Origin of the sequence: Prescottella soli, assembly GCF_040024445.1 — a bacterium.
Lineage (GTDB): Bacteria > Actinomycetota > Actinomycetes > Mycobacteriales > Mycobacteriaceae > Prescottella > Prescottella soli.
Genome location: NZ_CP157276.1, coordinates 3,888,072 through 3,945,441, shown reverse-complemented (window position 1 = coordinate 3,945,441; position 57,370 = coordinate 3,888,072). Strand labels below are relative to the sequence as shown.

General features: G+C 69.3%; 53 protein-coding genes and 2 pseudogenes (2 of these 55 only partly in view). 22 read left to right on the top strand and 33 right to left on the bottom strand.

Annotation, left to right across the window (positions count from 1 at the left end; translation table 11 throughout):
* Positions 1–424, bottom strand: partial view of a CG0192-related protein gene (locus ABI214_RS18260; protein WP_348603928.1) — the 5' portion only. It extends 188 nt beyond the left edge of the window; 424 of the gene's 612 nt are visible here — the first part of the coding sequence; it begins with the start codon at positions 422–424; its stop codon lies beyond the left edge, outside the window.
* Positions 425–1,404: 980 nt separating this feature from the next.
* On the opposite strand from ABI214_RS18260, the gene ABI214_RS18250 reads away from it, so the two are divergent.
* Complete coding sequence (locus ABI214_RS18250; RefSeq protein ID WP_348603927.1) at positions 1,405–2,916, top strand: TROVE domain-containing protein; 1,512 nt, start codon at positions 1,405–1,407, stop codon at positions 2,914–2,916.
* Positions 2,917–3,017: 101 nt separating this feature from the next.
* On the opposite strand, the gene ABI214_RS18245 is transcribed toward ABI214_RS18250, so the two are convergent.
* Entirely contained in the window at positions 3,018–4,307 is a 1,290-nt protein-coding gene (locus ABI214_RS18245) for an adenylosuccinate synthase (RefSeq protein ID WP_348603926.1), read from the bottom strand.
* Positions 4,308–4,598: 291 nt separating this feature from the next.
* Here ABI214_RS18245 and ABI214_RS18240 point away from each other — a divergent pair, with 291 nt between their 5' ends.
* Together ABI214_RS18240 and ABI214_RS18235 are read left to right on the top strand one after the other, a co-directional pair.
* Entirely contained in the window at positions 4,599–5,273 is a 675-nt protein-coding gene (locus ABI214_RS18240) for a hypothetical protein (RefSeq protein WP_348603925.1), read from the top strand.
* A 26-nt stretch (positions 5,274–5,299) separates the two neighbouring features.
* On the top strand, positions 5,300–6,076 hold the full coding sequence (locus ABI214_RS18235; protein ID WP_348603924.1) for a site-2 protease family protein: 777 nt from the start codon (positions 5,300–5,302) through the stop codon (positions 6,074–6,076).
* Positions 6,077–6,153: 77 nt separating this feature from the next.
* Here ABI214_RS18235 and ABI214_RS18230 read toward each other — a convergent pair whose 3' ends face one another.
* The 4 genes from ABI214_RS18230 to ABI214_RS18215 form a co-directional block, all read right to left on the bottom strand.
* Positions 6,154–6,459 carry a chorismate mutase gene (locus ABI214_RS18230; RefSeq protein ID WP_348603923.1) on the bottom strand — a complete coding sequence of 102 codons (306 nt, stop codon included), beginning with the start codon at positions 6,457–6,459 and terminating at the stop codon, positions 6,154–6,156.
* A gap of 93 nt (positions 6,460–6,552) precedes the next feature.
* A complete protein-coding gene (locus ABI214_RS18225; protein ID WP_348603922.1) occupies positions 6,553–7,467 on the bottom strand; it encodes an aminotransferase class IV in 915 nt (304 codons plus the stop codon).
* Positions 7,460–8,590 (bottom strand): VanZ family protein, encoded by a 1,131-nt coding sequence (locus ABI214_RS18220; RefSeq protein WP_348603921.1) that lies wholly within the window; start codon positions 8,588–8,590, stop codon positions 7,460–7,462. Before ABI214_RS18220 ends, ABI214_RS18225 begins: the two co-directional genes overlap by 8 nt.
* Positions 8,591–8,700: 110 nt before the next feature.
* Positions 8,701–9,657, bottom strand: coding sequence for a helix-turn-helix transcriptional regulator (locus tag ABI214_RS18215; protein ID WP_348603920.1), 957 nt, complete (start codon positions 9,655–9,657; stop codon positions 8,701–8,703).
* A gap of 62 nt (positions 9,658–9,719) precedes the next feature.
* On the opposite strand from ABI214_RS18215, the gene ABI214_RS18210 reads away from it, so the two are divergent.
* Both ABI214_RS18210 and ABI214_RS18205 read left to right on the top strand, forming a co-directional pair.
* Entirely contained in the window at positions 9,720–10,184 is a 465-nt protein-coding gene (locus ABI214_RS18210) for a pyridoxamine 5'-phosphate oxidase family protein (protein ID WP_348603919.1), read from the top strand.
* A complete protein-coding gene (locus tag ABI214_RS18205; protein WP_348603918.1) occupies positions 10,181–11,104 on the top strand; it encodes an SDR family oxidoreductase in 924 nt (307 codons plus the stop codon). The genes ABI214_RS18210 and ABI214_RS18205 overlap by 4 nt, the downstream gene beginning before the upstream one ends.
* A gap of 21 nt (positions 11,105–11,125) precedes the next feature.
* On the opposite strand, the gene ABI214_RS18200 is transcribed toward ABI214_RS18205, so the two are convergent.
* From ABI214_RS18200 to ABI214_RS18190, 3 genes are read right to left on the bottom strand one after another with little or no spacing between them, the layout of a single operon-like run.
* Entirely contained in the window at positions 11,126–12,052 is a 927-nt protein-coding gene (locus ABI214_RS18200; protein ID WP_348603917.1) for a cation diffusion facilitator family transporter, read from the bottom strand.
* A gap of 60 nt (positions 12,053–12,112) precedes the next feature.
* The gene (locus tag ABI214_RS18195; RefSeq protein ID WP_408587199.1) at positions 12,113–13,258 is read right to left on the bottom strand and encodes an FUSC family protein; all 1,146 of its coding nucleotides are present in this window, start codon (positions 13,256–13,258) and stop codon (positions 12,113–12,115) included.
* Entirely contained in the window at positions 13,245–13,661 is a 417-nt protein-coding gene (locus ABI214_RS18190; protein WP_348603916.1) for a DUF3151 domain-containing protein, read from the bottom strand. The genes ABI214_RS18195 and ABI214_RS18190 overlap by 14 nt, the downstream gene beginning before the upstream one ends.
* Before the next feature lie 81 nt (positions 13,662–13,742).
* Between ABI214_RS18190 and ABI214_RS18185 the strand changes: the two genes are divergently transcribed.
* Complete coding sequence (locus ABI214_RS18185; protein ID WP_348603915.1) at positions 13,743–14,279, top strand: hypothetical protein; 537 nt, start codon at positions 13,743–13,745, stop codon at positions 14,277–14,279.
* 104 nt (positions 14,280–14,383) lie between these two features.
* On the opposite strand, the gene fbaA is transcribed toward ABI214_RS18185, so the two are convergent.
* Entirely contained in the window at positions 14,384–15,418 is a 1,035-nt protein-coding gene (gene fbaA / locus ABI214_RS18180; protein WP_348603914.1) for a class II fructose-bisphosphate aldolase, read from the bottom strand.
* 181 nt (positions 15,419–15,599) lie between these two features.
* Here fbaA and ABI214_RS18175 point away from each other — a divergent pair, with 181 nt between their 5' ends.
* Both ABI214_RS18175 and ABI214_RS18170 read left to right on the top strand, forming a co-directional pair.
* A complete protein-coding gene (locus tag ABI214_RS18175; RefSeq protein WP_408587201.1) occupies positions 15,600–16,343 on the top strand; it encodes a VTT domain-containing protein in 744 nt (247 codons plus the stop codon).
* Positions 16,340–17,008 (top strand): DedA family protein, encoded by a 669-nt coding sequence (locus tag ABI214_RS18170; RefSeq protein ID WP_348603912.1) that lies wholly within the window; start codon positions 16,340–16,342, stop codon positions 17,006–17,008. The genes ABI214_RS18175 and ABI214_RS18170 overlap by 4 nt, the downstream gene beginning before the upstream one ends.
* A gap of 7 nt (positions 17,009–17,015) precedes the next feature.
* Here the strand turns inward: ABI214_RS18170 and ABI214_RS18165 are convergent, their stop codons facing one another.
* From ABI214_RS18165 to ABI214_RS18145, 5 genes are all read right to left on the bottom strand, one after another.
* Complete coding sequence (locus ABI214_RS18165; RefSeq protein WP_348603911.1) at positions 17,016–18,137, bottom strand: glycoside hydrolase family 76 protein; 1,122 nt, start codon at positions 18,135–18,137, stop codon at positions 17,016–17,018.
* A gap of 34 nt (positions 18,138–18,171) precedes the next feature.
* Positions 18,172–18,879 carry a TrmH family RNA methyltransferase gene (locus tag ABI214_RS18160; RefSeq protein WP_348611739.1) on the bottom strand — a complete coding sequence of 236 codons (708 nt, stop codon included), beginning with the start codon at positions 18,877–18,879 and terminating at the stop codon, positions 18,172–18,174.
* A gap of 492 nt (positions 18,880–19,371) precedes the next feature.
* Positions 19,372–20,175, bottom strand: coding sequence for an SDR family oxidoreductase (locus ABI214_RS18155; protein ID WP_348603910.1), 804 nt, complete (start codon positions 20,173–20,175; stop codon positions 19,372–19,374).
* A 5-nt stretch (positions 20,176–20,180) separates the two neighbouring features.
* Entirely contained in the window at positions 20,181–21,338 is a 1,158-nt protein-coding gene (locus tag ABI214_RS18150; protein WP_348603909.1) for a hypothetical protein, read from the bottom strand.
* Positions 21,338–22,267, bottom strand: coding sequence for a metal-dependent hydrolase (locus ABI214_RS18145; protein ID WP_348603908.1), 930 nt, complete (start codon positions 22,265–22,267; stop codon positions 21,338–21,340). Before ABI214_RS18145 ends, ABI214_RS18150 begins: the two co-directional genes overlap by 1 nt.
* A 157-nt stretch (positions 22,268–22,424) precedes the next feature.
* On the opposite strand from ABI214_RS18145, the gene ABI214_RS18140 reads away from it, so the two are divergent.
* A complete protein-coding gene (locus ABI214_RS18140) occupies positions 22,425–23,051 on the top strand; it encodes a TetR/AcrR family transcriptional regulator (RefSeq protein WP_348603907.1) in 627 nt (208 codons plus the stop codon).
* 27 nt (positions 23,052–23,078) lie between these two features.
* Positions 23,079–23,525 carry a hypothetical protein gene (locus ABI214_RS18135; protein ID WP_348603905.1) on the top strand — a complete coding sequence of 149 codons (447 nt, stop codon included), beginning with the start codon at positions 23,079–23,081 and terminating at the stop codon, positions 23,523–23,525.
* On the opposite strand, the gene ABI214_RS18130 is transcribed toward ABI214_RS18135, so the two are convergent.
* A complete protein-coding gene (locus ABI214_RS18130) occupies positions 23,522–24,259 on the bottom strand; it encodes a lysoplasmalogenase family protein (RefSeq protein ID WP_348603904.1) in 738 nt (245 codons plus the stop codon). The two genes, ABI214_RS18135 and ABI214_RS18130, sit on opposite strands and share 4 nt — an antisense overlap.
* Before the next feature lie 162 nt (positions 24,260–24,421).
* Between ABI214_RS18130 and ABI214_RS18125 the strand changes: the two genes are divergently transcribed.
* Both ABI214_RS18125 and ABI214_RS18120 read left to right on the top strand, forming a co-directional pair.
* Positions 24,422–24,868, top strand: a complete 447-nt coding sequence (locus tag ABI214_RS18125) for a MarR family winged helix-turn-helix transcriptional regulator (RefSeq protein WP_348603903.1) — start codon at positions 24,422–24,424, stop codon at positions 24,866–24,868.
* Between the two features lie 28 nt (positions 24,869–24,896).
* Complete coding sequence (locus ABI214_RS18120) at positions 24,897–26,144, top strand: MFS transporter (RefSeq protein ID WP_348603902.1); 1,248 nt, start codon at positions 24,897–24,899, stop codon at positions 26,142–26,144.
* Positions 26,145–26,232: 88 nt separating this feature from the next.
* Here the strand turns inward: ABI214_RS18120 and ABI214_RS18115 are convergent, their stop codons facing one another.
* From ABI214_RS18115 to galT, 4 genes and pseudogenes are all read right to left on the bottom strand, one after another.
* Entirely contained in the window at positions 26,233–26,787 is a 555-nt protein-coding gene (locus ABI214_RS18115) for a nuclear transport factor 2 family protein (protein WP_348603900.1), read from the bottom strand.
* Positions 26,788–26,904: 117 nt separating this feature from the next.
* A pseudogene (locus ABI214_RS18110) lies at positions 26,905–28,033 on the bottom strand (helix-turn-helix domain-containing protein).
* A gap of 117 nt (positions 28,034–28,150) precedes the next feature.
* Positions 28,151–29,329 (bottom strand): galactokinase, encoded by a 1,179-nt coding sequence (gene galK, locus ABI214_RS18105; RefSeq protein WP_348603898.1) that lies wholly within the window; start codon positions 29,327–29,329, stop codon positions 28,151–28,153.
* The gene (gene galT / locus ABI214_RS18100; RefSeq protein ID WP_348603897.1) at positions 29,326–30,441 is read right to left on the bottom strand and encodes a galactose-1-phosphate uridylyltransferase; all 1,116 of its coding nucleotides are present in this window, start codon (positions 30,439–30,441) and stop codon (positions 29,326–29,328) included. The genes galK and galT overlap by 4 nt, the downstream gene beginning before the upstream one ends.
* 153 nt (positions 30,442–30,594) lie before the next feature.
* Between galT and ABI214_RS18095 the strand changes: the two genes are divergently transcribed.
* Positions 30,595–31,104 (top strand): hypothetical protein, encoded by a 510-nt coding sequence (locus ABI214_RS18095; protein WP_348603896.1) that lies wholly within the window; start codon positions 30,595–30,597, stop codon positions 31,102–31,104.
* 88 nt (positions 31,105–31,192) lie between these two features.
* On the opposite strand, the gene pyrE is transcribed toward ABI214_RS18095, so the two are convergent.
* From pyrE to ABI214_RS18060, 7 genes are all read right to left on the bottom strand, one after another.
* A complete protein-coding gene (gene pyrE, locus ABI214_RS18090) occupies positions 31,193–31,726 on the bottom strand; it encodes an orotate phosphoribosyltransferase (RefSeq protein ID WP_348603895.1) in 534 nt (177 codons plus the stop codon).
* A 93-nt stretch (positions 31,727–31,819) separates the two neighbouring features.
* Entirely contained in the window at positions 31,820–32,356 is a 537-nt protein-coding gene (locus tag ABI214_RS18085) for a LemA family protein (protein ID WP_348603894.1), read from the bottom strand.
* Positions 32,357–32,491: 135 nt separating this feature from the next.
* Positions 32,492–33,196 carry a hypothetical protein gene (locus tag ABI214_RS18080; RefSeq protein ID WP_348603892.1) on the bottom strand — a complete coding sequence of 235 codons (705 nt, stop codon included), beginning with the start codon at positions 33,194–33,196 and terminating at the stop codon, positions 32,492–32,494.
* A gap of 53 nt (positions 33,197–33,249) precedes the next feature.
* Entirely contained in the window at positions 33,250–34,122 is an 873-nt protein-coding gene (locus ABI214_RS18075) for a DUF5666 domain-containing protein (RefSeq protein ID WP_348603890.1), read from the bottom strand.
* 116 nt (positions 34,123–34,238) lie between these two features.
* On the bottom strand, positions 34,239–34,823 hold the full coding sequence (locus ABI214_RS18070; protein ID WP_348603888.1) for a TetR family transcriptional regulator: 585 nt from the start codon (positions 34,821–34,823) through the stop codon (positions 34,239–34,241).
* Complete coding sequence (locus ABI214_RS18065) at positions 34,807–36,390, bottom strand: DHA2 family efflux MFS transporter permease subunit (RefSeq protein ID WP_348603886.1); 1,584 nt, start codon at positions 36,388–36,390, stop codon at positions 34,807–34,809. Before ABI214_RS18065 ends, ABI214_RS18070 begins: the two co-directional genes overlap by 17 nt.
* 93 nt (positions 36,391–36,483) lie before the next feature.
* Positions 36,484–36,861 (bottom strand): RNA-binding S4 domain-containing protein, encoded by a 378-nt coding sequence (locus ABI214_RS18060; protein ID WP_348603885.1) that lies wholly within the window; start codon positions 36,859–36,861, stop codon positions 36,484–36,486.
* A gap of 264 nt (positions 36,862–37,125) precedes the next feature.
* On the opposite strand from ABI214_RS18060, the pseudogene ABI214_RS18055 reads away from it, so the two are divergent.
* Positions 37,126–38,496: pseudogene (locus tag ABI214_RS18055) on the top strand (flavin-containing monooxygenase); the annotation flags it as partial.
* A 6-nt stretch (positions 38,497–38,502) separates the two neighbouring features.
* On the opposite strand, the gene ABI214_RS18050 reads toward ABI214_RS18055, so the two are convergent.
* Both ABI214_RS18050 and clpB read right to left on the bottom strand, forming a co-directional pair.
* Complete coding sequence (locus tag ABI214_RS18050) at positions 38,503–39,294, bottom strand: HpcH/HpaI aldolase/citrate lyase family protein (protein WP_348611736.1); 792 nt, start codon at positions 39,292–39,294, stop codon at positions 38,503–38,505.
* A gap of 195 nt (positions 39,295–39,489) precedes the next feature.
* The gene (gene clpB, locus ABI214_RS18045) at positions 39,490–42,042 is read right to left on the bottom strand and encodes an ATP-dependent chaperone ClpB (protein WP_348603884.1); all 2,553 of its coding nucleotides are present in this window, start codon (positions 42,040–42,042) and stop codon (positions 39,490–39,492) included.
* A gap of 385 nt (positions 42,043–42,427) precedes the next feature.
* Here clpB and ABI214_RS18040 point away from each other — a divergent pair, with 385 nt between their 5' ends.
* The 6 genes from ABI214_RS18040 (at position 42,428) to ABI214_RS18015 (ending at position 50,937) form a co-directional block, all read left to right on the top strand.
* Positions 42,428–43,591, top strand: coding sequence for an FAD-binding oxidoreductase (locus ABI214_RS18040; RefSeq protein WP_348603883.1), 1,164 nt, complete (start codon positions 42,428–42,430; stop codon positions 43,589–43,591).
* Between the two features lie 326 nt (positions 43,592–43,917).
* Entirely contained in the window at positions 43,918–45,135 is a 1,218-nt protein-coding gene (locus ABI214_RS18035; RefSeq protein WP_348603882.1) for an ABC transporter substrate-binding protein, read from the top strand.
* A gap of 17 nt (positions 45,136–45,152) precedes the next feature.
* Positions 45,153–45,650 carry a nuclear transport factor 2 family protein gene (locus ABI214_RS18030; RefSeq protein ID WP_348603881.1) on the top strand — a complete coding sequence of 166 codons (498 nt, stop codon included), beginning with the start codon at positions 45,153–45,155 and terminating at the stop codon, positions 45,648–45,650.
* A gap of 141 nt (positions 45,651–45,791) precedes the next feature.
* The gene (locus ABI214_RS18025; protein WP_348603880.1) at positions 45,792–46,646 is read left to right on the top strand and encodes an NmrA/HSCARG family protein; all 855 of its coding nucleotides are present in this window, start codon (positions 45,792–45,794) and stop codon (positions 46,644–46,646) included.
* A gap of 35 nt (positions 46,647–46,681) precedes the next feature.
* Entirely contained in the window at positions 46,682–47,449 is a 768-nt protein-coding gene (locus ABI214_RS18020) for an FAD-binding oxidoreductase (protein WP_348603878.1), read from the top strand.
* Positions 47,450–47,574: 125 nt separating this feature from the next.
* Positions 47,575–50,937, top strand: a complete 3,363-nt coding sequence (locus ABI214_RS18015; RefSeq protein WP_348603877.1) for a protein kinase domain-containing protein — start codon at positions 47,575–47,577, stop codon at positions 50,935–50,937.
* A gap of 9 nt (positions 50,938–50,946) precedes the next feature.
* Here ABI214_RS18015 and ABI214_RS18010 read toward each other — a convergent pair whose 3' ends face one another.
* From ABI214_RS18010 to ABI214_RS17995, 4 genes are all read right to left on the bottom strand, one after another.
* The gene (locus ABI214_RS18010; RefSeq protein WP_348603876.1) at positions 50,947–52,524 is read right to left on the bottom strand and encodes an AMP-binding protein; all 1,578 of its coding nucleotides are present in this window, start codon (positions 52,522–52,524) and stop codon (positions 50,947–50,949) included.
* Positions 52,525–52,663: 139 nt separating this feature from the next.
* Positions 52,664–53,488 (bottom strand): SDR family NAD(P)-dependent oxidoreductase, encoded by an 825-nt coding sequence (locus ABI214_RS18005; RefSeq protein ID WP_348603875.1) that lies wholly within the window; start codon positions 53,486–53,488, stop codon positions 52,664–52,666.
* An 8-nt stretch (positions 53,489–53,496) separates the two neighbouring features.
* Positions 53,497–54,330 carry a mycofactocin-coupled SDR family oxidoreductase gene (locus ABI214_RS18000; protein ID WP_348603874.1) on the bottom strand — a complete coding sequence of 278 codons (834 nt, stop codon included), beginning with the start codon at positions 54,328–54,330 and terminating at the stop codon, positions 53,497–53,499.
* Entirely contained in the window at positions 54,330–55,139 is an 810-nt protein-coding gene (locus ABI214_RS17995; RefSeq protein ID WP_348603873.1) for a mycofactocin-coupled SDR family oxidoreductase, read from the bottom strand. Before ABI214_RS17995 ends, ABI214_RS18000 begins: the two co-directional genes overlap by 1 nt.
* Positions 55,140–55,397: 258 nt before the next feature.
* Here ABI214_RS17995 and ABI214_RS17990 point away from each other — a divergent pair, with 258 nt between their 5' ends.
* Both ABI214_RS17990 and ABI214_RS17985 read left to right on the top strand, forming a co-directional pair.
* Complete coding sequence (locus ABI214_RS17990) at positions 55,398–56,567, top strand: Rieske 2Fe-2S domain-containing protein (RefSeq protein WP_348603872.1); 1,170 nt, start codon at positions 55,398–55,400, stop codon at positions 56,565–56,567.
* A 41-nt stretch (positions 56,568–56,608) separates the two neighbouring features.
* Positions 56,609–57,370 carry the 5' portion of a hydroxylase gene (locus ABI214_RS17985; RefSeq protein WP_348603871.1) on the top strand. 420 nt of this gene lie beyond the right edge of the window, so 762 of the gene's 1,182 nt are visible here — the first part of the coding sequence; it begins with the start codon at positions 56,609–56,611; its stop codon lies beyond the right edge, outside the window.

Here is a 57,370-nt window from a genome sequence, read left to right as displayed (position 1 = left end):
CACTCCCTCGAACGCCCGCGGTGTTCTCGACCCGCTGCGGCTCGCCGCCGTCGACGTGCACGAACTGCTCGACCTCACGGCCGCCGCCGTAGATGGTCGCCAGTAGCTGCTGGACGTAGACGGGGTCGGTGGTCGCGTCGTAGACGTAGCGGCGCCCGAGTACCGAATGCTCCATCTCGCCCACGAGCGTTGCCGCGTCGAGCGGAGCCGAACGGTACGTCAGCGGCACCTGGCAGATCTCTCCCGCGGCGTCGCGCACCAGATGCGTCTCGATGCCGACCTCGCCGGCGGGATCGTCGAAGCGGTACGCGCCGACCCGGTCCACAACCGCCGGTGCGCCCGCGCAATAGGACGCTCGCGGCAGCCAGTGCGCGATCAGTTCGGGCTTGGTGGGCGACAGCTGCGCGGCGTACAGAATGGCCATGCGGCCGATCGTAACGTCGCCCGCCGGAGCCGGGCCGCAGTCGTGGCGACGATCTCACTGCGCCGTATCCACCGCAGCCCAGGTCCATGCTCGGGGGCGAGATGGTCTACGGCCACGGCGAGAGTGAGCACCGGCTCCGGCTCGGCGATTCCCGCCTACTCGACGGGGAAGGCCCGCACGGCCCGAACGAGTTGGTGCAGTTGCCGATCCGATTCCTGGCAACGTCCGGTTCGCCGGTCCATCCATGCAGCCACGCGGCCGTCCGGTGGCTCAGCACGGCGGCCGGCTGCCGGCGGGTCACCGCGTGGCAGAGGGCAAGTGTCGTCGGTTCTGGGGATGACAATGATGCTGTGGGCAGTCGGCCTGAGCGCCCATTCTTGGTCCGCCCGCGCGGGAATCCGCTCGCAGCAGGAAGGAATGGGCGGCGAGGCTGGGGCAACACCACGGCCGTCGTGCAACTCCGCACCGCGGCGGTGCGATTCGCGGCGGAATCCCGCGCGAGCAGACGTTCCGCAGCGGTCGATACCACCGGGTGCTGCCGAGGATCTTCGTCGAGGTTGCGACGGTGCAGTAGAAGCCACTTCGGTGTTCGCGCACGAACACGGGTCGGAACCGTAGCCTCTAGGCACGGGCCGACGGGTTCATTCGCCGCCATCGGACAACGTCGCAGGAGTGATCCCGGATATTCGGGGCAATCTGGTCGATTCCGCTGAGGATTGCTCCGGGCCTCCTCTACATTGAGCGAGCACTTCCGGTGCGCAGCAGACGGATCTTTCGCCTGGACGAACGTCCGCCTGGGTCAGTGAACTCGGAAGGCACTTCTCAGCGCGGCGCCGATGCACGGATGGCGGCTCCTTCGAACGACGAGGCGGCGGGTTCCTTTCCTCCGTCGACCCTCGGGATGGGGTGCGGCTCGACGGTAGGGCCTTCCGATCCCGGCGCCGCGATGCGGAATTCGCCTTCCTGCCGAGGGGGACGAGATGAGCAGGTTCGACGCCACGACCGAGCGACCAGTGGGGACCGGTCGGTTGCGGACCGAGATGGCACCCGGTGGTCCCACCCGCGAGGACGGATCCGGCTCTCCACGCGATCCCAGGACCGAACTGTTCCTGCTGGCCGTCACGAGCCTGGTTCACGGTGGGGCTCGCGACGATCGGTATCGCCGGCTCGTCCGACAGCTCGCCGTCAGCGACCCCGAGTGGGCCGCTGGATTCCTGCGCTGGCTGCGGACCGACGCGAACATGCGCTGGGCGGCCCTCGTCGGAGCCGCCGAGTTCACCCGTGCACGGCTCGACGCGGGCGAACACGGGTACAGCCGTCAGGTCGTCGGCAGCGTCCTGCAACGCGCGGACGAACCGGGCGAGATGCTCGCCTACTGGCGCGCCACGTACGGGCGCAAGCTCGCGCAACCGATCAAGCGCGGCGTCGCGGACGCGGTCGCCAGGCTGTACACCGAGCGGGCGCTGCTCAAGTACGACACCCCCGCCCTCGGCTATCGGTTCGGTGACGTCCTCGACCTGGTGCACCCCTCACCGCGGTCCGAGTATCAGGGTGACCTGTTCGAGCACGCGCTGGACCGTCGGCACAGGCGGGACAGGCCGATTCCCCCGAGTCTCGAGTCGGTACGAGCGCGCGCCGACCTGATGGCGGTTCCGCTGTCCGAGCGCCCGCTCCTGCTCACCGCTCCCGACGGCGTCGCGCGCCTCGGGCCGGCGGCGATGACGTGGGAGTCTGTGGCGGACTGGCTGCAGGCGCCGATGGACCGGCAGACGTGGGAAGCCATCATCCCCCGGATGGGATACATGGGGCTGCTGAACAACCTCCGCAACTTCGACGACACCGGGGTGTCGGATGACGTGGCAGCGAAAGTGGCCGACCGACTGCAGGATCCGGAGCAGGTGGCCCGATCACGCCAGCTGCCGCTGCGCTTCCTCTCCGCCCTCGAGTCGGTGGGGTCCCCGCGTTGGTCCGCAGCCCTCGAGCGGGCACTCGAGCTGTCGCTCGACCGTGTCCCGCGACTGCCCGGGCGAACCCTGGTGCTCGTCGACACGGCAGGGTCGACGGCCACGGTCTTCGGTCTTGCGCTCGCGCGGCGCGCCGAACGGGCCGACGTCGTCTCGACCGGCACGGCCGGTGGGGCGCTGTTCCCGATGCGCCCGGGCGAACCCCTGCTGGGTGCGGTCGGCCGCTGGAACCCGACCGGATGCCTCAACAGCGTCGGCACGAACACCGCGTCGGCGGCCGCGGAGTTCTTCGACGGCCACGACCGCGTCGTGATACTGACCGACGCGCACGCCACCGATGCGGCGCCGCACAGTCCCGGTGACGTTGTCCCCGAGCATATTCCGGTGCACACCTTCGATCCGGTGGGCCGTACCGGCGACGGACCGAACCGATTCACGTTCGGGGACCCGACCGACGCCTGCTTCGCCATGCTGCCGATCGTCGAGTCCGGCCGTCGTGCCGCCTGGCCGTGGACCGGCAGGTACTGACCGAAGCCGCTTCTCCCACTGGCTCCGCCCCCGAAACGCCGAATGTCACATGCGCCCAGTCGGACTGGACGCATGTGACATTCGGTCACACGACGGGTGGGTCAGGCCAGGATGTCGCGGCGGACGATGGTCTCGTCACGGCCCGGGCCGACACCGATGCACGACATGAACGCGCCCGACAGCTCCTCGAGCCGCAGCACGTAGTTCTGCGCGTTGACCGGCAGCTCCTCGAAGGTGCGGCACTGCGAGATGTCCTCCGACCAGCCCGGCATCTCTTCGTAGATCGGCTTGGCGTGGTGGATGTCGGTCTGCGTCATCGGCATCTCCTCGACGCGCACCCCGTCCACGTCGTACGCGACGCAGATCGGGATGGTGTCCAGGCTCGACAGCACGTCGAGCTTGGTGAGGAAGTAGTCGGTGATGCCGTTGACGCGGGTCGCGTAGCGGGCGATCACGGCGTCGAACCAGCCGGTGCGGCGGGCACGGCCGGTGGTGACGCCCACTTCGCCGCCCTTGACGGCCAGGTACTCGCCGAACTCGTCGAACAGCTCGGTCGGGAACGGGCCCGAGCCGACGCGGGTGGTGTAGGCCTTGAGGATGCCGAGCACCGTCTTGATCTTGGTGGGGCCGATGCCGGAACCGACCGCGGCACCACCGGACGTCGGGTTGGACGACGTCACGTACGGGTACGTGCCGTGGTCGACGTCGAGCAGCGTGCCCTGGGAGCCCTCGAGCAGGACGGTCTCGCCGCGCTCGAGCGCCAGGTTGAGCTCGAGGCGCGTGTCGGAGATGCGGTGCTTGAAACCGGCTGCCTGCGTGAGCACCTCGTCGACGACCTGCTGCGGGTCGAGGGCCTTGCGGTTGTAGATCTTGACGAGCACCTGGTTCTTGAACTCCAGGGCGGCCTCGACCTTCTGGGTGAGGATCTTCTCGTCCAGGACGTCGGCCACGCGGACGCCGACACGCGCGATCTTGTCCTGGTAGCAGGGTCCGATGCCGCGGCCCGTGGTGCCGATCTTCTTGGCGCCCAGGAAGCGTTCGGTGACCTTGTCGATGGCCACGTGGTACGGCATGATCAGGTGCGCGTCGGCCGAGATCAGCAGGCCCGTCGTGTCGACGTCCCGCTCCTCCAGGCCGGCCAGCTCGTCGAGCAGGACACCCGGATCCACCACGACGCCGTTACCGATCACGTTCTTGACGCCGGGGGTGAGGATGCCCGACGGGATCAGGTGCAGCGCGAACTTGTCGCCGTTCGGCAGGACCACGGTGTGTCCGGCGTTGTTGCCGCCCTGGTACCGAACGACCCACTGCAGGCTTCCGCCAAGTAGATCGGTAGCTTTGCCCTTACCCTCGTCGCCCCACTGGGCACCGATGAGGACGATTGCCGGCATGTCCCTGTCTCCTACGGTCGACGTGCAGTCGTATCCGACTGCATGGTCCTGCCGTGCTGTAGGCAGTGGCCGGAGGCACAGTCTAGCCGAGACCGACCGTCGTCCAGCCGCCCAGCCCTCCGAACCCGCCCGAAACGGACATCCGACCGGTCGACCGTTTGCGACGCCGACCCGGGTTCGGGTAGACATCGGAATGCCCTTGCGCGCGACGGCAGACGTCGCCGCTGCCGTGGCGCGACGACGAGCGTGATCGTCGGAGATCAGCAGCGTCGGATATCAGCAAGGAGTGTCATGACCCCGATAGTGCTCAAGTGCGGCGATGCCCCGTTGCCGCTGGCGCTGCGGTCGCTCGACCTCTTCACCGTCCCCGGGCTCCCCGAGAAGGACCACTTCGACGAGGCCTTCGCCAAGCTGGAGACGGTCGAGAAGCCGCGCCTGGTGGTCGTCGGCGGCGACGCCGCCTTCGCGGCCGCGCTGACCAGGCTGATGCGCACCGATCGCCTGCACATCGAGCTCGCGTACGTCCCCGAGGAGCGGACCGACGCCACCCACGCGTACGGACTTCGAACCGGTTCCAAGGCCGCCGCGATCGCCGTCTCGGGCACCGCCCGGCCGATGCCGCTGATCCGCGACGACGCCGGCATCGCCCTCGTCGGCGAGGCCCGCATCTATGGGTCCGAACACGCCGGCGAACTGACCGGTGAGGCGTACGTCGACAACGAGCGCCTGTTCTCGGGCACCGTTCCCGGCATGCGCATCGTGCCCATTCCCGAGCTTCCGGGCCTGCGCGCCACCGTCGACAAGCGCCGCTGGTTCGGTGGCCACCGATGGCTCACCGGCCGCGCGGTCCAGCTCGGTTCGCCGTCGGCCGTACTGACCCGCGACGGCGTCCGCACACCGCGCGCGGTCAAGCGCTCCACGTTCTACCGACACGACCAGGACTGGCTGCTCGTCTACGGGGCCTGAACCCGACACGCCTGGATACTGGACTCATGTATCCCGATTCACGCACCCGGGCGTCGGCCGTTCGGCCGAGCCCGGTGTTCCTCGGCATCGTCGCGATCGCCGTGCTGGGCGGGGTGCTCGCGTGGCGCGCCACCGGCGAGGCCACGTCGGGCCGGATCGGGGTGTTCCTGCTCGTGGTCGCGGGCTGGGTCGTCACCCTGTGCCTCCACGAGTTCGCGCACGCGGTGGTCGCGTGGCGGAACGGCGACCACGACGTCGTCATCCGCGGTTACCTGACGCTCGATCCGCGCAGGTACACCCAGCCGTTGCTCTCGATCGGGCTGCCCGTGCTGTTCCTCGCGCTCGGTGGCATCGGCCTGCCGGGCGGCGCCGTGTACCTGCGGACCTGGGCGATGCCGCCGCGGGTGCAGACGCGCGTCGCCCTCGCCGGACCGGCGGTCAATGCCGTCACCGCGGTGATCCTGCTGGTGGTGATCCGGCTGTTCGGTGTCGACAGCGATCACCGGGTCTTCTGGTACGGGCTGAGTTTCCTGGCGTTCCTGCAGGTGATGGCCACGATCCTGAATCTGCTGCCGGTTCCCGGCCTCGACGGCTACGGCGCGCTGGAACCGCACCTGAACGCGAGCACGCGCGCGTCGCTCGACAAGATCAAGCCCTACGGGATGCTGCTGCTGATCGCGCTGCTGTTCGTGCCGCAGATCAACACCGCGTTCTTCGACGCGATCTACCGGATCTTCGGGCTCTCCGGTGTCCCCGCCGTCTACGCGGCGTTCGGCAACTACCTCATGCAATTCTGGCGCTGAACGTTCGCGGGAAATCCGCGGGGACGTGACCGCGCCGGCCCCGGCCGGTGCCGTGTCGTGCAGCCGGGGCCGACCGGTCACATGGTATGACCCAAACGCCCCCGCCCGAGCCTGAGCAGCAACATCGCGAGCGTGTGCCCCTCTGGCCCCAGGTCGTCGAAACGCGACAGCACCCTCATTTCTCGGGTGTGCACCAAACGGGTGCCGCCGCCGAGCATGCGCACCTCGCCGATCAGGCGGGAGAGCTCGGTACGCCGCTGGATCGCCGCGAGGATTTGTTCATCCAAGCGGTCGATCTCACCACGGAGTTGCTCGATGTCGACGTCCGGTTGACGGTCGGTCTCGTGTCCCGTCGACATGCTCGATACCTGTGCGCTGGTCATGTCATCAACGCTAGGTAGGCGACCACGCGGGGACGTAGGTAGTTCACTACCCGATCTCGAGCCGGCGGAGCGGCCACCCGCTCGCGCCTTCCATCAGCCCAGGTCGGTGACCCAGCCGTGCAGCTCGTCGGAGCGCAGCGCCGACGCGTGCCGCTTGCGGAGAACCTCGCACACCGGGCCCTGCGTCCCGTTCCCGACCATCCGCCCGTCGACCTCGGTCACCGGCGCAACGCCCGCCGACGTGCCGGTGACGAACACCTCGTCCGCGATGTACAGCTCGGTGAGGTCGACGGTCCGCTCGACGACCGGGATGACCTCCTCGCCGGCGAGGGTGAGCAGCGTACGCCGATTGATGCCGTCGAGGATGTCGCACGACGCGTCGGGGGTGATCAGCGTGCCGCCGCGCACCAGGAAGATGTTCGCTGCGGTCAACTCGCACACGTGCCCGGCGCCGTCGAGGAAGATCGCGTCGTCGTAGCCGGCGTCGATCGCGTCCTGCTTGGCCAGCACCGAGTTGACGTACGCGCCGTTGACCTTGGCCCGCGACGGGATCGCGAAGTCGGGGATGCGGCGCCACGTGCTGGTCTTCAGGCGCATGCCGTCCTGCGGGACGATCGGGACCGCGTCGTAGACGAACATCGACACGGCGGTGCGCAGGCCGCGGACGCGGGTCCCGGGGATCGACTCGTCGACGTGCACGGTGGCGCGCACGAAGACGTCGGACTCGGGGGCGTTGGCCGCGACGAGTTCGGTTGCGGCCGAGACGAACCGCTCGAAACTCCATTCGTCAGCGAAGCGGTCGATGCCGATGATCTTGCACGACTCGACAAGTCGCCGATAGTGATCCGCCAGCCGGAACGCCGTGCGCGCTTCGCCGTCGACGTGGACCGGGAACACCGTGTACACGCTCAGTCCGTACAGGACAGCCGACGTCGCGACACCGAGCGTCGCCTCGTGCGCGGGGACGACTCGGTCGCGGTAGTAGACGTGGGGATGCGGATCAGCCATGGCGCGATCGTAGAGAAGCATCCCCGGACGGGACAGCGGATTTCTCCGCAGTGGTCCCAGTATCCTCGAATGTCGCTCTTGCATCGACGATCTCGGACCCGGTCAAAACCCCCGACAGTCCCCGACGGCCCCGGGTGAGCGCGACGGACCCGACGGCCGCGAACAGCCACAGCACGGCGAGCGGTGCGGCGCCGACCGTGACCAGCACCGCGCACACCCCGGGAACAACGAGCGCGCGTAGGAGCCGCCGCGCAGCCCCCGGAGGGTTCGCCCACGCCGGCTGCAGCCATACCGCCCGCTGCCCGAACGACGCGCCCGAGCCGATCAGGGCCGGCACCACGACGACCGCGCCCGAGACGACGGCGGCGACGAGATTGCCGACCACGAAGCCGTCGGACTTCGCACCGAGGACGTCGAGCACGACATGCACCGCCACCACTGTCGACGCGTACACGAAACCCACCGCGCTGACGTCGACGATCATGCCGATCCAGCGACGCCACACCGTCACCGGGCGCGGGACACCCCGTCCCGCGGCCAACCGTTCGCGGGTGGGCACCAGTCGCATGCCCACTCCGGCCAGCGCGACGCCGAGGACGGCGCCCGCGGTGTTGAGCATCAGGTCGTCGACGTCGGCGATCCGATAGGCACACGGGAAGATCCCCCAGACCGCCGTGTACTGCGTGAGCTCGATCGCCAGCGACACCATCGCCGCGACCACCACGGTCGTGGTGCGCGACCACTCGAACAGGAGCCGTCCGAGGACGCCGAACGGCACGAACAGCACCACGTTGAGCACCACCTGCATCACCGCGGTACTGGTCAGGATGGCGACCAGGCTCATGCCGGCGGTGTCGCGGCGGATGTCCGAGACGAACGTGAACGGCCGCAGCACCGGATCACTCGCGGCGAAGGCCTCGCACCAGGCCGGCGTGAGATCCGGCAGCGGGAACATCGTGAACGCGACGACACCGGCCCCGTAGGTGACCGCGGCGCCGACGAGCGCCATCCGCGCCGCCGACACGCGCCCGAACCGACGGTAGTGCCACACCACGAGCGGCAGCGAGATCGCCGACGACACCGCCAGACCGACCAGCAACGAATACAAGACCTGTTCACGCACGGTACGAGTCCACCACCGCGGGCAGGTGCGCCGCATCCGCTCGGCGGGCGATGTTTCGACGTCCGGACGTCATACCCCGGGATGACCCGCCCCCGAGTGCCGCTCGGGGATCACCCGTTGAGGCGCGCGGTCCGCAGCGCCGACTCCCGCAGCGCCACCCGCAACGACGACGGTTCCAGGGCCTCGATACCCGGCCCCAGCGCGAAGAACTGGTCGAGCGCCACCTCCTCGGCCTCGAGCATCAGATCGACCGTCACCCAACCCTGTTCGTCGGGCTCGGAAGGCGTCACCTTCGCCGCCTCCTCCCCCACCACCGACGGCAGCCGTCGCCACGCGTACGGCGACAGCCGCACCCGGCACGAAAAGCGCAGCAACGCGCGATCGAACTCCGCCTGCGATTCGGCCCACCAGGATGCCAGGTCGAACGATTCGGGACGCCGCGCCGGCTCGTCCAGGAGGTGCGCCGCGTCGATCCGCGACACGCGGTACGACAGCGTCCGGTCCCGGTGCCGCGCAACGAGATACCAGACGCCGGCCTTGGCGACCAGGCCGAGCGGGTCGATCGTGCGCGACGTCTCCCGTGCACCCCTGCGATAACGGATCCGCAGCCGGCGCCCCTCGAGCACCGCCGTCGCGACGGCGGCCAACTCTCCCGTGTCCGACGGCTTCGCGAACCAGCCCGGAGCATCGATGTGCAGGCGCTCGCGCCACAGCAGTGCGCCCGTCCGCAGCGGAAGCGGCAGCGCGCCCAGCAGTTTCGACTCCGCGCGGGCGGTGACGTCGGCCAGGCCCAGATCGTCGGCGAGCCCCGGGATACCCAGCAGCATGAGCGCCGACGTCTCCGCGCCGGTCATCCCACTGAGCTTGGACTGCCAGCCGTCGAGCAGGCGGATGCCGCCACCCGGACCGCTCTCGGTCCACACCGGCACACCCGCGGCCTGCAGTGCGGCGACGTCCCGGTAGACCGTCCGCAGCGAGACCCCCAGCTGGTCGGCCAGGCGCGCGGCCGTGGTGCCGGGACCGCCCTGCAGACGCAGCATCAGGTCGAGGAGTCGGCTCGAGCGCATGTCCGGAGCTTACGGAAAATCACTGACACAAGATGTCAGCGATGCGGCCGCACACTGATGTCATGACAACCTGGCAGGAGTTCACCGAGCAGGCCCCGGCACTGGCCGCGGCCGTCCACGCGCGGCTCACCGCGCACAAGCACCACGTCCTGGCGACGCTGCGCGCCGACGGCTCGCCGCGGGTGAGCGGCACGGAGGTCGAGACCTTCCGCGGACTGCTCGTCCTCGGATCGATGCCCGGCGCGCGGAAGGTCCGGGACCTGCAGCGGGATCCGCGCTACTCGCTGCACTCGAACCCGGGCCACCACACGATGGAGGGCGGCGACGCCAAGATCTCCGGACGCGCACGCGAGCTGACCGGCGCCGAGAAGCAGACGATCCTCGACTCCTACCCGGAGAACCCCGGCGCGGACGCGCACATCTTCGAACTCGGCGTCGACGAGGTGGTGCTGACCACGGTGTCGGAGGATCGCCTGCACGTCGACCTCTGGCGCCCCGGCGCCGACGTCACCAGGACCAGCCGGTGAACGCCCCTGACCTGTCCGGCAAGGTCGCCCTCGTCGCCGGTGCGACCCGAGGCGCCGGCCGGGCCATCGCGGTCGAGCTGGCCCGGGCCGGAGCCACCGTCTACGCGACCGGACGCAGCAGCCGGGCGACCGGGCGTTCGGAGATCGGCCGGCCCGAAACCATCGAGGAGACCGGCGAACTGATCGTCGCCGCCGGCGGTGGCGGCGTGGCGCTGCGCGTCGATCACCTCGAACCGGACCAGGTTCGCGCCCTGGTCGACCGGATCGACTCCGAACACGGTCACCTCGACATCCTGGTCAACGACATCTTCGGCGGCGATCGCTACGCGCAGTTCGGCACCACGCTGTGGGAACACGACCTGGACGGCGGCCTGCGGATGCTGCGGATGGGCATCGACACCCACGCGATCACCAGCCACTTCGCGCTGCCCCTGCTGATCCGCCGACCGGGCGGGCTGGTCGTCGAGATGACCGACGGCACCGCTGAATACAACGTCGCCTACCGGCACCAGGTCGGCTTCTACTATGACCTCGTCAAGGCGGCCGTGCAGCGGATGACCACCGCGCAGGCCCACGAACTGGCCCCGTACGGCGGCGCCGCCGTCGCGGTGACACCGGGCTGGCTGCGGTCGGAGATGATGCTGGAGATCTTCGGCGTCACCGAGGACAACTGGCGCGACGCGCTCGAACGGGAACCGCATTTCGCGATCTCCGAGTCCCCGACGTTCGTCGGCCGGGCGGTCGCGGCGCTGGCCGCGGCGCCGGATGCGGGTGGATACAGCGGCCAGGTCGTCTCCAGCGGGCAACTCGCGCAGCGGTACGGCTTCACCGACGTGGACGGCTCACGACCCGACTCCTGGCGCTACATCGTCGAGGTGCAGGACCGCGACCTGCCCGCGAACACCGACGGCTACCGCTGAGGGTCCACCGACCTCGCGGTGTCACCAGGTGAGGTCCTCCTGGCACCGCGATCCCTCCACGCCGGACTCGACCTGGACGGTGGCGTGGCTGAGGCCGTGCGAGTCCAGCACGGTCTTGGCCGCCGCCAGCACCCGCTGCGAATCGGAATCGGTGGTGAGGTGCACCGTCGCGACGTCCATGCCGGTGGTCAGCGTCCACACGTGCAGGTCGTGGACGTCCGACACCCCGGGCACCGCGCACAGATCGGCGCGGACGGCGTCGACGTCGACGTTGGCCGGTGAGGCCTGCGTGAGGATCCGCAGCGCCGCCCCGGCCAGCTTGAGCGCCCGGGGCACGACCCACAGCGAGATCAGCACACCGACGACGATGTCCGCGTAGGTCCAGTCGAACAGCACCAGTGCGGCACCGGCGATCAGGACACCGACGCTGCCGACCGCGTCGGCGAGCACCTCGAGGTACGCACCGCGCACCGCGAGGGAGTCCTTGGCGTCGCCGCGCAGCATCAGCATGACGACGACGTTCGCCCCCAGGCCGGCGGCGGCGGTCAGCATCAGCGGGACGCCGGGGATCTCGGGGGCGTCGCCGATGCGGCCGATGGCCTCGTACATGACGAACGCGGCGACGCCGAGGAGCAGGACGGCGTTGGCCATAGCGGTCAGGACCTCCGCGCGGTGCCAACCGAAGGTGCGGGCGGCGGCCTTGGATCCCTGCTTCGCGAGCAGCAGCGCCACGAGCCCCATCGACATGCCGACGACGTCGGTGAGCATGTGACCGGCGTCCGCGAGCAGCGCGAGAGAACCGATCGCGAGTCCGACGACCACTTCCAGAACCAGGAACGCGACGAGGATGCCGAGCGCTATCACCATCTTGCGGATGCGCGTGGGCGTCGGCCCCGCCCCGTTCGTGGCTGCGGTGTTGCCGTGGCTGTGCCCGTGACCGGCTCCCATGATCACCCTCCTCGTAAGTCGGGCCCATCATATGCATATATTCGCATATATGAAAAGGTGTCAGAGGTCGGGCCGGTAGGCAGGCTTGGGAACCGTCGGGGGCAGCGTCGCGATCGCGGAGATCCGGCCGAGCCCCGCGACCTGCAACAGATCCACGATCAGGGAGCGAATCTGCGCGAACACGACCGTCGCGGAGATGCCCGCGTTCTCGACCAGTTCGGGCTTCATCCCGGACGAGACCGTCCGCAGCACCCGGGCCGCCTCGGCCTGGTCCGGCTGCTCCCCCGGTTCGGCGAGGATCATCCGCCGCAGCACGTCCAGCGCGTGCGAGAGCTTCTCGATCTCGTCGACCAGACGCGGGTCGAGGATCTCGTCGTCGCGCACCAGCGAGAGCGACCGGCGCGACAGCACGCGGATGTTGCGCATCGCGTTGTCGATCGGGTCGGCCGTCGCCGTGAGCCGGGCCAACCGGGCGCGACTGCCCCAGTACAGCGGCGAGATCCGGCTGATCTCCCGGCCACCCGAGAGGTTGCTGCGCAGGGAATCGATCGCCGACTGCGTCTCGCGCGCCTTGCGCAGCGCCTTCTCGATCGGCTTGGGGTCGTTCTCGATGAGCCCGTCGGCCACGAGTTGCAGCACCTCGCCCGCGGTCGCGAGGATGCCCGCGGCGTCGCGCCGGGCCCGGCGCACGGGATGGGTGGGGACGATCGCGACGACGGCGACACCGACTAGGCCACCGACGAGCGCGTCGACCATCCGCTCGACCCCGGCCACGTCACCGGGCGGCAGCAGCGTCGCCACCAGCACCGCCGACGTGCCGGCCTGCATCGAGAAGATGGGACCCGAACCGATCAGGACCGCGGTGCCCATCGCCAACGTGACGACCAGCGTGATCTGCCAGGCGCCGGTGCCGATGAACGAGATGATCAAGTCGCCGACACCGATTCCGACCGTCACGCCGCAGACCAGTTCCACCGACCGACGCAGCCGGGCGCCCAGCGACAGCCCGAGCGAGACCACCGCCGCGATGGGCGCGAAGAACGGGCGGGTGTGGCCGACGACCGTCGTCGCGACGAACCACGCGATACCGGCGGCCAGACCACACTGCAGAACCGGCAGCGCCGAGACCTTCAGTCGGCGGATTCCCGCCGCGACCCGGTCCCGGCCCGCTGCCGGTCGTGGAACGAAGCGGCTAGCCGAGACCAAGTGCTTCGGCGGCCCGCGGGTCGCTGTCCTCGAGCAGATCCAGGCAGCGCGCGTACTCGTCGTTCTCGCCGATCGCCTGAGCGGCCTTGGCGAGAGCGGCGACGCAACGGAGGAAACCGCGGTTCGGCTCGTGGCTGTACGGGACGGCGCCGAAGCCCTTCCACCCGTTGCGGCGCAGCTGGTCGAGACCGCGGTGGTAGCCGGTGCGCGCGTACGCGTACGCCGTGATGGGCTGCCCCTGCTCGAGCGCCGCCTCCGCCAGGTACGCCCACGCGATCGACGCGGTGGGGTGGTCGGCGGCGACCTGCGCCGGGTCCTCGTGGTTCAGCAGAGCCGACTCCGCCTCCTCGTCACCGGGAAGCAGGGTGGGCTGCGGGCCGAGAAGATCACCGAATGACGTCATGGCGTCCATTGTGCCCGGCGTCGTACGGGGGCCGATAGGCTGCCCACCAGTTGATCCCGCTCCCGCACCGAGAGGCGTCACGTGCCCGACACCGACGACATCCAGCCCAGTCCTACGCCGACCGGCGCCGGCCCGCAGCGCATCGCACCGGCCGCACCGGCCCCCGAGTCGGGTGGCCGCCGCGGCGGCAGGCGCGGCTGGGTCATCGCGTCGACCGTCGCGGTGGTCGGAGTCCTCGCGGCCCTCGGTGTCGCCGGGTTCGTGATCGCCCGCGGCGGGGCGGCGAACGCGACCGAATCGCAGGTCCGCGACGCCGTCGACACCTTCGTGACGGCTCTCGAGTCGGGCGACCTGACCACGCTGCAGTCGTCGACGTGCGGCACCCTGTCCGACTTCTACCGCGACATCCCGCCCGTCGAGTTCGCCGACGTCCACCGTGACGCTGTGGCGGGCGGCAGCATTCCCGTCGTCACGAGCATCGATTCGGTCCAGATCAACGGGGATTCGGCGATCGCCCAAGTCACCGCGCACACGCGGGCGAACCCCTCGGACGTCTCGCCGCGCACGTTCGACCTGTCACACATCGGCGGCGACTGGAAGGTCTGCAACCCCGACTAGGCCTTGAAACACGTTTGCGCACTCACCGCTGTCTCCTGACGGGGAGAAGAGCGGCAAGTGCGCAAACGTGAGTGCGTGCGAGGGAAACCCTCGCCGGACCTCGACTAAGCGGAGACCGAGCGGCCCGCGGACTTGAGGTCGTTGCAGGCCTCGATGACGCGAGCGGTCATGCCGGCCTCGGCCTTCTTGAGGTAGCTGCGCGGGTCGTAGACCTTCTTGTTGCCGACCTCGCCGTCGACCTTGAGGACGCCGTCGTAGTTGGAGAACATGTGGCCGACGATCGGACGCGAGAACGCGTACTGGGTGTCGGTGTCGACGTTCATCTTCACGACGCCGTAGCGCAGCGAGTCCTCGATCTCCGACTTCAGCGAGCCCGAGCCGCCGTGGAAGACGAAGTCGAACGGCTGGGAGCCGGCGGCCAGGCCGAGCTTGGCGGTCGCGGCCTCCTGGCCCTCCTTGAGCACCTCCGGCTTGAGGACGACGTTGCCCGGCTTGTAGACGCCGTGGACGTTGCCGAACGTCGCGGCCAGCAGGTACTTGCCGTTCTCGCCGACACCGAGCGCGTCGACGGTCTTCTCGAAGTCCTCGCGCGACGTGTACAGCTTGTCGTTGATCTCGGCCTCGACGCCGTCCTCTTCACCGCCGACGACGCCGATCTCGACCTCGAGGATGATGTTCGCGGCCTTCGACAGCTTCAGCAGCTCCTGCGCGATCGCGAGGTTCTCGTCGATCGGCACGGCCGAGCCGTCCCACATGTGCGACTGGAACAGCGGGTTCCGGCCGGCGTTCACGCGCTCCTGCGAGATCGCGAGCAGCGGGCGGACGAAGGTGTCCAGCTTGTCCTTGGGGCAGTGGTCGGTGTGCAGCGCGATCGTGACGTCGTACTTGGCTGCGACGACGTGCGCGAACTCGGCGAGCGCGACCGCACCGGTCACCATGTCCTTGACACCCAGGCCCGAACCGAACTCGGCGCCGCCGGTCGAGAACTGGATGATGCCGTCGCTGCCGGCGTCCGCGAAGCCCTTGATGGCCGCGTTGATCGTCTCCGACGACGTGCAGTTGATGGCGGGGAAGGCGAAGGAGTGCTCCTTGGCCCGACCGAGCATCTCGGCGTAGACCTCGGGAGTTGCGATAGGCACGGCGGCTGTCCTCCATGTGACGGGTTCGGGCGCGGCCGATTTTCACGGCACGCGGGTTGTCTATGCAGTATGGCAACCCGGGCGCGCTGCCGCCTCCCCTGGTGTCGGCTCGGTGTCGGCTGGCTGTCGGCTCGCCGGACCCGGTGGACTCAGCGGGCTCTCAGCGGCCGCCGGTAGTCTGGTGCGCGTGAATGTGCTGGCAGCCTCGGAGTCCGTGACCACGAATCTCGCTTTGCTGCCGGGATTCCTCGATCCAGTCAACCTGCTGAACTCGTTCGGCGCGTGGGTGCTGATCGGACTCCTCGTCGTCGTCTTCATCGAGTCGGGTCTGCTGTTCCCGCTCCTTCCGGGCGATTCGCTGCTGTTCACCGCCGGTCTGATCGCGGCGTCCAAGTCCGCGGAGGTCGAGCCCTTCGCCCCGCTGTGGGTGCTGATGGTGACCATCCCGATCGCTGCGGTCCTCGGCGACCAGGTGGGCTACTTCATCGGTGTGAAGGGTGGTGCGTCGCTGTTCAAGTCGAACGACGCCAAGCTCTTCAAGAAGAGCTACATCGACGAATCCCAGGCGTTCTTCACGAAGCACGGCCCCATCACGATCTTCCTGGCCCGCTTCGTACCGATCGTCCGTACGTACGCGCCGCTGGTCGCCGGTGCGTCGAAGATGAAGTACTCCGTCTTCATCACCTACAACATCATCGGCGGCGTCGTGTGGGGTGCCGGCGTGACGCTGCTCGGTTACTTCCTCGGCCAGATCCAGTTCATCGCCGACAACATCGACCTGATCTTCATCCTCATCGTCCTGGTCTCGGTGATCCCGATCATCGTCGAGGTCGGCAAGCGCTACCTCGCCTCGCGTAAGTCGGGCGGGACCGCGATCGCCGACGGCGCCGAGACCGTCACCACGCCGAACGATCCGACCGTTTGACGACGACCCTCGCGGCCGGAACCTTCGGGCCGCTCGAGTCCGCCGGCCCCGCGCTCGTGTGGCTGGTGGTGCTCACCTTCGTCTTCTTCGAGTGCGCGCTGATCGTCGGACTGTTCCTGCCCGGCGACTCGATGCTCGTCACTGCGGGGATCGTCATGGCCGCCCACGAGGCGGGCCCTGGCCACACGTGGGCGCTGGCGGCGGGCGCGATGGGCGCCGCCGTCGCGGGCAACCAGGTGGGGTACGCGATCGGCAGGCGCGGCGGCCACCACCTCGTCGCCCGCCGCAACGGCAAGTACGTCAACACGGAGAACCTCCACAAGGTCAACGGCCTGCTCGATCGACACGGATTCTGGGCAGTCCTGGTGGCGCGCTGGATTCCGTGGGTCCGCACGCTGTGCCCGATGGTCGCAGGGGCCGCGGAGATGGACCACCGCCGCTTCACGATCGCAAGCACCATCGGCGCCGTCGTGTGGGCTCCGGTCCTGCTCCTCGTCGGCTTCTACTGCGGATCACTGCTCGAGCGAGTGCCGTGGGTGATGCCCGTCGTGCTCGGGGGCATGGTGACGGCGTTGGTGGTCGGTACCGTGCTGGGCCTGCGGAGCTATCGCCGCGAGATGGCGAGGCCGGCGCAGGACGTCCTCGTCGACGAGATGGTCGACTGACCGCCCGTCACCGACGCTTCGGATAGCCCGCCGCCGACACCAGGTAGGCGGACTCCATCAGCAGCCAGCCGCTGAGCTGTACCGACAGGTCGCGCTCCGCGATCTCGGACGACCGCACCGACCCGCCGGAGACGCTCGCGATCTCCCCGCCCAGCCCGGGCAGCTGCGCGGGCAGGCTCCAGTCCCGCCCGAACAGCGGCAGCTCCTCGACCTGCAGCCGGTTCTCCCATGCCGCCTCGGCCGAGCCGAGCACCAGTTGCGCCGCGATCCGTCGCGCCCGCACGTCCTCCGGGGCGTCGCCGGGCAACCTCAACGCGACGAGAGCGAGATGCCGGGCGAGCAGGCCGTTGAACAATCCGCCGTCGCCGCCGCCACCGCCGCGGATGACGCCGCCCTTCGCGAGCCGCTCGTCGACGGCGTCGACCAGGCGATGCACCCGCAGGCGGTGCCGCTCGGCGCCCATCCGGACCGCGAGCTCCGTCTCGAGCGCGAGCACCACGCCCTGGCAGTACGTGTAGATGTTGCGTTCGACGGTCCCGTCCCGCCGGATGCCGTCGAAGATGAGGCCGGTCTCCGGGTCGCGGAGGGTGTCGTCGATCCAGTCCGCCATGGCCTGTGCGCGCCACAGCCGCCCGATCCGCGCCAGCACGACGCCCGCCGGACCGTTCGCCGGGGTGTTGAAGAAGTCCGAATGCCTGCGCCACGGGATGCCGCCGCCCGAGTCCGGCGACCACGCGTCGAACAGCTCGGCCTCGAGGGCCGCGAGCGCCTTGCGGTTACCGATCAGCTGCATCCGTTCGGCCCGCTCGAGCGCCATCCCGAGCCACGCCATGTCGTCGTAGTAGTTGTTGGTCCAGCCCGAGATGTTGCGGAACCGGTGGCCGCGAATGAGTTTCACGAGCCGTCGGCGTCGTTTCGCGGTCGGGTTCCGTTCGGCGGCGTCCACGGTGCAGTTGATGAGATTCGCCTGCCACCAGTAGTGCCAGTTCACGAACACCCGCTCCCGCCGCACCGCGGGCCAGGCGACAACTGCCATGGCAGTGCCGGGCATCCCCCAGACGCGGCGAATGTGCCGAGTGATCACCGCGTTCTCGGCGGCATCCGCTCGGGCAGACCATTCGCGCTGCATGCCTACCGATCTTGCCTGGGTGCGGAGTCTTCCGCTACCAAGCGCGGCCGAGATCGGCGTGTTGCCGCACCCAGGCGTGCATCGCGATCCCCGCCGCCACGCCCGCATTGATGCTGCGGGTGGACCCGAACTGGGCGATCGACACCGTCATCGACGCGACCGCATGGCCCTGTTCGGTCACGCCCGGTCCCTCCTGTCCGAACAGCAGGAGGCAGTCGCGCGGCAGGTCCACCGTCTCGATCGGGACCGAGCCCGGGGTGTTGTCGACGGCGACGACCGTCAGCCCGTTCTCGCGGGCGAACTCCGCGAGCTCGTCGAGGTCGGCGTGATGCACCAGGTGCTGGTAGCGGTCGGTGACCATGGCACCGCGTCGGTTCCAGCGACGGCGCCCCACGATGTGCACCGCGGCCGCCGCGAACGCGTTCGCCGTCCGCACCACCGTGCCGATGTTCGAGTCGTGGCCGAAGTTCTCGATCGCGACGTGCAGCGGGTGCCGGCGGCCGTCGATGTCGGCGACGATCGCCTCCCGCGTCCAGTAGCGGTACGCGTCGACGACGTTGCGCCGGTCCCCCTCCGCCAGGAGTTGCGGGTCGTAGCGCGGATCGTCGGGCAGCGGCGTGCCGTGCTCCTCGGCCCACGGTCCGACGCCGTACGGGTGCTCGCCCCATTCGGTGGGGCCGGGGGCGTCGACGGCGTCCGCGTGGTCCACGTCGGCGACGTCGTCCCGGGGCGGCGTATGCATCTTCGGGTCGCTCACCGCGTCGACCCCCGCATCGGTCCCGGAGCCACAGCCCATTCCTCCACATTCACACGCCGACAGGTCGACGCTGAACTCTAGTCGCCGGAGGCTCCGCCGAATCCTGGGGCGTGCGGAGTCACGTCAGTGTCGGGATCGCTGTGCGGGGGTCACTACTGATCGCCTCGAGGTCTGCGCGGAGCAAGGTAGCGCGCTCGGGGACGTCCGGGAGGGCCTTATCGGCGAGCGCCCGAGCGAGGTCGAGATCGCCGGCGAGACCCGCGACGCGCGCCCACTTCGGAATCTGCGCGGCGTGGACGCCGAGTCCCCCGTGAACTCACGGGATCGGGACGAGTGAACAACCTCGACGACGTGCGCCACAGGATGCGCCAACCGACGGGCGACATCGCCCCTTCTGACGAAGCCTTCCCGCCTGAGCAGCGGATAGAAACGACTCCGCAATGCGGCGACGGTTGCAGTCTTCTCCACCGTCGCGGCCTAAGAGGCCCGCCCGCCGCTGCGGCTGAGCAGCCGGTTGGTGGTTCGGGCGAGCCACGCCGGGGTGACGCCGGCGACCGCCGCGAGCGCCCGAGCCTGCACGCCCACCGGGAAGTGCACCTTCGGGATGCGGCCCCGGTGCTCGGTCGCCGCGACGATCGCGTCCGCCACGTCCTGCGCGGTGAGGCGGATACCGAGCGAGCGGGTGCTGCCCGTCGACATGCCCCGGACCATCCCGGTCCGCACGAACAGCGGCCACATGTCGATCACCCGGATGTCGTCGGCTGCCCACTCCAGATCGAGCGCCTCGGTCAGTCCGCGCACCGCGAACTTGGTCGCGCCGTACGTCGCCAGTTCGGGCTGGCCGTAGATCGCCGACGCCGACCCCAGGTTCACCACCTGCGCCCCCGGCGTCTCCTTCAGGTAGAGGAACGCCGCGAGCAGGCCGTTGATCGTGCCGCCCACGTTGATGTCGAGCATCCGTCTGTGGGCGTCGGCCGGGATGTCCTCGAAGCGACCCGACGACAGCACGCCGGCGTTGTTGACCAGGACGTCGAGTCGGCCGCCGGACGCGAACTCCGCCAGCCTCGTGTGCCACTGGTCGAGGTCGGTGACATCCAGCAGGCCGGTCCGCACCCGTCCGCCGCGGGCGACGATCTCCTCGCGCAGCGACTCGAGGCCCTCCTCGTCGACGTCGTGGGCACCGACGACGCAGCCGCGGCGGGCGAAGGCCAGCGCGGTTGCGCGGCCGATCCCCGCGGCCGCGCCGGTGATGAACACAGTGGATCCGGGTGTCAGCGCCATGCCGGTCAGGCTAGGCCCCGGGTGACCTTTCCGGCGGCGTTCGGCGGCACCTCGACGGCGTCCGCCCGCGGCACGGTGAATGTCGCGGCCACCGACAGGATCGCGACCGCGAAGCACGCGAGCGTGTACCACAGGTTCCCGATCGGGTCACCGTTGTCGGTCACGCCGTCGACGGCGCCGAAGAAGTCCGGCAACGCCGTCGCCCACAGCACGGCCATCACCGCGATGTACACGACGCCATAGATCCGGACGAAGTCGTTCGAGTAGGCGGGGACGTCGGACGTTCCCGCGCGCAACCGCGACCACTGCTTGAGCAGGAGCGGAATCGCGACGACCGTGACGGCGACGAGTTCGGCCGCATAGAGGACTCCTCGGGCCGTGTCGCTGCCCATCCCGAAGACCGTCGCCGGGAGCGGCAGGACGAACACGCCGACGGACGCGGTGAGACCGATAACGACTGTGCGCCAGACCAACTCGAGCCCGGAGAAGTGCCGGCCCCGATCGACGTAGCGGCCGACGAAGAACTGGACGCACAGCGCCAGCGACATCGGCCACAGCGCGGCGAACACCACGACGCTCGGCAGCGGCACCGAATCGAAGAACGGCTGGTTGACCTTGTTGTCGAGCGTCCACTCCCACCACCTCAGCTGCGGCCCGAGCTGGTCGAAGATCTCGTAGAACGCGTGGTGGACGAAGCCGACACACACCGCACCGAGAAACACCCCGTAGCGCCGGAACACGCCGAGCATCCGAACGATCTCGAACGCGAGCGTCGCCATCAACGGATAGATCGCGACGATGTACAGCGGGAGGCGACCCCACAGGAAATCCACGGTGAACACGTTGTGCGCGAACATCGTGCCCAGGTAGTCCTCGGTGCCGAACGCGGCCGGGAAGTAGATCGGCGGTTCGATCACGAACAGGAATGCGGTGGCGCCGAACCACAGAACGAGGTTGGTGGGGTCGCCGTGGCGGCGCAACCGCACAATCGCGTAGACGAGCGCGAGCACCGCGCCCAGCACGATCGTGACCTCGAGGACCGGCAGCGTCAAGTTCTCCAACGCGAACGGACTGCGGACCTCCAACAGTCCCCCGGCCTCGTCGCACGAGAAGCCGAGCCTGGTGGCCAGGACCTCGAACGTGGGCGAACAGTGATCCGACATCAGTTCACCCCCGACGACACCGGCTCGGCCGTGTACCAGCGGGTGCAGTCGTAGCCGGCGTCATAGCGCGTGAACCACGCGTCGGCGAGGACCGGCAGCTTCTCGTGGGTCGGGTTGTGCCCGGGCATCTGGCTGCGGACGGCGCCGCGCAGCGCGGTGAGCTGCTCGCCGATCGGGAGACCGTCGAACGCACGCGGCATCGGCCCCTTGGTCAGGTATGGAGCGAAGGCGGTGAGCACCCTCTGCTTGGCCCGGTGCCGGGCGAACATCGACAGCGAGTCGACCTTCCGCTCGGACAGCGGAACGTGCTGGTTGAAGCCGGCGCACGCGATCCGGATCGACTTCATCACGTGCGCGAAGACCGACGCCGCCATCCGCATCCGGTACAGCTCGTTGCCGACGACCGAGTTGTAGATGACCAGCGCCGAGCTGCGGTGCTCGACCTCCTCGACGAAGTGCCAGAGGAACAGCGACGCGACACGGTCGTCGCCCGGGCGGAACAGCGTCGCCTCGTTGTCGAGCATGAGCTTGAACACCGGCGTGAACGTGGCCTCGAGGTCGGCGGTGTACGCGAGTCGGTAGTCGATCGAGGTGCGCTCGGTCAGCAGGTCGAACTCGCCGATCACCGCGTCGAGCGTGTTCTGCAGGCCCGGGTAGCTCCGGATCAGCCCGTTCACGTGCTGGCGGTGCGCGGTCGAGTGGTGGCCCTCCTGCCGCATGAACGCGACCGCCTCCTCCGCGACCTCGGGGTCGGTGATGAGGGGCTTGGCCTGCAGGATCAGCTTCACGATCATCTTCTCGAAGCCGATGGCCAGGAACGACACCGCGTTCGACATGCTCGACCAGGCCGGGTTGTCGGGGTTCCACAGGAACGGGACGTCCCCGTCGTCGAACCCGAAGTCCATCTTCCGGGGCTTGAGATCCGTCATGCGCACTACCTCGTTCGTCGTCGGTGCGGGCCCGTCCGGGCAGGCGGGGGCCACGATCGCCGTCATCATACGATCGAGTATTCGTTTGTATGATTGGTTTCGACGAAACTGCCGCCACCTGCGCGGGAACCTGCCGCACGGCTGGTACGGTCCGCCCGTGGCACGCAGACGCGGATGGGGCGGCAAGCCGCCGGTCGACGACGAGGAGGCCGCGCGGCGGATCGTCGCGGCCGCGGTGGAGACGATCGCCCGCACCGGATCGGCGGTCAGCATCGCGGACGTCGCCGAATCCCTGGGCGTGATCCGGCAGACGGTGTACCGCTACTTCCCCAGCGCCGACGAGCTCATGCGGGCGTCCGCGATCGCGTCGGTCGGCGCATTCCTCGACCGGCTCACCGAACACGTGCAGGGCCTCGACAACCCCGCGGACGCCCTGGTCGAGGGCGTGATCTACACGCTCGACGACGTCCGCCGCACCCCGCACCTGGGCATCATGCTGGGCACGCCGTCCCACACCGACGGGATCACGTCGGAGGAGGCACAGGCCTTCGGCATGACCATGATCCGACGTTTCGACGTCGACTGGGAGCGGCACGGCTACGACGACACCGCGCTGAGCGAACTCGTCGAGCACCTGCTGCGGACGATGCAGTCGTTCTTCGTCTCCCCCGGCAGCCCGCAGCGCACCGACGTCGAACTACGCCGCTACCTGCGACGATGGCTCGCGCCGGCGATCGTCGCGCAGCCCGGATACACCTCGGCCGCGTCAGCAACGGGCGACTAGGCTGGGTGGCGTCACGAGAAGAATGCCATGAATCATCCCCGCATCGTCCGCACCGTCTGCTTCATCACCGTCAGCTACGTCATCGTTCTCGCGATCTGGCTGGGATGGCTGATCGAGCACACCCCTGAGGGCACCATCCCGTACCAGGTCGGCGGGTTGCTCGCCGCCTACGGCTCCGCGCTCGGGCTCGGCATGATGTGGGCCGACCGCCCCACCCACGCCGAACGCAAGCTCGCCAAGCACGGCATCGAGGGATGGGCGCGGATCCGCCGCACGCAACGGATCCGGCGCACGGTCGACAACGGCGAACTCACCGAACTGGACCTCGACCTCACCGTGCCGGGCTCGGAGTCGTACAAGGGCCGCGTCCTCTACGAGGTGCTGCCCGAGAACCGGTCGCGGTTCGTCGCCGGCGAGACCATCTCGATCCGGGTCGACCCACGTAACCGCGACCGAATCCTGATCTGCCCCTAGCCGTTCCGCTTCTTCGCGCCGCTTCCGAGCGCGATCATCCCCTCCACCAGCAGCAGCTGCGCGGCCGCGTACGACGCCAGGATGGCCCCCTCCGCCGCGGCGCGCGACTTCTCCCCACGCAGGAACAGCTTGCGGACGACGATCGTCCCGTCCGAGGCCGTGAAGAGCAGTCCGCCGAGGCCGAGCCAACTGCGCCGGTCGCGCCGGTTCGGCATCGGCAGCCCCGCGACGTCGGCCGCACCGGGCGCCAGCGCGGGATCGGCCGCGAGGGTCGCGGTGGTGCCGAGCAGCGCGCCGTAGCCGGTGAGCGTCTTCGCGACCGTCGGCGCCTTGGCGTGCAATAGGCCCGACGCCCCCGCCCACGCGCCGAGTCGGGGCAGCGCGGCGGCCAGTCGCGGACGAGCGCCGCGCCGGACGAGAAGCGACGAGTACGCCACCTGCATGACGCCGAACGAGGTCGCGCCACGCTTCAGCCGGGCGTCGACGTCGGGGTCGATCATGAACACATCGCCGACGGTGGCGGCTGCGAGGCCGGCGACGAGCAGCGCGGTGTCGGCGGTGTCGAGGTCGTCGCGACGCCGGAGCACGCGGGTCGCGAGGGCCGGCGCGATGAGCGGCTTGGCGACCTGCTGGATCCGCTCGCGCCCGGTGACCGCGCCGTAGACCGTCGCGGCGGTCGCGCCGACGAACACCGCGTGCTCGAGTCCCCACTTCTTGATGCTCGCGAATGCCATGCCCAACTCCCTCGTGTCCGATTCGGCACGACGGTACCGCCACAGCCCGCCGCACCCCGCGTTTCGCGTGCTCGGGCGCGCCCGGACCGACCGCCCGGATCGACAAGAGTGCAGGACGCAGGGGTTTACATAGATAGTTAGCTTATGTAATTATTGGTTCCCATGAGTTCGACCGACCCACAGTTCCGCGATCTACTCGTCGACCTGGTGAGCAACGCCCACCGCTTCACTCGCCTCGCGTCGACGCTCGGCACCGACGACCACCCCCGGTCGTGGATGCGGGCGCTGTCACTGCTCGAGGAACAGGGCCCACTTCGGGTCAGCACCTTCGCCCGGCTCGACTCCTCGTCGCAGCCGTCCGCGACGGCGCTGCTCAAGAAGCTGGGCCAGGAGGGCTTCGTCTCGCGGGAACAGGACCCCGACGACTGCCGCGCCGTCCTCGTCGGCATCACCGACAGGGGGCGGGGGTGGCTCGCCGAAGGCCGACGAAACCTCGCCGACGTCCTCACACCGCACTTCGCGCACCTCGAACCCGAGCAGATCGCGTTGCTCGCAGAGGGACTCGGCGAACTCCGGGCGATCATCCGCGCCGCCGCGGCGGACCGCTGACCACGACGACATCATCAAGGAGGGATACGTGAGCACGACGACCGCCGCAGCCACCAGCACGAAACCCAGCATCCTGCAGCAACCGAAAGCGGTGTGGGCCGTCGCCTTCGCCAGCATCATCGCGTTCATGGGCATCGGCCTCGTGGACCCGATCCTCAAGCCGATCGCCGAACAGCTCGACGCCAGCCCGTCCCAGGTGTCGCTGCTGTTCACCAGCTACATGCTGGTCACGGGCGTCGCGATGCTCTTCACCGGCATGATCTCGAGCCGCATCGGCGCGAAAAAGACCCTGCTCTGGGGCCTGGCGATCATCGTGGTGTTCGCGGCCGCCGCCGGCGCGTCGAGCACGATCGACCAGATCGTCGGCTTCCGCGCCGGCTGGGGTCTGGGCAACGCACTGTTCATCGCGACCGCGCTCGCCGCGATCGTCGGCGCCGCCAGCGGCGGTGTGGCCCGCGCGATCATCCTGTACGAGGCGGCGCTCGGCATCGGCATCGCCGTGGGCCCGCTCGTCGGCGGAGTCCTGGGCAACATCAGCTGGCGCGCACCGTTCTTCGGCGTCGCGACGCTCATGGCCCTCGCGTTCATCCTCATCACCGTGATGCTGCCGAAGGCTCCCAAGCCGCAGCACCGCACATCGCTCGCCGCCCCGTTCCAGGCGCTGCGCCACCGCGGCCTGCTGACCGTCGCGATCACCGCGCTGCTGTACAACTACGGCTTCTTCACGCTGCTGGCGTACACCCCGTTCCCTCTCGACATGGGCACGTACTCGATCGGTTTCATCTTCTTCGGCTGGGGCCTGATGCTGGCGATCTCGTCGGTGTTCCTCGCCCCGCGCCTGCAGCGCGCCTTCGGCACGCTGCCGATGATGATCGCGGCGCTGACGCTGTTCGCTCTCGACCTGGGCGCGATGGCGCTGTTCACCGAGTCCAAGCCCGTGCTCGTCGTGTGCGTTGTCCTCGCGGGTCTGTTCCTCGGCGTCAACAACACGCTCATCACCGAGACGGTGATGATCTCGGCGCCGGTCGAGCGATCGACCGCGTCGGCCGCATACAGCTTCGTCCGGTTCGTCGGCGGCGCCGCCGCCCCGTACGTCGCGGGCAAGCTCGGCGAGCACAACGTCCACCTGCCGTTCTGGGTGGGCGCGGCGTGCACCGTCGCCGGCATCCTCGTGCTCGCCACGGGCCGGAAGGTGTTGGCACACGTCGACGACCACGATCCGGAGCCGCACAGCGTCGACGAGGCCGTCGCGGTTACCGTCGGCGACGCGGACTGACGCCCTCCCTCTCCCGCTTTGCGCACTTATCGGTGATCTCCCCGAGGTCCGACCACCGATAAGTGCGCAAAGCGCTGTCCGGGGTGGGTCAGTTGGCGGGGGTGTGGACCAGGTCGATGTACTCCTGCGGCAGCTCGTCGAACGAGAGCTTGGTGACGCTCGACGGCCCCGAGTGGTACGAGTCCTCACCCTGGATCAGGCCGTCCTCGTCCACCGGCCACAGGATCAGCTGCCGGAACGCGACGAGGTAGTCGGCCGACTCGTCGTCGACGGGGATCCCGATCTGCGCGGCGTACGAGCCCGGGTAGATCTGCTTCAGGAAACCCTCGGTGACCAGGCAGTGGTCGTCGACGACGAGGCGGTCGAGCTCGTACTCGAGGATGTTGGTGCGCGTCGCGAGGAAGTCGATGTAGTACGTCTTCACCACCTCGGTGCCCTTGGGGCCGACGTCCTGGCCGCCGTTCCAGAAGTGGTAGTCGGGGGTGGGACCGAGCGTGGCCATGAGGCGGTCGAGGTCCGGTGCGGCCTCCGCCTTCATGTGCTCGATCACCGCGCCGAGAACAACGCGGTGGCGGGCGTTGGTGGTGGTGGCGAGGCGCTGCTCGAGCAGTTCCCACGTGCGGCTGGGGTCGATGACGGCCATGTGCGAATTCCTTTCCGGTGAAACGAACTTCGCACCAATAGTGACCCAGGTCACGGCTGTCGGTCACCCGACGAGCGTCGGACGATTCGGGTCGGGTCCCCGACGCGTGTCGGATCCTCAGTACCCGGCGCCGAACACCTCCGACGCCGCCAGGTCCGTCGACGACAACGCCATCCGACGGATCATCAGCACCAGCGTCGCCATGAAGCGGTCCATCGAATCCTCCAGGTCCCAGCCCATCTCGGACTCGAGTCGCGCGAGCCGGGCGGCGACGGTGCCGTGGTGGACGTGCAGTTCGGCGGCGGTTCGTCGCAGCGAACCGAACACGCAGAACGCCTCGAGCGTCGCCACCTCCTGGGCCCCGGTCACCGATGCGGCGATCGCGTTGATCCGCGCGACGTCCCGATCGTGGAGGAGGCGTTCGAGCGGCAGCTCGGCGAGCAGTTCGAGCGAACTGAGCCGCCCGTACGCGACCGCGCGTCGGCCGTAGCCGGTCGACGACGCGAACCGCAGCGCCCGACGCGCCTGCTTCCACGACGTGGGCGCCGCATACACACTCAGGCGTTCGCCGATCCCCACCCACGGGCCGCGATCGCCGCTCGGAGTCGTCGGACGCGGGTGTTCGGCCACGATCGCACCGTGCAGGTCGTCGGCGAGCATGCGGTTGTCCACCCCGTCCTGCAGGAGCACCGCGGTCAGGCTGCCGACCGCAACCGAGTGGACCAGCCGCCCCGAACACGTTCGCGAGATCAGTTCGACCGCAGCCACACTCGACGCTGACGACACCGCCAGCACCCGGATCTCCCGCGCCGGGTCCAGCCCCAGCAGCCCCACCGCGCGGACCCGATCCTCGCGGCGCTCCTTGTCCGAGAGCACCACCTCGAGCAGGGCGGGATCGCCCAAGCGCAACTCGTCCGTCGGTGCCGACCGCGCGGCGGCCACCCGGAGCGTGTGGCGGAGCCGGTCCAGCAGCACCGAGTCGAGTGGGCGTTCGGCACCGCCCCGCTCGAGCCACACCTCCGGTTCCCGACGGACCGCGCCCGCAGGGCCGGCCTCGTCGAGCGGATCCCCCAGCGCGTCGTATCGGATCACGGTGCCCGAGGACCACCGGGCGCCGACCGGGCACTCGGCGAGCAGGGCCGCCGAGCGGACGACGGTGTCCGCGTTGGCCGCCGACTCACCGAGTTCGTCGAAGTACGAGATGATCCGGAGCACCCGAAACCGAATCGGACCCCAACTCGGACATCCGCACCTGCTCGTGGCTCACGGTGCGCTCCGTTCGTCGTCGTGCCCCGAGCATGACGCAGCCGTGCCGCGGGACGGTTCCGGTCGTCCCGATCGGCGGGAACCCGACCCGCGAGAGTCAGCGCAGTTGGCGAGCCGGGGCCGACGCCGCGACGACGGCGAAGGCAGGTTCAGGCAGGCCGCGTTCGGCCGCCTGCCGACGGGTGGTCTCGATCGCCTCGTCGACCCGGCCCGACGGGACCAGCGCGATCGCGGAGCCGCCGAAGCCGCCGCCGGTCATCCGGGCGCCCAGCGCACCGGCGATCATCGTGGCCTCGACGGCGTTGTCGAGTTCCGGGCAGGAGACCTCGAAGTCGCGGCTGAGCGACATGTGCGACGCGTACAGCAGCCGGCCGAACTCGGCGACGTCGCCGGACTCCAACGCCCGCACCGCCAGCCGGACGCGGGCGATCTCGCTGATCACGTGCCACGCGCGGCGGCGCAGAACGTCGTCCTTCAGCGACCGCACCGCGTCCATGCCGTCGCGTCCGCCGTCAGCCAGTTCGCGCAGCGAGTCCACGCCGAGCCGGCGGGCCGCCCGCTCCACCGCGGACCGGCGTTTCGCGTACTGCCCGTCCACCAGCCGGTGCGGGGCACGGGTGTCGATCACCAACAGCGACAAGCCGTCCGGATCGAACGGCACCTGGGACACCGCACCCGACGCCGAATCCAGCAGCAGCGCATGTCCTTCCGCCGCCCGCAGCGAGGCCGCCTGGTCCATGCCGCCGGTGGGGGCCAACGCCACCTCGTTCTCGGCCCGCACGCATGCCGCCGCCAGCGCCGTCCGGTCCGCGTCCGGGGCGAGCGCGAGCGCCAACGAACATTCGAGCGCCGCCGAACTCGACAGCCCCGCACCGATCGGCACCGCCGACACGAACGCCGCGTCGACGCCGCCGAAACCGCCGTCGAGCACACCGTTCTCGCGCAGCGCCCAGATCACCCCGGCCGGGTACGACGCCCAGCCCGCCGGTCTACCGGGACCGATGTCGTCGAGGCGGCCGTCCCACGGGTCCCCGTCGGTCGACCGCAGCCGGATCCGCCCGTCCGTACGGGGTGCCGCGGCGACGACGGTGTTGTGCGGCAACGCGATCGGCAGGCACAACCCGCCCGCGTAGTCGACGTGCTCGCCGATCAGGTTGACCCGCCCGGGCGCCGCCCACACGCCGTCGGGGTCGGCGTCGAACGCGCGGCGGAAGACGTCGGCCGCGGTGTCCGCGAGTTCGGCGTCGGGCACGGGCCGGAACCACCTCGCGGTCACGGCGCCACCTCCCGGAACCGGGCGGCGATCCGCTCGGGCGTGGTGTCGCTGATCCACGCCCCCATCCCCGACTCGGACCCCGCCAGGAACTTCATCCGGTGCGGCGAGCGCATCAGCGAAAACACCTGCAGGTACAGCCTTCCCAGTTCACGTCCGTCCCCGACGGGGGCCTGGTGCCAGCCGGCGATGTACGGCAGCCGGTCGACGCCGTCGAAGAAGCGGTCCAGCCGTCCCAGCACGTCCAGGTACAGGTGGGACAGCTCGTCGAGTTCGGCGTCGTGGAGTTCGGTGAGGTCGGCGACGTCGCGGTGCGGGGCCACGTGCAGTTCGACGGGCCAGCGGGCCGCCGCCGGCACGTACGCCGTCCAGTGCGCGCCCTCGACGACCACACGGGTGCCGGCGCGCCGCTCGGCGTCGAGGACGTCACGCAGGAGCGAGCGCCCGGTGCGGCCGCGGTGCTCCTCTGCCTGGCGCAGCAGTGCGGTGGTCCGCGGCGGCAGCGTCGGGTACGCGTAGATCTGGCCGTGCGGGTGCGAGAGCGTCACCCCGATCTCCTCGCCGCGGTTCTCGAAGCAGAACACCTGGGCGACGGACGGCAGCGCCGACAGCTCACGCGTCCGGTCCCGCAGCGCCTCGAGCACCGTCCGCACCCGCGCGGGCGACAGCTGGGCGAAGCTGCGGTCGTGGTCACTGGTGAAGCACACCACCTCGCACCGGCCGTCGGCAGCGCGCTGGCGCCAAAGATCCTCACCGTCAACGAGTTCGGCGATTCCAGCGTCCACCGACCCGAGCGACGGGAAGCGGTTCTCGAACACCGCGACGTCGTAGTCGTCCGCCGGGATCTCGGTCGCGGGGCGTCCCGGCCGGGTGGGGCACAGCGGGCACTCGTCGGCCGCGGGCAGGAAGGTGCGGTTCATCCGGTGCGCCGCCAGCGTCACCCACTCCCCCGTCAGGACGTCGTAGCGCATCGTCGACGCCGCCTCGACCGGCGCCAACTCGCGACCGTCGTGCAGTTCGCGCGTCGTGGCCCCGCTCGCATACGGCTCGGTGGCGTCGAAGTAGAACAACTCGCGCCCGTCGGACAGGTGTGTCCGCGTCTTCCGGATCGGCATCGGAACACGATATGCGACGACCCGGATCCGTCCGATACCACCCGGTTTGGTTCGGGTGGACCTTCTGTGTGAGCATGCTCGAGGCTGTTGCTCCGTCACCGGAGTCACGACGGCCGGGGGTTATGAAACACATCGAAACAACGGGGGATTCACATGAAGCTTCGTAGCTTTGCCGTGCGCGCATTCGGCGCCGCGGCCGTCGCAACCGCGCTCGTCACCGGCGTCGCCGGCACCGTCAGCGCCGCGCCGGCGCCCGCGCCGATCCTGCACACGTCGTTCAACGGCCCCACCCTGGCGGTGCTCGGGCAGAACGACTTCTGCAACGGTCTGATCGACACCGTCGTCGAGACCGATCCCGCACGTCCGGGTCTCGCCACCATCGCATTCACGCCGCGCGGGATGAACGGCGTCGGGCCGGGCTGGGCGCAGAACCCGGTCTGCAAGGTGAAGGTCACCGTCGCGTGGAACCTCGGTATCTACACTGGACAGCTCAAGGAGATCGACCTGTTCGCAAGTCAGGGCCAGACCGTCCGTACCGAGATCAATCCCGGTTCCGGAGTCGCGAGGCTGGAGATGTCGGTCCTCCCGGTCAGCCCCTGGTTCAACGAACTGCGCCCGCAGACGTCATACGGGGCGGTCGCCGCCTTCTTCATCGTCCCCTGACCGGACTCTCCAACAGCTGAAGGGACCGTTCATGCGCTCGCAGCGCATGAACGGTCCCTTCAGCTTCGGACCGGGCAGAAAACCCTGATCAGTTCAGCCCGAGGTCCTCGAGGCCGAGGAGCGAGCGGTACTCGAGTCCTTCGGCGGCGATGACGGCGTCGGCGCCGGTGGCGCGGTCGACGACGGTGGCGACACCGACGACGATGGCGCCCACGTCACGCAGGGCCTTGACGGCGGTGAGCGGCGAGTTACCGGTGGTGGTGGTGTCCTCGACGACGAGCACACGCTTGCCGACGACGTCGGGGCCCTCGATCTGGCGCTGCATACCGTGCGCCTTGGCGGCCTTGCGGACGACGAACGCGTCGATCGGACGGCCCTCGGCGTGCATGACGGCCATCGCGACGGGGTCGGCGCCCATGGTGAGTCCGCCGACGGCGTCGAAGTCCCAGTCGGCGACCAGCTCGCGCAGCAGCTTGCCGATCAGCGGGCCGGCGCGGTGGTGCAGCGTCGCGCGGCGCAGGTCCACGTAGTAGTCGGCTTCCTTGCCGGAGGACAAGGTCACCTTTCCGTGCACCACCGCCAGCTCGCGCACCAGCGCCGCAAGCTCGTCGCGATCCGTCATCGGCCGCTCTCCCATCACCAAAGTCAGACAACAATTCGTCATGTCGAGCCTAGCGAGGATGCCTGGTCGCAGCGTCCATGACCCCCACGGCCCTCATGCGACGGCGGCGTGGGCGACGTCGTCGGCGCCGCCGAGCGCCTCGGACGACGGCAATGCCAGGATCGTCGCCTCGAACAGTTGCGCCTTCCCGATGCCGAGGCGGGGCGCGACGAGACTCCCGGGGAACGCCCGGATCGCGCGGTTCAGGCTTCGGGCCTGCTCGTTGTATACCCGGACGGCGCCGGCCAGGCGCTGCTCGGTGACCTCGATTTCGTGGGCGGGGCGCACGAACGCCCAGTCGTGTACGAGCTGCGGGTAGCGGCGACCCGTGTCGAGCACCGCCTGCAGGGCCTCGGACAGGGCCTTCTCGGCACCGGCCTGCCGGCGCAGGTCGAGATCCTCCTCGCGGACGCGCATGGCGAGGGAGCGTGCGCCGGTCACCGGCGCCACCAGGTCGCGTCCGACGGTCTCGGAGGCCGCCAGCACCAGACCGGGCACGTACTCGTAGCGGCGGTCCAGTTCCACGTGGACGAGCGCGAGGGCGGAGTCGACGCTGGACCCGAGTCGGCGCAACCGCTGGATACCCGACATCACCCAGACCGCACAGGCCACACAAATCACAGCAAGAACAACAACAACACCCGACACAACAGCCACAGAATCGGAATCTACTGGGGTCTCGACGGCGCCGCTATTCGAGCGCGCGGCGGCGCTCGGCGCGGAGATCTACCGGGAGATCTCCGGCTCGTCGACCATGTCGTAGGGGTCCTGCGCGATCGGGCGGCCCGGATCGTGCGCGACCGGCTGCAACGTGCCCTGGTCAGTGGCCGGCGGCAGCACGCGCAGCATGCCGGAGAGTCGAGCGACCGTCTCGATCGCGGCGTCCCAGTCTCGGCCGGAGCTGCCCACCGGCAGCGAGCCGAGGGTCCACTCCCCCTCGCTCCACAGCATCTGCAGCTGCGGCGGCACGGACTCGGTGAACGCGACCATGCGCTGGTCGCACACGCGCCGGGCGATCTCGAGGTCGGTCGCGAACACCACGCGCGGGCCGATCGCGCCCAGCAGGTTCAGGTCGGTGTCGCGCGGCGGCGGCGTCGACTTCAGCCGCAGATCGATGTCGACGTCCGACCCCACCGCGCGGTGCACCGCGACGATCGTCGCCGTGTCCTCGAGGTCGAAGAGCACGAACTCCTCACCACGGCGGACGCCTCGCACGACGTCGACCGCACCCAGGTAATCCTGCTTGGCGAGCGCCGCCCGATTCCACAGCGACGGCAACTGCTCGTCCGAGGTGTTGTACGTGTATCCCTGCGCCTTCGCCCAGATCTGCCGGACGCGCCCCGTCTGGTCGCGCCGCGTCCGATCGACATAGAGCAGGGCGACAGCACCCGCGAGCGCTATCACTGCCAATCCGAACCACATAGCCGTCATCGAGGGTCAGCCTAGCCACTCTCGGGCCCGATCCGGGCATCCGGTGCCGCGCGTCAGTTACCGAAGTTGGGGATCGACGTGCCGATGATCAGCTTTGCCGTGACTGTCCCGTTCTCGAGCTTGTCGCCGTGGACCACGACGGACTCGCCGGGCTTCAGGTCGGCGATGCTGCTCGCGGTCAGCGAGATCAGCGACGTGTCCGGCGTGGTGCGCACGGTGATCGTGGAACCGCCGAGACCGTTGAGGGTCAGCGTTCCGCCGTCGTTGACGGTGATGGTGCCCATCGCGGTCCCGGCCTTGCCGATCAGGTCCCCGACACCGCCGGGGATGTTCTCGAGCGGCGACGTCGTGTCGGGGGCCGTCTGCGACGGCGGGGTGCTCGTGCGCGGCGGTACCGCCGGCGCCGACGCGCGGGTCGACGGGGCCGCGGCCGTGGTGGCGTTGTCCGGACCGCCGTTGTTCAACATGAAACCGACGAACAGACCGAGCGCCAACAGCACGATTCCCGCGGCGGCGGCCGCCCACAGGCCCACCTTGCGCGCAGGCTTGTGCTCGGGTGTGTCCTCGATGGCCGGGGCCTCACCGATCGGAGGCTGTCCTGCCGACGGCTGTCCGGGCGGCGGGTAGCCGCCGGCGCCGTAGTACGTGGGATAGGCCTGGGTCGGGTTGGACGGCACGGCCTGCGGATCGAACCGCGGGTCGTACGTCGGGAAGGCCTGCGTGGGATTGGGCGGCGGCGAACCGTACGCCTGGTACGGGTCGGCCGTGTAGTACTGCTCGGTGGGCTGGTCGGCCGGCGCGGCCGGGCCGATCTGCTGGGTGGGGCCGTCCGCGGGGCGGGCCCACTGGACGGTCTCGTCGGACGCCTGCTCGGCAGGGTCGTACGCACGCTCCTGCGGGGTGCGGGGATCGTCGGGGTTCGTCATGGTGCGAGCCTGCTCTCTCCGTCGGCGGTGCCGACAGTTCAACACATCTGGTCGGGGCAGTCCGGTCGGGCCGACAGTTCAGGGTAGAGCCGGATTCTGAGATCCGTCTGAAACCGTCAACCCAGCGGCATACCCCGCTCGAGGAAATCGATCGCCTCGACGAAGGTGGCCAGTTCCGGCGGGTCCTCGCCGACGGCGCCGAGCACCGCCCCGGCGAGTACGCCGGCGAACACGCGCACCTCGAAGTCGTCGGCGGGGCGCCCGACGCGCGCCCCGATAGCGTCCGCCAGGATCCCGACCGACCGGATGAGCTCCCCGAGCATCGCCGAACGCAACTCGGGCACACCGAACAGCAGCCGCTGCCGGGTGCGCTCGGCCACGATCTCTTCGGGCGTCAGCGACGACAGCACCTCCTCGAAGGCACGCCGGCACGCGGTCAGCGGCGGGACGTCGGGCGGTTGCGCGGCGATCGCCTCGAGCATGGGCGCGTCCAGGTCGTCGATGAGGATGAGCTGTTCCTTGCTCGGGAAGTACCGGAAGAACGTGCTCGGCGAGACGTCCGCGGCGGCCGCGATCTGGTCGACGGTGGTCTGCGCGTATCCCTGCTCGGTGAACAGCCGCATCGCGTGTTCACGGATCTGCGCCCGTGTCCGTCGCTTCTTGCGTTCCCGCAGGCCCATCGGCTCAGTCGACGTGCTCATGGGCACAGTGTTCCTCATCGTCCGATTCCGCAGCGGCGGACTCCACGTCGTCGGGGCGACGCCGGAGCGGGAGGACGACGAGCGCCACCACCGCGCCGACGACGGAGAGAGCCCCGCTCACCCACACCGCCGACACCATGCCGTGCACGAACGCCGACTGCACCTGCTCCTCGAGCGCGGGCAGGCCGAGTTGCCGAGCCACCGCGACACCGCTGCTCACCGAGTCGGACACGGCGGACGCGGCCGGCTCCGGCAGCTGCAGGCTCGGCAGGTGCGCGTGGTAGCCGGCGGTCAGCACCGTCCCCAGCACCGCGACGCCGATCGTCCCACCGGCCTGCCGAAGCGCTTGCACCAGAGCAGATCCTGCACCGGCCCGTTCGGGAGTGAGCTCGCCGATCGCCGCGGCCATCGCGGTCGGCATCACCAGCCCGAGCCCGAGCCCGGCGATCGTGAGCCACGTGGCGAGCAGGCCGTACCCGGTGTCGACGGTCATCCTCGTCCCCAGCAGGCACGCCGCGACGATCGCCACGAACCCCAGCGCGATCAGCGCCCCCGGACCGATCCGGCGCGCGAGCACGTCAGCGAGGCGCGTCCCCACGACGAGGCCGGCGATCATCGGCAGCAGCCGCACCCCGATGCCGAGGGCGTCCGCGCCGAGCACCGCCCCGAGATACAGCGGCAGGGTGAACAGCAGGCCGAACATCACGAGGCTGACCAGCGTCGTCAGTCCCGCACCCGCCGCGTAGTCGCGATCGGCGAGCAGCCGGAGGTCGATGAGCGGATGGTCGGAATGCTTCTCCCACAACAGGAATCCGCCGAGCAGCGCGACACCGGCCGCAAGCGAGGCCAGCACGTGTGCGGCGCCCCAGCCGTCGCTGCCCGCGGCGATGAATCCGTAGGTCAGCGCGAGCAGGCCGGTCGATGCGAGGACGGCACCCGGGACGTCGAATCGACCGGGATCGGCGCTGCGGGACTCCGGGACGAGGAGCGCGACCGCGCACAGTCCGACGCACACCAGTGGCACGTTCACGAGAAACACCGAGCCCCACCAGAAGTGGCCCAGCAGCCATCCGCCGAGGATCGGCCCCAGGGGTAGCCCGAGCGCGGTCGCGGTGACCCAGATGGTGAGCGCCCGCTGCTGCTCGCCGCGCTCGGGGAACAGGATCGGGAGCACGGCCATCGACATCGGCATGATCGCCGCCGCCGCCAACCCCAGGACGGCGCGGGCGCCGATCAACTGCGCGGAGGTCTGCGAGTACGCGCACGCGAGCGACGCGATCCCGAACAGCGCCAGCGCCATCAGCAGCAGCTTGCGGCGGCCGATCCGGTCGCCGAAGCTGCCCGCCGGTAGCAGCGCGGCAGCGAGCACCAGGGTGTAGGACGTCGAGAACCATTGCAGCGCAGACGTCGTCGCGCCGAGGTCGCGGGCGAGGGTGGGCAGCGCGACGGTCAGGACCATCACGTCGATGCCGATGGCGAAGACCGCGATGGACAGGGCCGCCAGTGCCCACCAGCGCCGGGACGTCGTCGACACCGTCGCCACATCGGTATGGAGAGACAAGATCATGAGAGAACCTCCGAATTGGTGCCCCATGTCTTTTGACAGTCTCTTCCACCTTCTCGGGGGTGTCAACGGTCCCGGTGTAACGATTCGATCGGCCTACTGGCCGCGGAACTTCTCCATATCGCGTCGCTCACGCTTGGTCGGACGCCCGGCGCCCCGGTCCCGCCGCGGAATCGACGCCACCAGTTCGGGCGAGGGCGGCGGCGGGCTGTTGTCCTGCATGCACTCGGCCGCGACCGGCGCGCCGACGCGCTTGGCGATCGGGCGCACCACCACGACGACCCGTTCGAATCCGGCGATCCGAACCCGAACCTCGTCGCCGGGCTTGACCTGCACCGACGCCTTCGCCGCGGCACCGTTCACCCGCACGTGACCGGACCGGCACGCGTCGGCCGACTGCGACCGGGTCTTGAACAGACGCACCGCCCACATCCAACTGTCGACTCGGGCGCTCTCGGGGGTCGGGGTGGTCACGTCGCCCAGGTTACCGAGACGCCACACGCGACCGGTTCGTCCCTCGTGGTGGGAGCCCTGCCCGCCCCCATTCGAGAGCCATCTGCCCTGCAAGACCCGGGTTTCGGCGCGCGCCGAAAGTCCCGGATCCGCGGAAACGACCCGCTGGGCGGGACGGTCCGCTGTCGCGCGCTTCACACCGCCATAGCGTGAATTCATCGCAAGAACCGCGAGGTTTGGTCCGATTCCGGGCCGGGACAGCTCGCGCTCGTGGAAGGACATTTCGTGAACGGACAGGATTCGTCGGCCGCCGACATCACCGCCTCGTACGACGTCGTCGTGGTCGGCGCCGGTGTCGCCGGCGTCTACGCGGTGCACCGGTTTCGTCAGCAGGGCCTGACGGTCCGCGCCTTCGAGGCCGCCAGCGGCGTGGGCGGTGTGTGGTACTGGAACCGCTACCCGGGCGCCCGGTGCGACGTCGAGTCCGTCGACTACTCGTACTCCTTCTCCCCCGAGCTCGAGCAGGAATGGGACTGGAGCGAGAAGTACGCGACGCAGCCGGAGATCCTCCGCTACATCAACCACGTCGCCGACCGCTTCGACCTGCGTCGCGACATCCAGTTCGACACCCGCGTCACCTCGGCGACGCTCGACGAGGACACCCTCCGGTGGACCGTGCGCACCGACCGCGGCGACGTCGTCTCCGCACGCTTCTTCGTCGTCGCCGCCGGGCCGCTGTCGAACGCGAACACCCCCGCGTTCGACGGCCTGGACAGCTTCGCCGGCAACGTCTACCACACCGCGCAGTGGCCGCACGGTGGCGTCGATTTCACCGGCAAGCGCGTCGGCGTGATCGGCACCGGGTCGTCCGGCATCCAGTCGATCCCGTTCATCGCGGAGCAGGCCGACAAGCTGTTCGTCTTCCAGCGCTCCGCGAACTACAGCGTCCCGGCCGGCAACGCCGCGCTCGACGACGCGACCCGCGCCGAGCAGAAGGCCACCTACGCCGAGCGTCGAGAGCTGTCGTGGCAGAGCGGCGGCGGCTCGCCGCACCGCACCTACCCCAAGAGCACGCTCGAGGCGTCCGAGGAGGAGCGCCGCGCCGCGTACGAGGAGCGCTGGAAGCTCGGCGGTGTCCTCTACTCCAAGACCTTCCCCGACCAGCTCACCGACCAGGCCGCGAACGACACCGCCCGCGAGTTCTGGGAGGAGAAGGTCCGCGCCGTCATCGACGATCCGGCCGTCGCGGAGCTGCTGATCCCGAGCGATCACGCGATCGGCGCCAAGCGCATCGTCACCGACAGCGGCTACTACGAGACCTACAACCGCGACAACGTCGAACTGGTCAACCTCAAGGCCGCGCCGATCGTCGGCATGGACGAGACCGGCATCAACACCACCGCCGCGCACTACGACCTCGACGCGATCGTCCTGGCAACCGGATTCGACGCGATGACCGGCTCGCTCGAGAAGCTCGACATCGTCGGACGCGGCGGGCGCAGCCTCAAGGACAAGTGGGCCGCGGGTCCGGAGACCTACCTCGGTCTCGGCATCGACGGCTTCCCGAACTTCTTCAACCTCACCGGACCGGGCAGCCCGTCGGTGCTGGCGAACATGGTGCTGCACTCCGAACTGCACGTCGACTGGGTGGCCGACGTCGGTTCAGTACGCCGCGGCGGGGGCACCTGCACGAGCCGGACGGAACCGGTGGAGCAGGTCGTCCGCAGCGCGGACCAGGAGCGAGGAGTCGACGCCGACACCGGCGAAAGTGATTCCCTGGCGGAGCCATTCCTGCGTGGCCTCGACATCGGTGAGCATGATGCCGGCGGGCTTACCGGCCCGCCGGATCGCTTCGATGGCGCACCGCAGCGCCGCGATGACCTCCGGGTGTTCGCGCTGGTCGCGGTATCCGAGGTCGGCGGCGAGGTCGGCCGGGCCGAGCAGGATGCCGTCCACGCCGTCGAGTGCCGCGATGGCCTCGACGTTGTCGAGCGCCCTTCGTGTCTCCACCTGCACTATGAGACAGACGTTCTCGTCCGATGCTTCGACGTAGTCGTTCAGCCGCCCCCACCGCGACGAGCGGCCGAGAGCGCTGCCCATCCCGCGCACGCCGTGCGGCGGATAGCGCACGGCGTGGACCAAGGCGGCCGCCTGTTCCGGGGTGTCGACCATCGGGATCATGAGATTGCGGACACCGATCTCGAGGTACTGCTTGATGAGCACGGTGTCACCGTGCGGCAGTCGCACGACCGGTTGCGACAGCTCCGCGATGTCGGTGCCCAGCACGGCCCCGGCGGCGGCGATGCCCTGCAACTGCTGCAGAACCGAGCGCAGGTCGTTCGGTCCGTGCTCGGCGTCGATCAGCAGCCAGTCATAGCCGCTCCCCGCCAGCAGTTCGGCCGTGTACCCGTTCGCCAGGACCGACCACAACCCGATCTGTTGCTCGCCGGCCATGAGTCGCTGCTTGAAAAGGTTCGGGGGCGTGGTCCTGGTGCAGGACATCGGGTTCCTCGTTTCGAGCCAAGATCGCGGTCCAAGTGACACGACAGGGTACCGAAGGAAGCTCCAGTCACGCGAAAGCGGCTCACACGAGCCCCGCACCGGAAATCCGGTGCGGGGCACGGTGATACCGCAACTACCCGGCCACGATCACCCGAGGACCAGGTGATCCCCGTCCTCGGAGACGGTCACCGGCACGGTATCGCCGTCGCGGACGGTGCCCGCGAGCAGCAACTTCGCCAACTGGTCGCCGATCGCCTGCTGGATGAGGCGACGCAGCGGACGCGCGCCGTACAGCGGGTCGTAGCCGCGCACGGCGAGCCAGAACCGTGCCGAGTCCGACACTTCCAGCGTGAGCCGGCGGGCCGCGAGCCGCGTCGCGAGCTGGTCCAGCTGGATGTCGACGATCGACTCGAGCTGTTCCTCCGACAGCGGATCGAAGATCACGACGTCGTCGAGCCGGTTGACGAACTCCGGCTTGAACGCCGCCCGGACCGCCGCCATCACCTGGTCCCGGTCACCGCCCGCACCCAGGTTCGACGTGAGGATGAGGATGGTGTTCCGGAAGTCGACCGTGCGGCCCTGGCCGTCGGTGAGGCGGCCGTCGTCGAGCACCTGCAGCAGGATGTCGAACACGTCCGGGTGCGCCTTCTCGACCTCGTCGAACAGCACGACGCTGTACGGCCGGCGCCGCACCGCCTCGGTGAGCTGTCCGCCCGACTCGTAGCCGACGTAGCCCGGAGGGGCACCGACGAGCCGTGCCACCGAGTGCTTCTCGCTGTACTCGGACATGTCGATGCGCACCATCGCGCGCTCGTCGTCGAACAGGAAGTCCGCCAACCCTTTCGCGAGTTCGGTCTTGCCGACACCGGTGGGGCCGAGGAACAGGAACGAGCCGGTCGGTCGGTTCGGGTCGGCGACACCGGCCCGCGCGCGGCGCACCGCGTCGGAAACGGCTTGCACGGCTTCGGTTTGCCCGACGACGCGCTTGCCGAGTTCGGTCTCCATCCGCAGCAGCTTGGCGGTCTCGCCCTCCATCATGCGGCCGGCGGGAATGCCGGTCCATGCGGCGACGACGTCGGCGACGTCGTCGGGTCCGACCTCCTCCTTGAGCATGACGGCACCGTCGGAGGCACCGTCCGACACGGCCGCGGCGGCCTCGAGTTGCTTCTCCAACTCGGGGATCCGGCCGTAGCGCAGCTCGGCGACCTTGCCGAGGTCGCCGTCGCGTTCGGCGCGCTCCTCCTCGCCACGCAGCGCCTCGAGCTGCTCCTTGACCTCGCGCACCGAGTCGATGGCGTTCTTCTCGTTCTGCCACCGGGCGGTGAGCTGACGCAGCTTCTCCCGATCGTCGGCCAGTTCCTCGCGCAGCTTCTCGAGCCGATCCTTGGACGCGGCGTCGGTCTCCTTGGTCAGCGCCATCTCCTCGATCTCGAGGCGACGCACAGTGCGCTCCACCTCGTCGATCTCGACGGGCCGCGAGTCGATCTCCATGCGCAGGCGCGACGCGGCCTCGTCGACGAGGTCGATCGCCTTGTCCGGCAGGAAGCGCGACGTGATGTAGCGGTCCGAGAGGGTCGCCGCCGCAACGAGAGCGGAGTCGGTGATGCGCACACCGTGGTGCACCTCGTACCGCTCCTTGAGGCCGCGCAGGATGCCGACGGTGTCCTCGACGGACGGCTCGCCGACCAGCACCTGCTGGAAGCGTCGTTCGAGCGCAGCGTCCTTCTCGATGTACTTGCGGTACTCCTCGAGTGTGGTCGCGCCGACTAGCCGCAGCTCACCGCGGGCGAGCATCGGCTTGATCATGTTGCCCGCGTCCATCGCCGACTCACCGGTCGCGCCGGCACCGACGATGGTGTGCAGCTCGTCGATGAACGTGATGACCTGACCGGCCGAGTTCTTGATGTCGTCGAGCACGGCCTTGAGGCGTTCCTCGAACTCGCCGCGGTACTTCGCGCCGGCGACCATCGACCCGAGATCGAGGGAGATCACCGTCTTGCCGCGCAGCGACTCCGGGACGTCCCCGGCGACGATGCGCTGCGCGAGCCCCTCGACGATCGCGGTCTTGCCGACGCCCGGCTCGCCGATCAGCACCGGGTTGTTCTTGGTGCGTCGGCTCAGCACCTGCACGACGCGGCGGATCTCGGTGTCGCGGCCGATCACCGGGTCGAGCTTGCCCTCGCGGGCCCGCGCGGTGAGGTCGGTCGAGTACTTCTCGAGCGCCTGGTAGCTGCCCTCGGGGTCGGGGCTGGTGACCCGGGCGCTGCCGCGGACCGCGGTGAACGCGTCGCGCAGCGCGGTCGCGGTGGCGCCGTGCCCGACGAGGAGCTTGGCGATGTCGGAGTCGCCCGACGCCAGCCCCACCATGACGTGCTCGGTGGAGACGTACTCGTCGTCGAGTTCGGTGGCGAGGTGCTGCGCCGCGGTGATCGCGGCGATGGCCTCACGGCCGAGCTGCGGCTGCGTCGTCGCGCCGGTCGCGCGCGGGAGCCGGTCGACGATGACCTGCGCCTCGCGTCGCACCACCGTGGGATCGACCCCGACGGCCTTGAGTAGCGGCGCCGCGATGCCGTCGGTCTGGTCCAACAGTGCGACCAGGAGGTGCGCGGGACGGATGTCGGGGTTGCCCGCCGCCGACGCCGACTGCAGCGCAGCCGTCAGCGCGGCCTGGGTCTTGGTGGTGGGAGAGAACGAGTCCACTGGTCACCTTCCTCGAGACGAACCAACAAGATCATTGTGCCGGGTGAAGGGAATCGCCCGGCCTGTCGTTCTCCTCAACGAACGAAATGTTGAGTCTGTTCCACTCAACTTCGACAATCTCGAGGAGATTTGCGCCACGTGCGATCCGACGGGCTCGGCCTGAGCACCCATTCCTTCGCGGCGCGCGCCGATTCCCGCGTGAACAGCGGAAGAGCGGGCGCTGAGGCCGATGATCCCCACACCGCAAACGCCCGAGGTCGGCGCCCCCGAATGCCCGCATGCCGGCAACCCCTCAAACAGCACGGTCGGACTTCCGGTGCACACTTGTTGGTGTCCCGGCACGATTCGCCGGCCGGGGACTGCAGAACGCGCGAGGGAGGACGTCGTGGACACGGCCGAGATCAGGCTCATCCGCTCACATTTCGCTGCCGTCACCGCGTCGGACGACCATCGCGACCGCTTCGCCCACACCTTCTACGCCCAGTTCTTCGCGCGGATCCCCCAGTCCCGTTCGCTGTTCCCGGCCGGCATGGACAGCCAGCGCGCCAAGCTGGTCGCGGCCGTCGAGTACATCGTGCGCGGGCTCGACGACATCGACCGGTTGCTGCCGTTCCTCGCCCAGCTCGGCCGCGACCACCGCAAGTACGGCGTGGAACGCGACCACTACGCGGCCGCCGGCAACGCACTGCTCGACGCGATCCGCGACGCCGACTGCGACGGACCGTGGAGCCCCCAGGCCGATTCCGCGTGGCGGGAACTGGTCGCGCTGGTCACCACCACGATGTCCGACGCCGCTGACGCCGACGACTACCCCGCACTGTGGGAAGCCACGGTCGTCAGCCACGAGCGGGTGCTGCGCGATCTCGCGATCATCCGCCTCGAGAGCAACTCACCCATCCCATATGCGGCGGGCCAGTACCTGAGCGTGCAGATCCCGCAGCGTCCCCAGATGTGGCGCTACTTGTCTCCGGCGATCCCGACCAACCCGTTCGGGCAGCTCGAGTTCCACGTCCGCCGGGTCTCCGGCGGATGGGTCAGCCCGGCGATGGTGAACGAGACCGCCGTCGGCGACCGGTGGCAGATCAGCTCGCCGCTGGGCGGCCTCCACGTGGACCTCGACAGCGGGAAGGACGTGCTGATGATCGCGGGCGGCACCGGCCTGGCCCCGCTCCGCGCCCAGGTGATGGACATGGCCCACCGCGGCATCAATCCGCGGGTCCATCTGTTCGTCGGCGGCGCATACCCGTGCGACCTGTACGACATCGAGACCCTGTGGCACCTGTCGCTGAGCAATCCGTGGCTCACGATCGTCCCGATCACCACCGAGGACGAGAATCCGTGGTGGCACCCGTATCCCGCGCTCGAGCCGCCGCACGGCATGCACCAGCGGTTGCGTGGACCGATCGGCACGGTGGTGAGCCGGTTCGGGTCGTGGGCCGACCGCCAGGTGCAGATCTGCGGATCACCGTCGATGGTGAAGACCACCGCGTACGCGCTGCAATTGGCCGGCACGCCGGTCGAGTCGATCGCCTACGACCCGCTGCGCTGACGGAAACCGACCGGTCAGCGGGAGGCCCCGTAGGAACCGCGCTTCCGCAGCCCTAGCGTCGTCGTCGAGTACCGCGCCGCCCTCGCAGACCGAGCTGGGCGACGGGCGCCCACCCACGGAACCGAAGACCGACCGCGAACCGACGCCCGAACGGGGCGTCGGTCGATCGCGTGCGTCGAGGATGTCCAACACGGTTGGCGCATAACATCTTTCGATATCCCGGCGAGCGAAGAACCGTCTTGACGTAATCCACGTCACACCCTTAGCGTCTGCGGCACCCAAGCACATGCTTGTGATCCGTCGTGTCTCCATTGGAGGAAACTGGCATGAAGATTCGGCATTCTGCGCTCGTGACGACGCTGGCCGTGTGCGCCCTCGCCACCGCGGGCTGTTCGGGCTCGGCGTCCGGCGACGACGCCGGCGACAGCGGCCCGTACCGGGTACTGGTCACCGGGGCGATCAGCGGCCAGGGCTCGCTGGCCGCCAACGCGCAGACCTCGATCCTCGCGGCGAAAGCGGGCGCCGAGGAGGTCAACAAGAACGGCGGAATCGGTGGGCGCCAAGTGGAACTCACGATCGTCGACGATGGCGGTGACGCCACCAAGGCCGTCTCGAACCTGCGCGACGCGGTCAATTCCGGGAAGAAGCCGGATCTCTACCTCAACTCGGGTCCGTCGACGGTCTCGGCAGCGACGCTGCCGATCCTGAAGCAGAACAAGATCCTGTCGTTCAACGTCGGTCCCACGGACAACTCCTCCGATCCGGAGCAGTTCCCCCTCAACTTCGACCTGTCCCCTTCGCCCACCGAATACGCGGTGTCCCTCGCCCGGTACGCGAAGAGCAAGGGCTACCAGCAGGTCGGAGTCATCCATGGCAGCAGCGCCTACGGTGAGGCCTTCGGCAAGGCGATGACCTCCTCGCTGTCCGCCGAGGGAGTCAGCATGTCGGGCACCGAGGAGTACGACGTGGCGGCGCTGGACATGACCGCCCAGCTGCAGGCGCTGAAGAACAAGGGAACGCAGGCCCTCGTCATCGACGCCTACGGCGCGCCGTTGGGCTACTTGCTCAACAGCCTCGAGCGACTCGACTGGAACATCCCGCTGATCGGCAACACGTCCGTCTCGGGCACCGCGTTGATCGCCAAGCCGGCGCCCGACGGAGCATTGGGCACCCGCGCCGCGTCCAACCTGGTCATGCAGGTGTTCCCGAGCACCGTGTACGACGCCGCCGACACGACGGTCAACACGATGGTGAGCACGATGGCGTCGATGGGCTCCATCCCGTCGACGCTGATCCTGGCCGACAACTACGACCCGTTCGGCCTGGTCGCTGCCGCTGCCGACAAGGTGGGGTCGACGTCGGATCCGCAGAAGCTCGCCGCGGCCCTCGAGGATCAGCAGGTGCTGGACAACGCCAAGACGGCGTTCCTGCCCCGCTACCACTACTCGTCGGAGTCGCACGCGCCCAACCTCGCGGACGACGGCTACAGGTTCGTGCCGCCGAGCAAGCTGCTCAACGGCCAGTACGGCAATCCGGCCGCCTGACGCGGATGGCGAACGGCATGACGAAGCAAGCACTTCACGCGCCGCGGCCGGCGTCCACCGGTTCGCTCGAGGAGCGCCTTGCCGCGGTGGAGGACACCCTCGCCATCCTCCAGTTGGAGGGCGCCTACGCACCGGCGTGGGATTCCGGTGACGCCGACGCGTGGGCGGGCCAGTTCACCGAGGACGGGGTCTTCGAACTGGCGGAGGTCGGCGGCGTGCCCGGCGCGACGATCCGGGGTGGGGACGCGCTGCGCGGATTCTGCGTCGAGTTCACCGCGCACACGTCCGGCATCCACCTGCTGAACACCCCGTCGATCGTGTTGGACGGGGACGAGGCGACGGCCCGAATCCACTTCGAGTTCCGGTCGGGCGCGACGGGCGAAGCCGAGACACGGCATGCGCACGTCGCGGGCCACTACACGGTCCGGTATCGGCGGACATCCGACGGGTGGCGGATCGCGCACCGTAGGGAGGTGGCGGTCGGCCGGAACCGCAGTTGGTTCCATTCGTACTGACCTCGCACAACCGGGGGCCGTGATCGTGCATCGGGCACGATTCACGGCCCCCGTTTCGTCGTGTCGACGTCGGCGCCGGAGGTACGCTCGCGTCGAGAGCACCGCGCCCTTCACCGACTGGAGCCGACCGGAGGAGATCCGATGGCCGACCGTCCGATACTGGTTCTCGCTGCCACCGGCGGACAGGGACGCGCAGTCAGCGCCGCCCTGCTCGAGCGGGGCGCGCCGCTGCGGGCACTGGTCCGCAACCCGACTTCCGCCGGCGCCCGCGCCCTCGCCGAGAAAGGCGCGGACGTCGTCACCGGCTCACTGGACGACGAGGATTCCCTCGCCGCGGCAATGCGCGACGTCGCGGCCGTGTTCGCGATGACGACTCCGTTCGAGTCCGGTGTCGACGCGGAGATCGCCCAGGGCCGCACGATCATCGCCGCCGCCGGTCGGGCACGGGTACCACATCTGGTGTTCAGTTCGGTGGCGAGCGCCGATCAGGACAGCGGCGTTCCGCACTTCGAGAGCAAGGCCGTCATCGAGGCCGAGCTGAAGTCCAGCGGGCTGCCTCACACGATCCTGGGACCGACGTACTTCTTCGACAACGCCCTCGGCGGCGCCGACCGGATCCGCACGGAGGGAGTGCTCGACCTGCCGCTGCCGGCGGACCGTCCTCTGCAGCAGCTCGATCGCGCAGACCTGGGCTCGTTCGCGGCGCACGTCCTGCTCTCGCCCGAGCGGTACCGCGGACGACGCATCGAACTGGCAAGTGACGCACCCACTCCCGAAACGATGGCGGCGGCTCTCGCGACAGCGCTCGGATCTCCGGTCCATCTCGAGCAGGTTCCCCTGGGCTCGATCGCCGATCCCGACATGCACGCGATGTGGTGGTTTCTCAATGGCCCCGGCTACCAGGTCGACCTGGAACGGCTGCATTCCGAGTTCCCGGACATCGGATGGACGTCCTTCGCCGACTGGGCCGGCCGAGCCTTCGGATCGGGGCAGTGACAGGGGCGCAACAGCCCACCGGTAACAATGGCGGCATGGAGCAGCAGACCTGGACCGCCACGGTCGTCGAACACCACCGCCTGCGTAGGGATCTCGCGGTGGTGCGCCTGATCGGCGAGCCCGTCCCGTTCCACCCCGGCCAGTACGTCGACGTCACCGTTCCCCGGCACCCGCGGCTGCCGCGACGCCTGTCCCCCGCGCTGCCCCCGTCGCTCGACGGCAAGATGGAATTCCACGTGCGGGCGGTACCCGGCGGCTGGGTGAGCGGCAGCATCGTCGCCGACACGGTGCCCGGCGACCAGTGGCGGTTCGCATCGCCGCGAGGCGAACTCGCCGTCGATGAGAACGGTCCGACCGTCGTGATGGTCGCCGGCGGAACAGGTCTGGCCCCGCTACGCTCGATCATTCTCGATCTCACCCAGGTGGAGAATCCGCCGCAGGTGTACCTGTTCGTCGGCGGCCGGACGGTTCAGGACCTGTACGCGTCCGACATGCTGTGGATCCTCACGCAGCAGTTACCCTGGCTCACAACCATTCCCGTCGTCGAGGACGTCACCGACCCGGGTGCGCCCGACGAGTGGTACGAGCGGATCCGCGCCGAGATCGGGGACGACGCGCTCACCGGGTTCGACGACGACTACCTGCTCGAGGGCACGCTCGGCGACGTCGTCGCCGCGCACGGCGCGTTCGTCGACCACCAGGTGCTGGTCTGCGGTTCGCCCGGAATGGTGCGCAGCACCCGCGACCGACTGGTCGCCACCGGCACCCCGGCCGAGTCGATCCGGTTCGATCCGGTGGGTTGAGCACCGATTTCCGACGGTCCGGTCTGCGACAGCCGACCTAGTATTGGATGCGCAACCGCATCGTGCCGGGCACGATGCCGCCGCGGACCGGACACGGGTCCGCGGGACTTCCGAGGTGATTCGGCATGGGCGACGAGCCGACACAGGCGGCTGGGGATCCCCAGGCGACGCAGCGCGGTGGACCGGGCGCGATCGAGACCGAGCTCGCGATGGAGGGCTTCGAGGACGCGGTCGAGATCGGTCGTGGCGGATACGGCGTCGTCTACCGCTGCACGGAGTCGTCGCTCGACCGGACGGTCGCGGTCAAGATCGCGCGCACCGAAGTCGGCGGCGAAGGTCGCGAACGGTTCCTCCGTGAACAGCGGGCACTGGGGAAGCTGACGGGCCACCCGCACGTCGTCGAGGTGCTGCAGGTCGGGGTCACGGCCACCGGGCGGCCCTACATCGTGATGCCGTTCCGCCGCCTCGGTTCCCTCGACGCGGCGATCCGGCGGGACGGGCCGTTCGACTGGCCGGAGGCCCTCCGCCTGGCCGTCCAGTTGACCGACGCCCTCGACACCGCGCACCGGCTCGGCATCCTGCACCGCGACATCAAACCCGCGAACATCCTGATCACCGACTACGGCGATCCGGAGCTGAGCGACTTCGGGATCGCGCGCGTGCCCGACGCGTTCGAGTCCCGCGCCGGCGACGTGGTCGGCACTCCGGACTTCACCGCACCGGAGATCCTCGTCGGCGCCGCCCCCACGCCCGCGTCCGACGTCTACAGCATGGCGGGGACGATCTTCCATCTGCTGACCGGCCATGCCGCCTTCCAACTGCGTCGCGGCGAGAAACCGTCCACCCAGTTGCGGCGTCTCGTCACCGAGACGATTCCCGACCTGCGTCCGGCCGGGGTGCCGGACGATCTGTGCCGGGTGCTCGAGCAGGCGATGAGCGTGGACACGGCCGACCGTCCCGCCACCGCCGCGGACCTCGCCGAACAACTCCGTGATGTCCAACGCGGTCACGAGCTGACCACCGACGTACCGACGCCGCGGCCGAGCGGGCCGGTTCGGCGAACGCAGCCACCGCAGCCGCCCACCCCGGTGACGAAGTTCCGGCCGCCGGTCGCCGAGCACGCCTTCGTCGAGCGTGCCCGTCTGGTGCGAATGCTCGATGACACCCGGCCACGCCTGTTGAGTGTGATCCACGCTCCGGCGGGATTCGGCAAGACCGTCCTCGCCGCCCAGTGGCGTGACGTCCTCCTCGACGCGGGGGTCTCCGTGGCGTGGTTGAGCCTGGACTCCCAGGACGACAACGTCGCCTGGTTCCTCGGCCATCTCCTCCAGTCGGTGCGACAGGTACGTCCCGAACTGACCGACGAACTCGGGCAGGCGATCGAGGAGTTCGGGGTCGAGGCCGAGCGGTTCGTGCTGACCTCGCTCATCAACCGGGTGCACGACAGCGGCGCCCGGCTCGTCGTCGTCATCGACGACTGGCATCGGGTCTCCGACCCGGCGACCGTCGCGGCCCTGAACTTCCTGCTCGGCAACGCCTGTCACCACCTGGGGCTCGTCGTGACGACGCGAACCCGCTCGGGCCTGCCGCTCGGATCGTTGCGGGTCCGCGACGAACTGGTCGAGATCGACGAGTCCGACCTCCGTTTCGACGCCGAGGAATCGCGCCGATTCCTGGTCGACCGGGCCGCGCTGGACCTGGATCCGGACACGGTGCAGGCGTTGCAGGCCACCACCGACGGGTGGGCCGCCGCACTGCAGTTGGCGTCGTTGTCGCTGCGGGGCCGCGAGGACCCCGTCGATGTCATCACCCACCTGTCGGGGCGCAGCCGGGCCATCGGGGAATACCTCGCCGACAACGTGGTCGGCGCGCTCGACCCGCACCTGCTCGACTTCCTGCTGTGCACGTCCGTTCCGGAGCGCGTCTCGGGACCGCTCGCGTCACGGCTGGCCGACGTCCCCGACGGGCAATCGCTCCTCGAGGAGGTCGAGGAACGCGATCTGTTCCTGCGCGCCGAGGACGTCGACCGCTCGTGGTTCCGCTATCACCAACTCTTCGCCGACTACCTGCGGCGGCGGCTCGAACGCGATCCGGACCGTGTCGCCGACCTGCACCGGCGTGCCTCGAGTTGGTTCCTCGACCATTCGATGTTGCGGGAGGCCGTCGACCACGCCCTCGCGGCAGGGGACGCGGAACAGGCGACCGACCTCGTCGAGCACCACGGCATGGGTCTGGTCGAGCACTCGCTGATGGCAACGGTCCTGGGCTTGGTCGACAAACTCCCGCCGCAGATCGCGACTGCCCGACCCCGACTGTTGCTCACCCAGGCGTGGGCACACGTGCTGCTGCATCACCCGCCCCGATCCGTGAAACTGCTTCTGGAACAGACCCGCTCACTGCTGACGGACGCCCCCGACGGCGCCTCGACAGCCGACCTGCTCGCCGAGAGTGCCCTCGTCGACGGAGTGTGCGACCTGTTCGCGGATCGGGTCGGCCGCCTCGCCGACTTCTCCGACGCATGCCTGAGGCGTCGAGACACCCTGAGCCCGTTCGTCCTGGCCGGCGCCGTGAATCTCGCAGAATTCGATGCCTTGTACCGCTTCGATTTCGACTCCGTACGGCGCTGGCAGGAGCGCCAGTCGGTGGAGTTCCCGACCGCGGAAAGCGGCCCGTTCGTCTCGATGTACGGCTCGTGCTTTGCCGGCATCGCCGCCGGCGAGCAACTCGACTACGAGGCCGCCGACGGTCTGTACCGGCGAGCCGGACAGCTCGCACGCGAGCACGGAGGACGGCGCTCGTATGCGGCACGGCTGGTGGGCGCGCTCACCGGCGACCGGCTCTACCAGCAAGGACGTCTCGACGATGCGGATCAGCTGTTCGACGAATGCCACCTGCTCGGCGCGGAGGGCGGGGCCGTCGACTTCATGCTTCTCACATACGGGACCGGCGCGCGAGTCAAGGCCCTGCGCGGCGACCCCGGCGGGGCCACGACCCGCCTGTCGGAAGGCGCCGCGATCGCCCGCACTCTCGGGCTGTCCCGGCTCGCGGCGCGGATCGAGAACGATCGCGCACGATGCGGACTGCCCCACGAGAAGGTCGACCCGGCTGATCTCCGCTGGCCCCCGGACGACGGGATCGCGATCATCACCGCGGACCTCCTGGAGGACACCGCCATCCGAGACCTCCTGACACAGAAGACATCCGATGCGCAGCACGAAGCGGTCCGGATGGCGCGCGCACGAGTGGACCGCATCGCCGGCCGGCACCGGCCGCTGCAGCACCTGCGGGCACAGCTCCTGCACGCCGCATGCCTGTTCTCCGCCGGTGATCGGCCGGCCGCGTTCACCGCACTCGAACCTCCGCTGCTGCGGTGCGCCGACCTCGGACTCCCCCGAACCGCGATCGACGCCGCACCGCGCATGGTCGACCTGATCGACGCGTACCGGCAGGACGCCACCCCGGAACGCGCCGAAAGACTTCCCGGATGAGGCGCCCGGTCACACCGAGCGGGAGGCGCCCTCCCAGAACTGCGCGCGCAGCGCCTTCTTGTCGAGCTTGCCGAGCGGCGTGAGCGGCAGCGCCTCGACGAAGTCGACGGACTTCGGCGCGTGCACCGAACCCTTTGCGGCACGGACACGTTCGACGAGGTCGGCAGCCTCGACCGTCTGGCCGTCCCGCAGCACGACGCACGCCTTGACGGCCTCGCCCCACTTCTCGTCGGGCACACCGACGACCGCGACCGACGCCACCGCGGGGTGCCCGGAGATGACGTCCTCGATCTCGCGCGGGAACACGTTGAAGCCGCCGGTGACGATCATGTCCTTCTTGCGGTCGACGATGTAGAGGAAGCCGTCCCGGTCGGCGCGGGCGATGTCGCCGGTGTGCAGCCAGCCGCCGCGCAACGCCTCGGCCGTCTCCTGCGGCTTGCGCCAGTACTCCTTCATCACGAGCGGACCGCGGACACAGATCTCGCCGAGTTCGCCCTGCGCCACCTCGTTCAGGTCGTCGTCGAGCAGGCGCACGTCGAGCCACGGCACCGGGCGACCGCACGACGCGAGCCGCTCGACGTTCTCCGGATCGTGCTCCTCCTTGCGCATGACGGTGATGGTCATGCCGCACTCGCTCTGACCGAAGTACTGGAAGAAGATCGGGCCGAGCTTCGCGATGCCCTCCTGCAGCCGGGTCGGCGACATCGCGGCCGCGCCGTAGAACAGCGTCTGCAGGCTCGACACGTCGCGGGTCTTCAGGTCCGGGTGGTCGAGCAGCATGTAGATCATGGTCGGCACCAGCATGGTCGAGGTGATCTTGTACTTCTCGATCGCCTCGAGGACGGCGCCGGGCTCGAACGCCGGCAGCACGACCAGCGAGCCGCCGCGCATCAGCGTCGGCACGAAGAACGCCATGCCGGCGTGGGAGAGCGGCGTGCAGGCGAGGAAGCGCATCTCGTCCGGGAACTGCCACTCGGCCATCTGGATCTGCGGCAGCGTCACGCCGGAGCGGAACGTGTTGACGACGCCCTTCGGCTTGCCGGTGGTGCCGCCGGTGTAGACCATGCTCGACGGGTCGTCGCCGTCGACGTCTGCGGCCACCAGGCGCTGCGGGGTGAACTTCTGCGCCAGTTCGAGGATGTCGACACCCACCTCGGACGGGCCCAGCGAGAACAGGTTCGTCAGGGTCGGCACCGCGGCCTTCAGTTCCGCGGCCCGGCCCTCGAACGCGGTCGGGTCGAAGATCAGCGTCTCGATCTCGGCGTCCCCGAGGATGTAGCTGTGGTCGTCGAGGGAGCCCATCGGCGCCAGCGCGGTGTTGCGGCAGCCGAGGATCATCTGCGAACCGACGCTGATGAGCACCTCGGGACGGTTCTTCGACAGCATCGCGACGGTCGAGCCCTTGCCGACACCGAGCGATTCGAGGGCCTGTCCGAAACAGCTGATCTGGTCGCGCATCTGACCGCCGGTCAGCACGACGTCGCCGAGGTAGAGCGCCGGCCGGTCGGCGTTGCGCTCGAGCGCGGTGATCAGCAGGTCCGCCAGGAAACGTGGGCGGTGGAGAAGGTCGTCGAGCGCGTCGGTCATGTGTGTTCCTTCTGCGTGCACGGGACGCGAAGGCGGCGCTGCGCGCGCCCGTCGCGCCGGGTCGGCCAGTGTGGTCCGGGTCACCGACACGATAACCGGATTTCCGCAGAACTGGAACCTGTTACACCCAGTGGATCGGTCAGTTCCGCCCGTCGAACAGCGCGTCGGGGCGCAGTTTCCCGCTCAGGACCTGCGCGCGTTTGGACGCGAGACGCTCGAACGAGTCGGGGTGCGTGAGGATCCAGAAGTCGTCCCGCGCGATGCCCTCGAACAGCAGTTTCGCGGCCGTGTCCGGCGTCATGCCCTCCCGGATCTGGTCGCGCCAGAACCCGGCGTCGTCGGTTGTCGCGTCGTGGACGGGAGCGTCCTCGAAGATGCGGGTCGCGACCTGGCCGGGACTGAACACCGACACCGCGATCTGCGGAAACGCCTCGGCGCACTCGAGGTACAGCGACTCGGTGAGCGCCTGCACGCCGTGCTTGGACGCCGCGTACGCCGTCATCCGCGGCGTGATCGCGATGCCGCCCACCGAACACGTGTTGACGATGTGCGACGGGCGCGGATCGGCGCCCATGCGCGGAACGAACGACCGGATGCCGTGGAAGACACCCAGCAGGTTCACGTCGATCACCCGCCGCCACTCCTCGGCGGGCACCTCCCACGTGAAACCGAGCGATTCGAGGCCGGCGTTGTTGAGCAGCACCGTCACCGCACCGAACTCGGCGTACGCGGCGTCGGCGAGCGCATCGACCGCGTCGGCGTCCCGGACGTCGGTGGGCACCGCGAGCACCGAGTGGCCGTCGGCGCGCAAATCGGCGGCGACGGCGTCGAGACGCTCGGCGGAGATGTCGGCGAGCACGACGTTCATGCCCAGTTCCGCCGCGCGGCGCGCCGCGCTCTCCCCGATGCCGCTGCCGGCGCCGGTCACGACGGCGGTGCCGCCCGTCAGATCCTCGAATCGCACGATGTCTCCTACTTCACGCAGTGGCCGGCATCGACCGGCAGTGTGACGCCGGTGATGTAACGGGATTCGTCGGACGCGAGGAACAGGCTCGCGTTGGCGATGTCCTCGGGTTCGATCATCGCGACGGGCAGCAGGTGCATCGACTGCGTTCCCGCCTCGAACTGCGCCTGCGTCGGCTCCTCGACACCGGGACAGAAGGTCCGCATCGTGGACTCGTTCTGGATCATCGTGGTGCGCGTGTTCGCGGGGTGGATCGTGTTGACCCGCACGCTGTGCGGCGCAAGCTCGTTCGCGAGCGACTTCATGAGACCGACGACACCATGCTTGGCTGCGGTGTAGTGCCCGACGCTGACCAGTCCGCGCAGGCCCGCGATGGAGCTGATCAGGACGATCGAGCCGCCGCGGCCGCCGTCGACGATGTGGGGGATGCCGGCCTTGCAGGTGCGCCACACGCCGGTGAGGTTGACGTCGAGCATGGTCTGCCAGCGCTCGGCCCCCATCTCGACGGCGGGCCCCGACGAGCTGATGCCGGCGGTCGCGCAGATGACGTCCAGCCGCCCGAGCGCCTCGACGCCGGAGTCGACCGCGGCCGTCAGCGACTGCTGGTCACGGACGTCGGCCTCGAACGCGCAGATCTTGCGGCCGAGCGCCTCGACCTGACGCACCGTCTCCGCGAGGTCCTCCGGCGACGCACCCGGGGTGGTCGAGTGTTCGACGGGCGCGCACACGTCGACGGCGATGATGTCGGCGCCCTCTTGCGCGAACCGCACCGCCTGCGCGCGGCCCATGCCCCGCGCGGCGCCGGTGATCAGCGCGACCTTGCCTTCGAGACGTCCGCTCATCACGCCACCTTCTGGGTCTGACCGGCGTCGATGACCATCTGCAGGCCTGTGACGTACCGGGATTCGTCCGATGCCAGGAACAGCACCGCATTGCTCACGTCGATCGACTCCACCCACGGCACCGGCAGCAGCATCCGCTGCGAGAGCACCTCCGCGACGTCGGCCTCGGTGGGGTTCTCGAGGTCCGGCCGGAGGCGGGCGAACGTCGCCGGGTTGATCGTCATGGGAGTCGCGACGGCACCGGGGTGGATCGTGTTGACGCGGATCGACCGCTTGCCCAGTTCGTTCGCGAGGGTCTTGGCGAGTCCGGTGATCGCGTGCTTCGCCGCCGAGTAGTGCGACGCCCCGGGCACCGCCTTGATCGCGGCCGTCGAACTGACGATGACGACCGATCCGCCCGCCGGATTCAGCTCGGCCACACCGGCCTTGACGGTGTGCCACGTGCCGGTGATGTTGACGTCGATCGACCGGTTCCAGATCGCGTCGTCGATCGTCCACGACGGTCCGGGGTTGTCGCAGATACCCGCGTTGGCGACGATGGTGTCGAGCGGCCCCAGTTCGCGGACCCCGGCCTGCACGGCGTCGGTGAGCGCGTCGTAGTCGCGGATGTCGGCGGTGCCGATCACCGCGCGGCGTCCCAGTTCCTCCACGAGGCGGGCGGTCTCGGCCAGGTCGGCCTCCGACTGCTCCCCGGGCAGGTCGATCGCGAGGATGTCCGCACCCTCCTCCGCGAGGCGGACCGCGTGCGTGCGGCCCATCCCCTTGCCCGCGCCCGTGATGAGCACAACCTTGCCCGTCATCCGTGTCATCGTCATTCCTTTCACCGTGACGCGACGCTAGCCAGAGCCGACACGGGGCCGGGAGTGATCTTCCCGCGTGGTGGGAGGTACGTCCGGCGGCCAGGCGCCGACTCGGCCCGGTCCCCGCAACCCCCGCGCCGAGCAGGCGCTATACCACAGAGTCGGGCGCGTTCCATCCAGCGGGAGAGTCACTTCCCACGCGACACGCCGCCGAGTTCTATGAGGCGCATCACAGGTCCCCCAACCCCTGACGGCACGGAGGAATTCATGTCAATCGACACCGCAACGACCAACGACGACAACGTCGAGATCCGCGAGATCGAGGCCGCGGCTGCCCCCACCCGATTCGCTCGTGGCTGGCACTGCCTCGGACTCCTCCGCGACTTCAAGGACGGCAAGCCGCACTCGATCGAGGCGTTCGGCACCAAGTTGGTCGTGTTCGCCGACAGCAAGGGCGATCTCAACGTCCTCGACGCGTACTGCCGGCACATGGGCGGTGACTTGAGCCAGGGCGAGATCAAGGGCGACACCATCGCGTGTCCGTTCCACGACTGGCGCTGGAACGGCAAGGGCAAGTGCACCGACATCCCCTACGCCCGCCGCGTTCCCCCGGTCGCCAAGACCCGCGCGTGGACCACGCTCGAGAAGAACGGCCAGCTGTACGTCTGGAACGATCCGCAGGGCAACCCGCCGCCGGCCGATGTGACCATCCCTGACATCGCCGGCTACGGCTCGGACGAGTGGACGGACTGGAGCTGGAAGACCCTCCGCATCAAGGGCTCGCACTGCCGCGAGATCGTGGACAACGTCGTCGACATGGCGCACTTCTTCTACATCCACTACTCGTTCCCGCGCTACTTCAAGAACGTCTTCGAGGGCCACACTGCCACGCAGTACATGCACTCGACCGGCCGCGAGGACATCATCTCCGGCACCAACTACGACGACCCCAACGCCGAGCTGCGTTCGGAGGCCACGTACTTCGGTCCGTCGTACATGATCGACTGGCTCGAGTCGGACGCCAACGGCCAGACCATCGAGACGGTCCTCATCAACTGCCACTACCCGGTGAGCAACAACGAGTTCGTGCTGCAGTACGGCGCGATCGTCAAGAAGCTCCCGGGCCTGTCCGACGACGAGTCGACCGGCATGGCCGCGCAGTTCGCGGAGGGCGTCGAGATGGGCTTCGAGCAGGACGTCGAGATCTGGAAGAACAAGGCGCCCATCGACAACCCGCTGCTCTCCGAGGAGGACGGCCCGGTATACCAGCTGCGCCGCTGGTACCAGCAGTTCTACGTCGATGTCGAGGACATCAGCGAGGACATGACCAAGCGCTTCGAGTTCGAGATCGACACCACCCGGGCGGTCGCGAGCTGGGAGAAGGAAGTCGCCGAGAACATGGCCAAGCAGGCCCCGAACTCGCCGGCGAACTCCTAGTCCCCGGTTCGTAGAACCACACCCACCAGAAGGAAATCCAGATGAGTTACGAAGTCCTGTCCCGCATCGAGGCCGCCGCCGACGACATCTTCGTCGAGGGCGTCGAGGCCGAGCGGATCGGCAAGATCGCCGACGCCACCGCCAAGCGGATGAAGGAGGCCGGCTCGATCCGGATGCTCCAGCCGAAGGAGCACGGCGGCCTCGAGGTCCACCCGCGCGAGTTCGCGGAGACCGTCATGCGGATGGCGTCGCTGAACCCATCCGCGGGCTGGGTCCACGGCATCGTCGGCGTCCACCCGTGGCAGCTGGCGTTCGCCGATCCCAAGGTCCAGCAGGAGGTCTGGGGACAGGATCAGGACACGTGGCTCGCGTCGCCGTACATGCCCGGTGGCATGTGCGTGCCGGTCGACGGCGGCTACAAGTTCTCCGGCAAGTGGTCCTTCTCCTCGGGAACGGACCACTGCGACTGGGCGTTCCTCGGCGCGATGGCGTGTAACCCGGACGGCAGCATGGAGATGCCGCCCCGCATGCTGCACGTGATCATCCCCCGCACCGACTACGAGATCATCGAGGACTCGTGGGACGTCGTGGGTCTGCGTGGCACCGGTTCCAAGGACGTCGTCGTCAAGGACGCGTTCGTGCCGGACTACCGCGTGATGGACTGCGACGAGGTCATCGACGGCACCGCGGTCCGCAAGTACGGCCGCACCGAGACGCTGTACCTGATGCCGTGGTCCAACATGTTCCCGCTCGGCATCACGTCGGCCACGATCGGCATCTGCGAGGGCGTGCTGCACCACGCC

Coding starts and splice junctions, on each gene's coding strand:
- ABI214_RS18250 (WP_348603927.1), top strand. CDS start 1,405: ATGAGCAGGTTCGACGCCACGACCGAGCGACCAGTGGGGACCGGTCGG.
- ABI214_RS18245 (WP_348603926.1), bottom strand. CDS start 4,307: ATGCCGGCAATCGTCCTCATCGGTGCCCAGTGGGGCGACGAGGGTAAG.
- ABI214_RS18240 (WP_348603925.1), top strand. CDS start 4,599: ATGACCCCGATAGTGCTCAAGTGCGGCGATGCCCCGTTGCCGCTGGCG.
- ABI214_RS18235 (WP_348603924.1), top strand. CDS start 5,300: ATGTATCCCGATTCACGCACCCGGGCGTCGGCCGTTCGGCCGAGCCCG.
- ABI214_RS18230 (WP_348603923.1), bottom strand. CDS start 6,459: ATGACCAGCGCACAGGTATCGAGCATGTCGACGGGACACGAGACCGAC.
- ABI214_RS18225 (WP_348603922.1), bottom strand. CDS start 7,467: ATGGCTGATCCGCATCCCCACGTCTACTACCGCGACCGAGTCGTCCCC.
- ABI214_RS18215 (WP_348603920.1), bottom strand. CDS start 9,657: ATGCGCTCGAGCCGACTCCTCGACCTGATGCTGCGTCTGCAGGGCGGT.
- ABI214_RS18210 (WP_348603919.1), top strand. CDS start 9,720: ATGACAACCTGGCAGGAGTTCACCGAGCAGGCCCCGGCACTGGCCGCG.
- ABI214_RS18200 (WP_348603917.1), bottom strand. CDS start 12,052: ATGGGAGCCGGTCACGGGCACAGCCACGGCAACACCGCAGCCACGAAC.
- ABI214_RS18190 (WP_348603916.1), bottom strand. CDS start 13,661: ATGACGTCATTCGGTGATCTTCTCGGCCCGCAGCCCACCCTGCTTCCC.
- ABI214_RS18165 (WP_348603911.1), bottom strand. CDS start 18,137: ATGCAGCGCGAATGGTCTGCCCGAGCGGATGCCGCCGAGAACGCGGTG.
- ABI214_RS18160 (WP_348611739.1), bottom strand. CDS start 18,879: ATGCATACGCCGCCCCGGGACGACGTCGCCGACGTGGACCACGCGGAC.
- ABI214_RS18155 (WP_348603910.1), bottom strand. CDS start 20,175: ATGGCGCTGACACCCGGATCCACTGTGTTCATCACCGGCGCGGCCGCG.
- ABI214_RS18150 (WP_348603909.1), bottom strand. CDS start 21,338: ATGTCGGATCACTGTTCGCCCACGTTCGAGGTCCTGGCCACCAGGCTC.
- ABI214_RS18145 (WP_348603908.1), bottom strand. CDS start 22,267: ATGACGGATCTCAAGCCCCGGAAGATGGACTTCGGGTTCGACGACGGG.
- ABI214_RS18135 (WP_348603905.1), top strand. CDS start 23,079: ATGAATCATCCCCGCATCGTCCGCACCGTCTGCTTCATCACCGTCAGC.
- ABI214_RS18130 (WP_348603904.1), bottom strand. CDS start 24,259: ATGGCATTCGCGAGCATCAAGAAGTGGGGACTCGAGCACGCGGTGTTC.
- ABI214_RS18125 (WP_348603903.1), top strand. CDS start 24,422: ATGAGTTCGACCGACCCACAGTTCCGCGATCTACTCGTCGACCTGGTG.
- ABI214_RS18115 (WP_348603900.1), bottom strand. CDS start 26,787: ATGGCCGTCATCGACCCCAGCCGCACGTGGGAACTGCTCGAGCAGCGC.
- galT (WP_348603897.1), bottom strand. CDS start 30,441: ATGCCGATCCGGAAGACGCGGACACACCTGTCCGACGGGCGCGAGTTG.
- ABI214_RS18095 (WP_348603896.1), top strand. CDS start 30,595: ATGAAGCTTCGTAGCTTTGCCGTGCGCGCATTCGGCGCCGCGGCCGTC.
- pyrE (WP_348603895.1), bottom strand. CDS start 31,726: ATGACGGATCGCGACGAGCTTGCGGCGCTGGTGCGCGAGCTGGCGGTG.
- ABI214_RS18085 (WP_348603894.1), bottom strand. CDS start 32,356: ATGTCGGGTATCCAGCGGTTGCGCCGACTCGGGTCCAGCGTCGACTCC.
- ABI214_RS18080 (WP_348603892.1), bottom strand. CDS start 33,196: ATGACGGCTATGTGGTTCGGATTGGCAGTGATAGCGCTCGCGGGTGCT.
- ABI214_RS18075 (WP_348603890.1), bottom strand. CDS start 34,122: ATGACGAACCCCGACGATCCCCGCACCCCGCAGGAGCGTGCGTACGAC.
- ABI214_RS18070 (WP_348603888.1), bottom strand. CDS start 34,823: ATGAGCACGTCGACTGAGCCGATGGGCCTGCGGGAACGCAAGAAGCGA.
- ABI214_RS18065 (WP_348603886.1), bottom strand. CDS start 36,390: ATGATCTTGTCTCTCCATACCGATGTGGCGACGGTGTCGACGACGTCC.
- ABI214_RS18050 (WP_348611736.1), bottom strand. CDS start 39,294: ATGGCCGGCGAGCAACAGATCGGGTTGTGGTCGGTCCTGGCGAACGGG.
- ABI214_RS18035 (WP_348603882.1), top strand. CDS start 43,918: ATGAAGATTCGGCATTCTGCGCTCGTGACGACGCTGGCCGTGTGCGCC.
- ABI214_RS18030 (WP_348603881.1), top strand. CDS start 45,153: ATGACGAAGCAAGCACTTCACGCGCCGCGGCCGGCGTCCACCGGTTCG.
- ABI214_RS18025 (WP_348603880.1), top strand. CDS start 45,792: ATGGCCGACCGTCCGATACTGGTTCTCGCTGCCACCGGCGGACAGGGA.
- ABI214_RS18020 (WP_348603878.1), top strand. CDS start 46,682: ATGGAGCAGCAGACCTGGACCGCCACGGTCGTCGAACACCACCGCCTG.
- ABI214_RS18015 (WP_348603877.1), top strand. CDS start 47,575: ATGGGCGACGAGCCGACACAGGCGGCTGGGGATCCCCAGGCGACGCAG.
- ABI214_RS18010 (WP_348603876.1), bottom strand. CDS start 52,524: ATGACCGACGCGCTCGACGACCTTCTCCACCGCCCACGTTTCCTGGCG.
- ABI214_RS18000 (WP_348603874.1), bottom strand. CDS start 54,330: ATGAGCGGACGTCTCGAAGGCAAGGTCGCGCTGATCACCGGCGCCGCG.
- ABI214_RS17995 (WP_348603873.1), bottom strand. CDS start 55,139: ATGACACGGATGACGGGCAAGGTTGTGCTCATCACGGGCGCGGGCAAG.
- ABI214_RS17990 (WP_348603872.1), top strand. CDS start 55,398: ATGTCAATCGACACCGCAACGACCAACGACGACAACGTCGAGATCCGC.